The organism is Pseudomonas sp. ME-P-057, from assembly GCF_030208975.1.
GTDB lineage: Bacteria > Pseudomonadota > Gammaproteobacteria > Pseudomonadales > Pseudomonadaceae > Aquipseudomonas > Aquipseudomonas lutea.
Map to the genome: position 1 here is coordinate 1 of NZ_JARVSX010000001.1, position 56,978 is coordinate 56,978.

Here is a 56,978-nt window from a genome sequence, read left to right on the forward strand (position 1 = left end):
AGTTTTCCGTTTCGTCTGCGCCGGAAGTGGGGCGAATTATAGACAGATCCAGAGGAGCGTCAACACCTAATTTGAACTTTTTGTGAAAAAGGTAAAACTTCAGCAGAATCAGCAATTTCCTTCTGTTTATATGGGCTCCCGGACAGCCTCCTGTTAAAGGACGCCAGCCTCACGTAGAGCATTCACTTCGGAACTGGACAATCCCAACACGCCGGCAAGCACTTCCAACGTATGCTCCCCCAGCAACGGCGGCGCATAGCGGTATTCAACGGGGGTTGCGGACAGGCGAATCGGACTTGCAACCTGAGGCACCGTACCACCCAATGAGTGAGGCAACTCAACTTGCAGACCGCGCGACAGAACCTGCGGGTCAGCAAACACTTCGGCAACATCATTGATAGGCCCGCAAGGCACGCCCGCTCGCTCCAACGCCGTTACCCATTCTGCGGTGGTCTTGAATACTGTGGCCTGTCGGATGAGTGGAATCAGCTCCGCACGATGGGCAACACGAGCCTTGTTACTCGCGAAGCGAGGGTCTTCAGCCCATTGGGGATGGCCTGCAACTTCTGCAAATTTGCGAAACTGGTTATCGTTGCCCACCGTAAGAATGAAGTCTCCATCGGCCGTAGGGAAATCCTGGTAGGGCACAATGTTTGGGTGCGCGTTACCCAAGCGCCTCGGCGAGACTCCTGTCGTGAGGTAATTCATCGCCTGGTTCGCCAGACACGCCACCTGCACATCAAGCAGAGCCATATCGATATGCTGCCCCGGGCCACCCTGATCACGATGCGCTAAAGCAGCGAGGATGGCGGAGGTCGAGTAAAGCCCTGTAAGGATATCTGTAAGGGCCACACCGACCTTGACCGGTCCGGCACCATCCTCATTCTCGGCGCGGCCGGTTAAGCTCATCAGCCCGCCGAGGCCCTGAATCATAAAGTCGTAACCTGCACGCTTGGCGTAAGGCCCCGTCTGCCCAAAACCGGTAATAGAGCAGTAGATCAGCCTGGGATTCTCGACCTGCAGCGCCTCGTAATCGAGACCGTAAGCCTTCAATCCTCCAACCTTGAAGTTCTCGATCACAATATCGGACTTGGCCGCCAACGCCCGGACCAGCCTTTGCCCTCCAGGCTGGGTAAAGTCGATGGTGACAGACTGCTTGTTGCGGTTGGCTGAAAGGTAATAGGCCGCTTCGGAAGTGTCCTCTCCGCACGCATCCTTCAAAAAAGGCGGCCCCCACGCGCGCGTGTCGTCACCAGTCCCAGGCCGCTCGATCTTGATCACCTCGGCCCCCAGGTCCGCCAGTATCTGACCCGCCCAGGGCCCTGCAAGGACCCGAGACAAATCCAGTACACGTAGATGCGATAAAGCGCCCATTGCAGGCTCCTTAATAGAAGGCCTGAATGCCGGTCTGCGCCCGGCCAAGGATCAGCGCGTGGACGTCATGGGTGCCCTCATACGTGTTGACCACCTCCAGGTTGACCAGATGTCTGGCGATACCGAACTCGTCAGAGATCCCATTGCCACCGAGCATGTCGCGCGCCATACGCGCGATATCCAGAGATTTACCACAAGAGTTGCGCTTCATGATGGAAGTGATTTCGACCGCTGCCGTGCCTTCGTCCTTCATGCGGCCCAGGCGCAAGCACCCTTGGAGCGCCAATGTGATCTCGGTTTGCATATCTGCGAGCTTTTTCTGGATCAACTGATTAGCCGCAAGCGGACGACCGAATTGCTGGCGATCCAGCGTGTACTGACGCGCGGTGTGCCAACAAAATTCAGCAGCCCCCAAGGCGCCCCAGGAGATGCCGTAACGAGCAGAGTTCAAGCAGGTGAATGGCCCTTTAAGGCCTCGGACGTCCGGGAAGATGTTTTCTTCCGGCACAAAAACGTTGTCCATGACGATTTCACCGGTGATCGAAGCGCGAAGCCCAACCTTGCCGTGAATCGCGGGAGCCGTAAGCCCCTGCCAGCCTTTTTCCAGCACGAAGCCGCGGATGTCCCCAGCGTCGTCTTTACCCCACACAACAAAAACGTCAGCGATCGGGCTGTTGGTGATCCACATTTTGCTGCCGGTCAGACGGTAGCCGCCTTCGACGCTCCGAGCACGGGTGATCATCGCGCCGGGATCCGACCCATGATTGGGTTCGGTAAGGCCGAAGCAGCCAATCCATTCACCGGACGCGAGTTTTGGCAGGTACTTCTGCTTTTGAGCTTCAGTGCCGAACTCGTTGATAGGCACCATGACCAGTGATGACTGTACGCTCATCATTGAGCGGTAACCGGAATCGACGCGCTCGACTTCGCGAGCGATCAAGCCGTAGCACACATAGTTAAGGCCGCTACCGCCGTACTGCTCCGGGATTGTCGCGCCAAGGAGACCTATCTCACCCATCTCGCGAAAGATCGCCGGATCTGTCTTCTCATTACGGAAGGCTTCGAGCACACGTGGCGCAAGCTTGTCCCTGGCGAACTGCTCGGCACTGTCGCGAACCATGCGCTCTTCTTCGGTAAGTTGCTGGTCCAGCAACAGGGGGTCGATCCAGCTGAAACTTGCCTTACCGTTCATTATCCTTTCCTCAACGAATGCGCTTCCGGACATCCCGGAGTGTAATAGAGCCAGCCTAGGCCTGAACCCTCGGTGGAACAAACGACGATTCCGCATCAGGTTGTGCTAATTTCGCACTCCGAAGTGCGTTAAGCGCTGCACGAGCCGTCGTTCTTAGTGAGGCAAAGGTACATGCGCCGTAAAATCCCTAGCACCGCTGCGCTGGTGAGCTTCGAAGCAGCCGCGCGACATGAGAGCTTTACCAAGGCGGCCGAAGAGCTTTCGCTGACCCAGAGCGCGATCTGCCGACAAATCGCAAGCCTGGAAGATTTCCTGAATGTAGGCCTGTTTCGACGTTCACGGCGAGGTGTGAAGCTCACGGAGGCAGGCCTTTCCTACAGCCGACGCATCGCAACACAACTCGACGCCGTTGAGCGCGACACGCTGTCTGTAATGGGTCATCAGGGCGTCAACATCATTGAGCTCGCGGTGGTGCCAACATTCGGCACGCAATGGCTTCTTCCACGCCTGAATGATTTTCAGAAGAAATACCCTGACGTCACTATCAACTTGACCAACCGCACACGACCTTTTTTATTCGCGGACACTGAATTCGATGCGGCGATTTACTTTGGTGATGCGGATTGGTCCGGTACCGAATCCCACAGACTGATGGGCGAAAACCCGATGCCGGTCTGCAGCCCCAGGCTGCTTGATGCGAGACACAGCATCAGCCCTCACGAGCTGGCCGAGATGCCGCTGCTCCAACAGACCACTCGACCCTATGCCTGGCGGCAGTGGTTCAACTCGCTGGAAATGGGCGTGGCCCGCGACATGACAGGTCCGCGTTACGAGCTCTTCTCCATGCTCGCGCAGGCAGCCATGCACGACATGGGTGTGGCGCTGATCCCGCCATTTCTTATTCAGCATGAACTGGCTGAGAAGCGCCTGGTGATTGCCAACCCTCACCAATTGTCGAGCACGAAGGCGTACTACTTGATGATTCCGGAGCGCAAGACGGAATCGGCGTCACTGAAAGCGTTCCGCGACTGGCTGATTCAGCAAGCCGGGACCTATTCGCTGCCCTGAACGACTACTACAACCCGTCGGCGGCGGTGTAGCGCTAAAACCTGTCAACCTACATATATCTTTATCTGTCGCATTTACGACTCCTCAGTATTTGTGCCTCCGCGCTTCAATAGTCATACAAATAGGGCTCTGTAGCCTAATTGGCGATTTTTTTCTGACTACCTTCGTCAGAAGGTTCATCAGAGCCAAAATTCCACTCAAATCCTTTCAGTATCAGTCACTTAAGCGCATGTAGGTCTTAATGGTCACGCGATGACTTGTAGTACATTTTTAGTTCAGTTACAGAAATCCTTGAAGGCCCTCGGTATCCCCTGCAAAATGCCGCGCCTGACGGTTTTAACGGGCGTAGTGATCGCAATTCCAGCCCTCGTGCCATCGCGCGCTGGCCTAATTAAAGACAATAAGATCACGCAGGAGATTTGACGTGCATATTGGAGTCCCTCTCGAAACCCAGCTGGGTGAAACCCGCGTCGCTGCCACCCCCGAAACAGTCAAAAAGCTCATCGCTCAGGGTCACACGGTTACAGTGCAAACAACCGCGGGGATTGCCGCGAGCGTGACTGACAGCGCTTATGAGGCCGCCGGAGCAGTGATTGGAACCGCCACTGACGCATTCAGCGCCGAACTGATATTGAAGGTCGCCGCGCCCAGCGATGCTGAACTCTCAGCGATAAAGAGAGGAGCAGTGGTCGTAGGGATGCTCAATCCTTTCAACAACGATGCGATCGCACGGCTAGCCGAGCGCGGTGCCACCGCATTTGCGCTGGAGGCAGCGCCACGTACGTCTCGCGCGCAGAGCCTCGACGTGCTGTCGTCCCAGGCCAACATTGCCGGCTATAAAGCAGTGCTGTTGGCGGCGCATCACTATCCGCGGTTCATGCCGATGCTGATGACTGCGGCAGGCACTGTGAAGGCTGCGCGCGTGCTGGTTCTTGGAGCCGGCGTAGCGGGCCTGCAGGCGATCGCAACCGCCAAGCGGCTGGGCGCAGTCATAGAGGCCTCGGACGTGCGTCCTGCGGTTAAGGAGCAGATTGAGTCTCTGGGGGCCAAGTTTGTTGACGTGCCTTATGAGTCTGATGAGGAACGGGAAGCCGCAGTAGGCGTGGGCGGTTATGCCCGTCCAATGCCGGCCAGTTGGATGCAGCGTCAAGCGGTGGCCGTTCACGAGCGCGCCAAACTGGCGGATATCGTGATCACCACGGCGCTGATACCCGGTCGCAAGGCGCCCACATTGTTAAGCGCTGAAACCGTCGCGCAGATGAAGCCTGGGTCAGTCGTCATCGACCTGGCCGCAGCGCAGGGAGGGAACTGCCCTCTGACGGTTGCCGATCAGGTAGTGGTTGAGCACGGCGTGACAATCGTTGGCCACACCAATTTGCCTGCCCTCGTTGCGGCGGATGCTTCGGCGCTGTACGCCCGCAATCTGCTGGACTTCATGAAGCTGCTCTTCGATAAAGAAGGCCACTTCCAGATCAACCTCGAAGACGACATCGTCGCGGCGTGCCTGATGTGCCGTGACGGCAACGTCATCCGCAATAACGGCTGAGGATAAAAATAATGGAAGAGTTCATCTCGCCCGGCGTCTACAACCTGATCATCTTTGTCTTGGCCATTTATGTCGGCTACCACGTGGTCTGGAACGTGACGCCTGCGCTGCACACGCCCCTAATGGCGGTCACTAACGCTATCTCGGCCATTGTCATCGTCGGCGCAATGCTCGCTGCAGCGCTGACTGTGACGCCGCTGGGCAAAACCATGGGCACACTCGCCGTTGCGCTTGCCGCAGTTAACGTTTTTGGCGGTTTCCTCGTCACCCGGCGCATGCTGGAGATGTTCAAGAAGAAAGCGCCGAAGGCAAAAGACGAGGCCAAGTCATGAGCATGAACCTTGTGACCTTGCTGTATCTCGTGTCGGCCATTTGCTTTATTCAAGCACTGAAGGGCTTGTCTCACCCGACTACGTCCCGCCGGGGCAACATGTTCGGCATGCTGGGCATGGGGCTGGCCGTGCTGACCACAATCGGACTGGTGTTTAAACTGGCCGCTCTGTCCACCGACGGAGCCAGCGCTGGTATTGGTTACATCCTGATCGGCTTGCTGGTGGGGGGTACCGCTGGTTCGATCATGGCCAAGCGCGTGGAAATGACCAAGATGCCGGAACTGGTGGCGTTCATGCACAGCATGATTGGCCTGGCAGCCGTGTTTATTGCGATTGCAGCGGTGGTGGAGCCGCAGTCTCTGGGCATTGTTCATCACTTGGGCGATCCGATCCCTGCCGGCAACCGTTTGGAGCTGTTTCTCGGCGCAGCCATCGGCGCAATCACCTTTTCCGGCTCGGTCATTGCTTTCGGCAAGTTGTCAGGCAAATACAAGTTCCGCCTGTTTCAAGGCGCACCGGTGCAGTTCACCGGCCAACACACCCTCAATCTGGTGCTGGGTCTGGCCACGCTTCTGTTGGGTCTCACCTTTATGCTCACAGGGAGCCTGCTGGCGTTCAGCCTCATGTTGATACTGGCATTCGTGATCGGCGTGTTGCTCATCATCCCGATTGGCGGAGCGGACATGCCGGTTGTGGTGTCGATGCTCAACAGTTATTCGGGTTGGGCAGCGGCGGGTATCGGTTTCTCGCTGAACAACTCGATGCTGATCATCGCCGGCTCTCTGGTTGGCTCGTCTGGCGCGATTCTGTCGTACATCATGTGTAAAGCCATGAACCGCTCCTTCTTCAATGTCATCGGTGGCGGCTTCGGTGGCACCGCAGATATCAGCGCACTCAGCGGCACCAAGGAAGCCCGTCCCGTCAAATCCGGTTCGGCTGATGACGCGACCTTTTTGCTGACCAATGCCGATACCGTCATCATCGTCCCGGGCTACGGTTTGGCGGTCGCCCGAGCGCAACACGCCCTAAAAGAGCTGACGGAAAAGCTGACTCACGCTGGAGTGACGGTCAAGTACGCCATTCACCCGGTCGCTGGCCGGATGCCAGGGCATATGAACGTGCTGCTGGCAGAAGCCGAGGTGCCTTATGACCAGGTCTTTGAAATGGAAGACATCAACTCCGAGTTCGGTCAGGCCGACGTTGTTCTGGTGCTCGGCGCTAACGATGTGGTGAATCCGGCTGCTAAAAATGACCCTAAATCACCTATTGCCGGTATGCCTATTCTTGAGGCGTACAAGGCCAAAACAATCATCGTCAACAAACGCTCCATGGCCAGCGGCTACGCTGGGCTTGATAACGAGTTGTTCTACTTGGACAAGACCATGATGGTTTTCGGCGATGCGAAGAAGGTCATCGAAGACATGGTGAAAGCCATCGATTAGCGCTCAAAAGAGCTCGTCTATAAACCCTCGGCGCATTTCATGGCCGAGGGTTTTTTACAGATCAGGTAAAAGTGTTTTTCACTGAGAGGCCCTGATTAGAGCCCTTCATGCGACCTTGGTAGCGGGACGCACGCAGACCAAATCTCTAGACTTCCCCCATGAATTTGTCTAGAGACCCAATACCATGCACCGTGAACGCATCCGCCTGCCCTCGTTGATGAGCAAGATTATGAGCGCCGCCGACGCCGCGTCCTTGATAAAGGATGGCATGACCATCGGCATGAGCGGTTTTACGCGCGCCGGGGAGGCCAAGGCGGTTCCCAAAGCACTGGCTGAACGGGCCAAGGCAACACCGTTGAAGATCAGCCTGATGACCGGTGCCAGCTTGGGCAACGACCTGGATAAGCAGCTGACTGAGGCAGGCGTGCTGTCACGTCGCATGCCATTTCAAGTCGACAGCACCCTGCGTAAAGCCATTAATGACGGAACCGTGATGTTCATTGATCAGCATCTGTCTGACACAGTTGAGCAGCTGCGCAATCGCCAGATAAAAGCAGTGGATATCGCAGTAATCGAATGCGTGGCGATTAACGAAGAGGGCCATTTGGTGCTCAGCACGTCGGTCGGCAACTCTGCCAGTTTCGCTATCTTGGCCGAGCACGTGATCGTCGAGATCAATCTCGCACAGCCAATGGCGCTTGAAGGGCTGCATGACATTTACATACCCACGTACCGACCAACACGTCTACCGATTCCGGTACTCAAAACTGATACGCGGATCGGCGGACAGGCCGTAAAGATCGATCCGGCTAAAATCGTCGGCATCGTGACCAGCAATCAACCTGACTCCCCGTCAACGGTGTTGCCCGCAGATACCGACACCCAAGCCATCGCCGGGCATCTGGTGGACTTCTTCAAGAACGAAGTACGGCTAAACCGCCTGACCAATCAGCTGATGCCGTTGCAGGCTGGCGTCGGCACAATTGCAAATGCGGTGATGACCGGGCTGATCGATTCGCCCTTTCACGGCATGACGATGTACTCGGAGGTCTTGCAAGACTCAACCTTCGACTTGTTTGAGGCGGGCAAGCTGGATTTCGCATCTGGCTGTTCGATGACATTGTCCGAACGCAAACACGCCGCGCTCTATGACGATCTCGAGCAGTACAGATCCAAACTGTTATTGCGTCCTCAGGAAATTTCCAATCATCCTGAAATAGTGCGGCGGTTGGGTATCATCGCCATCAACACGGCGCTTGAATTCGATTTGTATGGGAACGTTAACTCGACCCACGTCGGCGGCACTCGGATGATGAATGGCATCGGCGGCTCCGGTGACTTTGCCCGAAACGCTCACCTGGCGATTTTCGTAACCAAGTCTATTGCGAAGGCGGGCGCCATTTCGAGCGTGGTGCCCATGGTTAGCCACGTGGACCACACCGAGCACGACGTAGATATCCTTGTGACAGAAGTGGGTTTGGCAGATTTGCGTGGCCTTGCACCGCGTGAGCGGGCGCGAGTCATCATCGACAACTGCGTGCACCCGGCGTATCGGGATGCACTGAATGACTACTTCCGCCGAGCCTGCGCGATCGGTGGCCACACGCCGCACGTTTTGCGAGATGCGCTTAGCTGGCACCTGAATCTTGAAGAGACCGGACGCATGATCGGGGTCTGACAGTACAGTTGCGTTGTGGCAGTACCGCTCAGCTCACGCGTTGGAATAGCTGCTCTCCGATCTGAGAAAAACTGTACTGCTGTACTGGTCGTTAAGCAGCAGAGTAGAGGCTTTTTAAAGCCAAATGCGCACGAAAAGCACTCTATTGGTGCAGACCCGTACAGTTGCCCCACTTATGAACAAAACAGTGGCGCCTAACAGATAACTGGAGCAGCGCAATACAAATGAACTGTGTCTAGAGAGAAGGGGACGATGAGAGGAATATTGTCACCAATCAAGTCACTCTCTAATCCCGCCACAAGCGGAAGGAAGAAGCATCATGGAACGCACCCTCAGTTCCGAACTGTTCTACGAAGACACCGCAAAAACCGCACAAGCCTCGTTGCCGCTGCGCATGTTCGCTAACCTGATGCTATGGCAGCGCCGCCTGTCCAGCCGCCACCAACTGGCTCGTCTGGATGCACGCTTGCTCGCCGATGCCGGTATCAGCGAATCCCAGCGTTACGAAGAGCTGAGCAAGCCGTTCTGGCGCTAAGTTAAGCGCCCGCTGGTTTCAGGCTAATAGCCTCTCGCCAGCACCTCGAATTGTTCAAACGAAACCCGCCGCATTCATTTGCTGGCGGGTTTTGTCGTATTAGGGATCGATACCGGTACAGTTTTTAGAGCTCGGCGATTAACCTATACAGTTCTCCGTTGCGCAGGTGTATTGGGGCTAAACATTGGACCGCTGCTCACATGACCACGCGATATCCCAAGCCGTGATGGTGAGCGGGCCCAGATATAAGCTAATCTTGCGCCACCTAAAATTGTGCACCTGCGTCAGCTCTCGCTGAGCTTAGGCAAACGGTCCATGATTTTTGAATCCTGTTATTTTGGAGTACCCGTATGTCTCGCGTTCGCCTGCTTAGTGCTGCCTTCCTGATTGTTGCTGCAACGGGAGCCCAGGCTTCCAGCTTCGTGGTCACCACTGACACCATCGTCCGTGCTCTCGACGCATCATCAAATGCGACCTCCAAGATCTCGTCCTCTTTTCACGACGACAAAATCGTCCTGGCCGCCCGCGACGACGCAGCAAGCTTCGTTGCCAGCCAAGGCGAGATTCGTGGCGTTAAACTCCAGGGCGCCCTGCAGCACATCCGCGAGGTCGCGCCGACTCTGCAGGCGTCCGATGCGCAGCTCGCCGAAGCGATTCTTGCCATCTGATTCAGCCTGGAGACAGGTTTCTCGTGAGCATATCCGGGCCTCGGCGCTGGCCCTGTCCCGGGCGTTGCGCTAGCCTTGCGACTCGTTTCGCAGATCCTGAATTCCCATGCCTTTATTGACTCGGCTAATGGCAGTTTTTGCCGCCACGATAAGTATCTCGACCCCCGCTCTGGCGTTGGATGTGACTACCCAGAGCCTGGTCAAAACCGGGTATGCCACCAGCCAGGTAACGACCGGCCCCTTCGACAGCAAGTTGATCATTGCCGCTCAGGACGATGCTGCGGTGTTTGTTGCCACTGATGGCCACGTGCGCGGGGCTCGGCTGCAGGCAGCGATGGCTTACATACGCCAGTACCAGCCAAAACTTCATGCAGACGATCTTGAACTGGCGCAGGCAATCCTCGTCCAATAGTCACTTTTTTCCAGTCACATCCGTATTTTGGAGAGGTTCCATGCGTACCCCATTGATCGCTGCCGCCCTTGGCTTGCTCTTGCTGACAGACATGGCACAGGCACAAACCCTGAAGGCCACCAGTAACATCGTCGTTCGTGCCCTCGGTCGCAGCATCGACTTCACCTCTGACACCACGTCGTCGGTGCGCAACTGGAAGCTCGTGCTTGAAGCCCGTGACGATGCCGCAAGCTATGTCGCCAGCAACGGTGATATCCATGGGGCGTTGCTCGACGCAGCCTTCATCACGCTGCGCGACCGCTTGCCTGAAGCCCGTAACGCCAGCGACCAGGACCTCGCCGAGGCCATTCTCGCCCTGTGAAACGCCTTGCTGTCTGGCTCCTGATGTCGGCGCTGTCGCTGATGTGCACGAATGCCTTCGCCGACCTCAGCCTGTCGCTTCATACCGACGGGCTTAGCCCTGCACAACAAAAGGCCAGCCAGACACTGCTGGACGAAGCCATGGCGCATTTGCCGCCACTCTTTGTCAGCAAGCTCGATCGCAAGGTTGAGGTGCATTGGACCGACGACATGCCGTCCAATGCCTACGGCCGAGCGGACGGCCCCTATCGGCTGGACCTGAACCAGCACCTGCTTGCCGGATTGACTGACGGCAGCGCTGCGACGACCCGAACCAGCCGTCCTCATGGCACCGTGCGCGAAGAAATGCTCGCCACGGTGCTGCACGAGCTGACCCACATCTATGATCACGCACAGCTATGGTCGCCCGAAGACCGCAAGCTGATTGTGGCATGTGCCCGACAGGGTAAAAGCGTGGGCAAGGTCGGCTTGCGTGACAGCTGCCGGGGGCAAACTGACCGGCGCTTCACGCTGAGCGATGATCCGCGCCTCCTGGACCTGGCGGGATGGCCGCAGTACGTCGGCCGCCGTGGCGAACGAGAGGATCGCAACGGCCAGGTCGCCCGCAGCCCCGACATTTATGAGATCACCAGCCCGCTGGAATTCGTTGCAGTGAACATGGAGTACTTTCTCCTTGATCCTGCCTATGCCTGCCGCCGCCCGGCGCTGTACGACTATTACAAATCCCGGTTCGACTGGGCACCGAAGGCGAAGGAGCAATGCCCGACGTCGTACCCTTACCTCAACGCCGGCAACGATTTTGCTCGTGAACCGCTGGGCAAACTTGACCCCGAACGCGTGTACGAAGTGGACTACCTGCTGGCAGAGGCCAATCAGAACCTGGCCAGCCGTTGGGGCCACAGCATGTTGCGGCTGGTGATCTGCAAGCCTGGTCGCCCACGCGGACCTGATTGCCGACTGGATCTGGATCAACACCTCGTGTTGTCGTATCGCGCGTTCGTCAACGACCTGCAGCTGTCGAGCTGGAGCGGCTTGACTGGCAAGTATCCGTCGCGCCTGTTCGTCCTTCCGCTGGGTCAGGTGATCGATGAATACACCAAGACTGAGCTGCGCAGCCTGTCCTCAGTACCGCTCAAACTTTCCCGTGAGGAGATCAACGGCCTGGTTCAGCACGCTGCGGAGATGCATTGGGCCTATGACGGGGACTACTGGTTCCTGTCAAACAACTGCGCCGTCGAAAACTTGAAGCTGTTGCGCAGCGGTACTCATGATCCGCGCCTTGTCGGGCTGGACAGCATCATGCCCAACGGGCTGCTGGAAGTGCTGAAGGGCAGGGGGCTGGCGGACACCAGCGTGCTGGACGATCCAAAGAAAGCACTGCGCATGGGCTACCGCTTCGATTCCTACAGAGATCGTTACCAGGCTATGTTCGACGTGCTGCGCAAGACGACGAACGTCAAGCAAACCACGGTAGAAGACTGGCTGGCATTGACCGCTGAGGAGCGACGTCCGTATTTCGCCCAGGCGGACCTGCGCACCAGTGCCGCAATGTTGCTACTGGAACAGGCCGGGCTGCGTCGTCAGCTGCTGCTGGCTCAAGATGAGGTAAAGCAACGATATCTGAGCGCTGTGGAGCAGAAAGACAACGGCGTATCAAAGGCAACAGGCACGCTGCAGGACATACTGGCGAATAGCGGATTCCTGAGCCGTCCGGCCGAACTGCTGGGGAGTGGCGGCTACGGGCTGCCGCAAGAAGGTGAGTGGCAGCGTTTGGAAAACGAAAGCAGCCAACGTCAGAAACAGCTGCAGCGACTCAGCGGCGATCTGGATAAAGAGGTGAGGGCGCTACTCGACCCCGCCCGCGCCGCCGAGATAGCCGCGTCCGAAGAGAATCTCAAGCAAGTGGGCGAACATTTGCGAGCACTGCACAAGGCGGCAGGTGGCTTGGAGCTGCCTTAAAAGCTGAAGCGGCCACCGTGATCACGCGCTTTCTTCAGGCTCCCCCGGCAGATGCTCATCCACGTGCAGCCAAGGCAAGCGGCTGTCAGTCCAGATATGTCGGTTGGCAGGTGTCAGCTCCGGGTGATCCAGAGTGGCAATGGTTACGTCCATCATCTCCGGGCTGTTGCGGCTGAACAAGGCGACCTGAGCGCCACAGTTGTTGCAGAAATACCGTACGCATGTCGGGCCCGAGTCATACGTTGTAGGGCTTCCAGCCAGCCATTTGAAGGCCTCAACCGGCACACTGGTCCATGTCATCACGATGCCGCCGGACGTGCGCCGACAAATCGAACAGTGACAGTGCGCAACGTCATCGACAAGCGCATCGAGTTGATAGCGCAGGTTGCCGCAATGGCATCCGCCGGTTTGCAATTCGCTCATGGTCACTCTCCGGATTATGTATGCAGGTCTGACCGCGCATTGGGGTCGATAACTCCATCTTCCGCTCACTCCCTATCTGGGCGACGAAAGCTGGCTGAAAGCTTCTCCCTTTAGCATCACCTCACCGCCGGCAACAGACCGGTCAGCCAGGACGAACGCGCATGACGTTCTCCGGCCCATCTACAACAACAATCAGGTGATTTCCGATGCTCGCATATGCCCCGCAAAACCTCTGCGCAATTCCCCAACTTTACGCGCCGCTCGTTCTGAGCTGATCGACTCTTCTCGTCTGTCCCATGCCGCGTAACACTGGAGTATTGCTATGTTGACCTTCCTCGGCTTCGCCATGGTCGTCGCCTTCATGTACCTGATCATGAGCAAGCGCTTGTCGGCGCTGATTGCCCTGATCATTGTTCCTATTGTCTTCGCCCTGTTCGGCGGCTTTGCGTCCGAAATCGGCCCAATGATGCTTGCCGGGATCACCAAGCTTGCGCCAACGGGCGTGATGCTGATGTTCGCCATCCTTTATTTTGCGCTGATGATCGATTCAGGCCTGTTCGACCCGGCCGTGCGCAAGATTCTTAAACTGGTCAAAGGCGACCCGGTCAAAGTGTCGGTCGGCACCGCAGTGCTGGCGTTGGTCGTCTCGCTGGACGGTGACGGCGCCACGACCTACATGATCTGCGTGGCGGCCATGCTGCCACTTTACAGCCGCCTGGGGATGAGCCCGCGCATTATGGCTGGCCTGATCATCCTGGCTGGCGGGGTCATGAACATGACGCCATGGGGCGGTCCGACTGCACGCGCGGCGAGTGCCCTGCATGTCGATCCGTCTGACATCTTCGTACCTATGATTCCGGCAATGCTTGCAGGCGTCGTGGCCATCCTGGTCATCGCCTACTTCTACGGTAAGCGCGAGCGCGCCCGTTTGGGTGAACTGCACTTGCCGGGTGATGAGGTCGATCACAGCGAGATCAGCGTTTCTCAGTTCCCCGAAGCCCGTCGTCCGAAGCTGATCTGGTTCAACGCAGCACTGACCCTCGTGTTAATGGTCGCGCTGATCATGGGCCTGCTGCCGCTGCCAGTGCTGTTCATGATCGCGTTCAGCATCGCGATGATCGTTAACTATCCTTGCCTGCAAGCCCAGAAAGACCGCGTGGCCGCTCATGCCGGCAGCGTGCTGGCAGTGGTCGGACTGATTTTCGCTGCAGGGATTTTTACCGGTATCCTGTCCGGCACCGGAATGGTCGATGCAATGTCGAAGAGCCTGCTGGCTGTGATTCCCGAGGCGATGGGGCCTTATCTCGCCGTGATCACCGCCGTTGTCAGCATGCCGTTCACCTTCTTCATGTCCAACGATGCCTTCTACTATGGAGTGCTCCCGGTACTGGCCGAAGCTGCGTCGCATTACGGCATCAGCCCGGTGGAGATGGCACGTGCCTCGATCGTCGGACAGCCCGTCCATCTGTTGAGTCCGTTGGTGCCGTCAACCTACTTGCTGGTTGCACTGGCGGGTATTGAATTCGGTGATCATCAGCGTTTCACCCTCAAATGGGCCGTGCTGGTGTGCGTGTGCATCTTGATCGCCGCGCTGCTGATGGGGATTTTCCCGCTGTTCAGCAGTCTATAACGCAACATAACGCTCCCGGCGGCGCAGTCGCGACGGTGGGAATACAAAAGCTCAAAGGAATACGTAATGGAATGGCTGACCAACCCTGAGATCTGGGTTGCTTTCTTCACGCTGACTGCTCTGGAAATCGTTCTGGGCATCGACAACATCATCATGATCTCGATCCTGGTCAGCCGCATGCCCAAGGCAATGCAGCCGCGCACCCGGATCTTCGGCCTCGCGCTGGCAATGGTGACGCGGATTCTGTTGCTGCTGTCGATCACGTGGGTCATGCGCCTGACCGACGATCTGTTCGTGGTTCTGGGACAGGGCATTTCCGGACGTGATCTGATTCTGTTCTTCGGTGGCCTGTTTCTGCTGTGGAAAAGCTCGCAAGAGATTTACCACGGCATGGAAGGAGAGGAAGAAACGCCGGACGAGCCCAAGGGCAAAGGCGGCATGTTTCTGTACACCATTCTCCAGATCGCGATCATCGACATCGTGTTCTCGCTGGACTCCGTTATCACGGCCGTCGGCATGGTTTCTCATGTGCCCGTGATGGTCGCAGCGATCATCGTGGCGGTGTTGATCATGATGCTATGCGCGGGCGTTATCAGCGACTTCATTGAGAAGCACCCTTCGCTGAAAATGCTGGCGTTGTCGTTCCTGATTGTCGTCGGCACCGTGCTGATCGCAGAATCGTTCGACGTGCACGTGCCCAAAGGCTACGTCTACTTCGCCATGGCGTTCTCGCTGGCGGTGGAGGCGATCAACATAAAGATGCGCACATCGGTGGCGAAGAAGCGTGCGATGCAGGACCCGACGAAGCTGCGCAAGGATGTTCCAGAGCAGTGAGCTTGATCGTGTGAGGGATAACAAAACGGGGCGATTGCCCCGTTTTTTCTTTGCGGGCCTAATCACGCGCTGCTCGCAAGCCCCTTGTTTTGTTACAGTTTTGTTTCAACGAATAATCCGCTGTGCCATGCTGGCATTCGGGCCACAGGCCAACTAAAGCTTAAGTGGGCACGCTGCGGGTCTGTCACCAATACCTGCGTTTACTACTCGCTGGACCTTTAACTTTGCCCAATGGGCAACCACAGGGGGCTCTCCATATGCTGACCCTGCTCGATTTGCTTTCCGCCGTCGCGCTGCTGATCTGGGGCACACATATCGTTCGTACGGGCATTCTGCGCGTCTATGGCTCGCAGCTGCGCCGCGTCATCGGGCAAAACATGTCCAAGCGCCCGCTGGCTTTCGTCGCGGGGATACTCGTAACGGCAGTCGTGCAGAGCAGTAACGCCACAGCGATGCTGGTGACGTCATTCGTAGGCCAGGGGCTGATGGGGCTGACGCCCGCCCTGGCAATCATGCTCGGCGCCGACGTCGGTACGGCCGTCATGTCGCGAATCCTCACCTTCGACCTGTCATGGCTGTCACCTCTGCTCATCTTCCTCGGCGTGATCTTCTTTCTCTCGCGCAAGCAGACCCGGATCGGTCAAATGGGTCGAGTCGGCATCGGTCTGGGCCTGATCATTCTGGCATTACAACTGATCGTCACCGCTGCGGCGCCCATCACTCAGGCGGCCGGGGTCAAGGTACTGTTCGCGTCACTGACCGGCGACCTACTGCTTGATGCTCTGGTGGGTGCGATGTTCGCGCTGATTTCCTACTCCAGTCTCGCAGCCGTGTTGTTGACCGCGACGCTCGCCGGCGCGGAAATCATAAGCCTGCCGGTGGCGATCGGCCTGGTCATTGGTGCGAACATCGGCAGCGGTCTGTTGGCGTTCCTCAGCACCAGCATGCAAAACGTCGCAGGTCGTCAAGTTGCGCTAGGCAGCCTGTTGTACAAACTGATCGGCCTGGTGCTCATCACTCCCTTGCTCACCCCACTGGTCGCGTGGATGGACACACTCAATGTCAGCCCGTCCAGCCTGGTGATCAGTTTCCATGTGATCTACAACTCGCTGCGCTGCCTGATCATGTTGCCGACGGTGGGCCCGATGGGCCGCCTGTGTGCCTCGATCCTGCCCCGGCAGGCTGAGATCAACGGCCAGACCAAGCCTCGACATCTGGACCTGACCGCACTGGCCACGCCAAGCCTGGCGCTGGCGAACGCAGTGCGTGAGACCCTGCGCATGGGCGATCTGATAGACAGCATGCTCAATGCCATGCAGGAAGTCCTGCGTGGCAACCAGACGGCCGTGACGCAGGAGGTGCGCAGGCTCAATGATGATGTCGAGGTGCTTTACAACGCTATCAAGCTGTATCTGGCGCAGATGCCGCGTGATGAGCTAAGCGATCAGGACAATCGCCGCTGGGCGGAGATCATCGAACTGGCAATCAACCTTGAGCTCGCCAGTGGCCTCATAGAGCGCATGTTGCGCAAGGTGCAGCAGCAGAAGACGTCACAACGACGGTCTTTTTCCGATGTCGGTCTGGAAGAACTCTCCGGACTGCACGAGCAACTGATGGCGAACCTACGGCTGGGCTTGTCGGTGTTCCTGAGTGGCGACCCGGAGAGTGCGCGTCAATTGTTGCGTGAGAAACGTCGCTTCCGCGCGCAGGAGCGCCGCCTGGCACACGCCCATGTCAGCAGGCTGCAACGCAAGATCGTGCAGAGTATCGAGACCAGCTCTCTGCACCTTGAGCTCATTTCTGACATGAAACGCCTGAACTCGCTGTTCTGCAGCAGCGCCTATGCGGTCCTCGAAACCTCCGACACAGGTGCCTTGGCCAGCGACAGTCAAGCGGACTGATGAAGGTGAACGCAGCGCCGGTTGTGAAGTCTGTTACACATACCGGCCCGCAAGGAAGCCCGTTTTGATGCGTCGCCTGCTGTTCGTTTGTTTGTTTCTCACATCCTTCTCTTCGATGGCACTCGACCGGTTTCAGGTCGAGGGCTATGTGCTGCCCAATGGTTTGCAACTGCTGCTCAAGCCGGGGGACAAAGGCCACGTTGCGATTCGTCTTGTGGTGGGCATCGGCTTTGACGACTTCAAGTGCGAGGACAAGGAGTTGCCGCACCTGCTGGAGCATCTGCTTTTCAGTGGGATCGACAACAGCGGGGAAGGCGGCCTTGAGCAGCAGATGCAGGCCCTCGGCGGCGAGTGGAATGCTTTCACCAGCAATACCGACACGACTTTTGTCATCGAGGCCCCAGCCCAGAACCAGCGCAAGGTCCTCGACCTGTTACTCAATTTGCTGACCCATACGCAGCTCAATCAGGCCAACCTGGACACCGCCAAGCGTATTGTTGCTCGTGAGGACGGTGGCCATTATTCACATCTGCAACGCTGGCTGGACAAGCGCGACGTTGGCCACGGGGCCGGTAATCAACTCGCTGTCGAGCTGGGGCTCAAATGCCCGGAGCGGCCTGAGGTTGATCATCTGACCCTGGAGCAGGTCGAGAACATCCACGACAACTGGTACGCCTCCAACAACATGACCCTGATCATCGTCGGAGACCTCGACAAGCTCCTGCCGGCGTATCTGGACCGCACGTTTGGCCAGCTCAACGCTGTCGATCCGACTGAGCATCCTCCCCTCCGCTCGATTTCCGAAAAGGCAGAGCCTGAACGGACATTGGTACGCGGTGCATTGGGCGATGGCGCGAAGCTGCATCTGTTTTTTCCTGAGCCGGACATGGGCGAGCAGCATGACGAAACCTGGGATCTGGTGAAGGCCTATCTGGACTGGGCGCTCTACAGCGAACTGCGTCTGGACAAAGGCTATTCTTACGGCCCGTGGGCTGACCGTGAAGCCTTCGGTGACACCGGATTTCTTAGCCTCAATGCCGACCTGAGCCGTGACGACGTGGACCCGGCCACCGCAGCGGTGCGCGCAATGCTTCAGCGGCTGCGCAAGGAGGGCATGGACCCGGCCACCTTCGCGCGACTGCAGCAGGCGTCGATCGCCAAGCAGGCCTGGACCGTTCAAGGCAACAGCGCGCTGGCCGACTATTACTGGGGAGCCTTGAACGACTACGACGATGGCCGCTTTCAGGATCCGGCCAAGCGCACCCGGGGCGTTAGCCTGGATCTGGCGAACGTGGCGATGCGTCAATTGCTGGCACAACCGGGTTACGTTCGTGTTGAAGAACCATTGCTGAGCTACGACGAGCTCTATGGGATCGGCGTGGTACTGAGCGCAGTGTTAGCGTTGCTGGTCCTCTGGCGCTGGCGCGCCTACAAAAAGCGGCCGCTTTAACGAAACAACCCGGCATGCTGGATTCGTTCAGCGCTGCCTCTCAACCCCAATACCCAGAGTGCCATTCCGAGATGCCAGACATTAACGCCATCATTCAGCACACGCTGGTACAGCGCGTACTGGAGTTCATCAAGCGTTATCCCGGTCTGATCGCGTTTTTCGGATTCTGCTCAGGCATCGGCAGTTTCATTCTGGTCGATCGCCAGGCCAAACTGGCGACGTGGATCGCCGTCATTCTTCTGGTGAGCTGGATTTGGCTGATGGTAGAAAACAGCGCTGTCGCGTTGTTCGCCAAGATGTTCAAACGCGAGATTCCCCAGCCGCTGTTGCGCTACGCAACGCAAATGATTCACCAGGAGAGCCTGTTCTTCGTCCTGCCATTTTTCTTCGTGACCACCACCTGGAACAGTGGCCAACTGGCATTCACCGGGCTGCTGGGTGCAGCTGGCCTGATCTCGATCATCGATCCGCTGTATTACAAATGGCTGGCACCGCGGCGCTGGCTGTTCATGGGGCTGCATACGCTGACGCTGTTCGCGGCGTTGCTCACGGCACTGCCGATCATTGTTCACCTCACCACCGCCGAGAGTTACAAGCTGGCACTGGGCATTGCCATGCTGTTGTCGTTTCCGAGCCTGGCTTCGGGCTACCCGATCAATAACTGGAAGCGCGGCGTCGGCCTGGTAGTGATGACACTGGCAATCGGCGGCGCGGGCTGGCTGCTGCGGTTCTGGGTGCCGCCGGCAACGCTTTGGCTGACCGAGGCCGCGATCAGCACACGCTTCGATAACCAGAACCGAACGCCTGGCGAAAGCATTCAGGAGATCGGGGTCAATCAGTTGCGCAGCGCGGGTCTTTACGCGTACACCTCGATCAACGCACCGCGCGGGCTGAACGAGCGGATTTATCACGTCTGGCGCCACAACGGCGAGGAAATAGAGCGTATTGCTCTAGACATTCGTGGTGGCCGTGAGGAAGGCTATCGGGCCTGGACGCACAAGCAGAATTTTCCGCCGGATGTCCTTGGCAAATGGCAGGTGAGGGTACTGACCGAGGACGGACAAATGATCGGTGTGCTGCGCTTTGAGGTGACTGAACGCGATCAACCTGCGGTCACTCGCAACAAGACCAAGCCGGCAGGTTTGAAACCGGGCACCGACGCCGTGGGACCGGATGACAGCGCTGCCAAAAAACCGGGGAACAGCGCGCCAGCAGAGACCCCATCCGCGCCAGCCGAAACCAACTAAGCTCGTCGCTATGACACTACTGAACACCCCGGCGGCTCCCCCGTCCACGACGGCGGGACGCCTATCAATGGACACGTCCAGCGACCCCGTACGGTTGCGGATCAGCGGAGACTGGACGCTCGCCCACTACCGCGAGCTCAGGCGCCAGAGTGACGCCTTGAGCGCAGGATTCGGGCCCACCACCGATGTGGACATGGACGAGCTCGGCGCGCTGGATACCGCCGGCGCCTCGCTGCTGGTAGAGCTGCTGGGGGCACAGCGCCTGCGACTGCTCGCGGTACAGGCCCCCCATTTGCCGGAATCCAGCCGCGCGCTGATGCAAACCATCCAGAGCGCATTGGCGGACTATTGCAGGCCCGTTCGAGAGCCCGACGCTGCCGTCGGCATGCAGTTGCTGGCGCGGATCGGCGCAGCAGTGGACGTGATCTGGAAGGACACCCTGCAACTACTGGGTTTTATCGGGCTGATCCTGCAAACCTTTGCCTCTATGCTGTTTCGTCCGAGGCGCTGGCGAACCACTTCCGTTATCGCCCACATTGAGCAAATCGGCCTGGACGCTGCGCCCATCGTAGCGCTGCTGACGTTCATGGTCGGCGCCGTCGTGGCTTTTCTCGGCGCCACCGTGCTAAGAGCGTTTGGCGCCACCATTTTCACAGTGGACTTGATCGGGTTTTCGTTCCTGCGCGAGTTCGCGGTGCTGTTGACCGCCATTCTGTTGGCCGGTCGCACCGCCAGTGCTTTCACCGCGCAGATCGGCTCAATGAAGGCCAACGAAGAGCTGGATGCTCTGCAGACCCTGGGGTTGAGTCCTACAGAGCTGCTGGTGCTGCCCCGCGTACTGGCGTTACTCATCTCCCTTCCTATCCTGACGTTCCTCGCGATGATCTGCGGCATCGTTGGCGGTGGCGTGGTGTGCGCGCTGTCACTCGGTATTTCCCCGGCAATGTTTCTGTCGTTAATGCAGGCCGACATCGGGGTGCAGCACTTTCTTGTGGGCATCGCCAAGGCGCCCCTTTTTGCTTTTTTCATCGCCGCCATCGGTTGTCTTGAAGGCTTCAAGGTCGAAGGCAGCGCTGAGTCAGTAGGCGCTCACACCACATCGAGCGTGGTGCAGTCCATTTTTGTAGTGATCGTGCTGGACGCACTGGTGGCAATGTTTTGCATGGAGATCGGCTGGTGACCCGACGTTGCGTACAACCCGTCGAAACGGTGATCGAGGTCCGCGGCCTGAGCAATCGTTTCGGACCGCAAGTGGTGCATGAAAACCTCGACCTGGATCTGTATCGCGGCGAGATACTCGGTGTAGTGGGCGGCTCTGGTGCGGGCAAATCGGTGTTGCTGCGCAGCATCGTCGGCCTGCAACGGCCCGCGGCGGGTAACGTCCGCGTGCTGGGTCAGGACTTGCTGAATCTGCCCGACAAAGCGCGCTCTCAGGTTGAGCGACGTTTCGGCGTACTGTTTCAGAAGGGTGCGCTGTTCTCCTCGCTGACCATTAGTGAGAACGTCGCATTGCCTCTGATCGAGCATGCCGGACTGAGCCGTGAAGAGGCGGAGCACCTGGCCGGGATTAAGATGGCACTGGCCGGGTTGCCTCTTTCAGCCGCGCACAAATACCCGGCGTCCCTATCAGGGGGCATGATCAAACGGGCGGCGCTGGCGCGAGCGTTGGCTCTGGACCCGGACATCCTGTTTCTTGACGAGCCCACCGCCGGACTCGATCCGATTGGCGCAGGCGCGTTCGACCAGTTGATCCTGACCTTGCGCGATGCGTTGGGGTTGAGCGTATTCATGGTCACCCACGATCTCGATACGCTTTATACAATCACCGACCGCGTCGCCGTGCTCGCGCAGAAGCGCGTGCTGGTCGCGGACAGCATCGATCGGGTGTCCGCCACCAAGGACGCCTGGGTTCACGAGTACTTTCACGGACCGCGCGGCCGCTCGGCCTATTCAGCGGCCACCCACCCACACGAGGTCTCATGATGGAAACCCGCGCCCATCACGTTTTGATCGGCCTGTTCACGGTCATCGTGGTCGCCGCTGCCTTGCTGTTCGGCCTGTGGCTGGCCAAGTCCAGTGTCGACTCCGCATTCAAGGACTATCAGGTCGTCTTCAATGAAGCAGTGACCGGGTTGTCCCGCGGCAGCCCGGTGCAATACAGCGGGATCAAGGTCGGCGACGTTGTGCAGTTGCGCCTTGACCCCCAAGACCCACGCCGCGTATTGGCGCAGATCCGCGTCGCCGGTGAAACGCCCATCAAACGCGACACGTTCGCCAAGCTCGCGCTGGCCGGCATCACCGGGACGTCGCTCATCCAGCTCAGCGGGGGCACGCCGCAGAGCGAGGCGCTGAAAGGTGAGGGCGGCAACTTACCGGTGATTATCGCTTCGCCGTCGCCCATTTCACGGTTGCTCAACGACAGTGATGACCTGCTGAGCGGGACCAATACGCTGCTGCACAACGCCAACGCGATGTTTTCCTCCAATAACGTGCAAACCCTGTCACGCACGCTTGAACACCTGGAGCAAACCACCGGGGCCATCGCCGATCAACGCGACGATATTCGTCAGGCGCTGAAGCAGATGACGCTATTGAGCAAGCAGGCCGGCGCAACGCTGGAGCAGACATCCACGCTGATGCGCAATGCCAACCAACTGCTGACCAGCGACGGCAGGCAAACCATGGCCAGCGCCCAACAGACCATGAAGTCCCTTGAGCAAAGCAGCCAGACCATCAATTCGCTGCTCAAGACCAATCAGAATTCGGTAAACGAAGGCCTGCAGGGGCTGGGCGAATTGGGTCCGGCCATTCGAGAGTTACGTGAGACCCTGAGTTCGTTGAAAACCATCTCGCGGAGCCTGAACGCCAATCCCAGTGGTTACCTGCTGGGGAGCGAGAAGAACAAGGAGTTTGAGCCATGAGGTTTGTCGGTCAGTCTTTCACTGCACCGTTGTTGGCGGCGACATTGTTGTCATTGAGCGCCTGCTCCATCCTGCCCGAACAGCCGCCTTCGGATGTTTACCGTTTGCCGGCAGCGCAGTCGGCAAGCAGAGAAGCGACGCCGATGCTGTGGTCGTTGCGGGTAGTGCGGCCCAAGTCGAGCGAAACCCTGGACAGCCCCCGGATCGCAGTCGTGCCTCAGGGCAATATCATCAGCAGCTACAAAGGCGCGCGCTGGAGCGATCCGGCACCGCTGCTGATGCGCAATCGACTGACCGACGCCTTCTATCGTGACGGACGCGTCACGTCGATCAGCACCGATGACAGCAACCTGCAGGCCGACTTTGAATTGGGCGGCGAGCTGCAGGCGTTTCAGAGCGAGTACGTCGGATCGGCAATCGAGGTGGTGATTCGTCTGGATGCAAGACTTGCAGATGACCGTCAGCGGATTGTGGCGAGCCGGCGGTTTGAAGTGCGCCAACCGGTGGCGGACAAGCAAGTACCAGCGGTTGTTTCGGCGTTCGGCCAGGCCAGCGATACGCTGGCAGGCCAAGTGTTGCAGTGGACGGTCGAGCAGGGCCAGCGGCGCTACGTTGCCGAGCCAAAGAACCAGTAGCAGACGGCGATTGCAGCAACGACGCCGGCGAATTCCGCCAGCAGCGCGCAACCTACAGCGTGTCGTGCCCGTTGAATGCCCACAGCGCCGAAATACACCGCCAGAACGTAGAAAGTGGTTTCAGTGCTGCCCTGAATGGTCGCTGCGACGAGTGCAGGGAAGCTGTCGACGCCTTGGGTTTTCATGGTTTCGATCAGCATTGCCCGTGCGGCGCTGCCGGAAAATGGTTTAACCAGTGCAGTCGGCAGCGCATCAACGAAGCGGGTGTCCATGCCCAGCCACTGTATCGCGTGGCGAACGCCTTCCAGGATGAAGTCCAGTGCGCCCGATGCACGCAGCACACCCACCGCGCACAACATCGCAACCAGATACGGCAGCAGATTTTTGGCGACATCGAAGCCTTCTTTTGCCCCTTCAACGAAGGTTTCGTACACCTTGACCTTGCGCAGTGCGCCGATCACCAGAAACAGCATGATGATGCCGAACAGGGTGATGTTGCCCAGCACCGAAGAGAGGCTGGACAGCGCAGCGGCAGACAGCCCAGCCAGCACGGCCATGAAGCCGCCAAGCAGGAGCGCTCCGGGGATGAGGTAAGCGAGCACTACCGGATCCCACAGCTTGAGCCGCTGCATGAACGCCACCGATAACAGCCCGACCAGCGTCGACGCACTGGTCGCGAGCAGTATCGGCAGAAACACCATGGTAGGGTCAGCGGCGCCTTGCTGGGCGCGATACATAAAGATGGTAACCGGCAGCAACGTCAGCGAAGAGGCGTTGAGCACCAGAAAAAGGATTTGTGCATTGCTGGCAATGGTCTTACTGGGATTGAGCTCTTGCAGTGAGCGCATCGCCTTGAGGCCAATGGGCGTGGCAGCGTTGTCCAGGCCCAGTGCGTTGGCGGCGAAGTTGAGGGTGATGAGGCCCAAGGCCGGATGACCGCGGGGCACTTCGGGCATCAGGCGATGAAACAGCGGAGCGAGGACTTTACCGAGCCAGTCGACGATCCCGGCCTTCTCGGCAATGTTGAGAAAACCCAGCCACAGGGTCAGCGTACCGAATAGCAGCACCATGACCTCCACGGACAGCTTGGCCATGGCGAAGATGCTCTCGACCATCGCAGCGAAAACGCCCGCATTTCCCCCGACGAGCCACTGCGCCAGGGCAGAAATCGCCGCGACCACGAAAAACCCGAGCCATAGGCCGTTCAGCATACAAATCCCCTCGCAAGATGCGGCGATGATAACGGTGGGGGAAGAAACAACAAACCCCGGCGGTGGCCAGGGTTTGTTGATTCAGGCTATGCAGCACTCAGTCCAGAGTTGATTGCCCTGCAGGCAGCGGCTCTTTGCTGCGCCAGTGCGGCAACGAGTTCCAGTAGCGTTCGCCCTTGGCGTCGTCATACATGCCCTCCCAGCGGGAGATCACCAGAACGGCAAGTGCGTTGCCGATCACGTTGAGCGCCGTACGGGCCATGTCCATGATCCGGTCGACGCCGGCAATGAACGCCAGTCCTTCCAGCGGGATGCCAACGCTGCCCAGGGTCGCCAAAAGCACCACAAACGACACGCCCGGCACGCCGGCGATGCCCTTGGAGGTCACCATCAAGGTCAGAACAAGCATCAGCTGCTGGCCGATCGACAGGTCGATGCCGTATAGCTGCGCGATGAACAGCGCGGCGATGCTCTGATACAGCGTCGATCCGTCGAGGTTGAAGGAGTATCCAGTCGGCACTACAAAGCTGCTGATGGCCTTGGGAGCGCCATACGCTTCCATCTTCTCGATCACACGTGGCAACACGGTTTCGGAACTGGCGGTGGAATAGGCCAGGACCAGCTCATCCTTGAAGATGCGCATGAGCTTAAGCACCGAAAAGCCAAACAGGCGTGCGATCAGGCCAAGCACCACGAAAGCGAAAAAGGCGATCGCAACGTAAACCAGGATCACCAGCTTGGCCAATGGCAGCAGCGAGGCGAAGCCGAAGTTGGCGACGGTTACAGCGATCAGCGCAAATACGCCAATTGGCGCGTAGTTCATGATCATGTGCGTGACCTTGAACATTGTTTCCGAGACACCCTGGAACACCTTCACCAATGGGTCGCGCACTTCCGCATTCAGGCTCGACAGGCCCAGCCCGAAGAACACAGAGAAGAAGATGATCGGCAGCATGTCCCCACGCGCGACGGCCGCGAATATGTTCGAGGGGATCAGGTTGAGAATGGTCGCAACGAACGCATGGTCATGCTGCACTTCTGCAGTGGTTTTCTGGTACTGGGAAATATCCACGGTTCCCAGCGTGCTCATGTCGATCCCTGTGCCGGGATGGAATACGTTGGCCAGCCCCAAGCCTACGACGATGGCGATCGTGGTAACGACTTCAAAATAGAGGATGGTCTTCAAACCGATGCGTCCCAGTTTTTTCGCATCGCCGACGCCTGCAATGCCCACCACCAGGGACGAGATCACGATAGGGATAACGATCATCTTGATCAGCCGGATGAAGATATCACCCGCCGGCTGCAGGATATTACTGATCCACCAGGCCTTCTCGGTGCTGAAATGGTTGAGGAGGGCGCCGATGGCGATTCCTAGAACCAGGCCAATGAGGATCTGCCAGGCGAGGCTCAGCTTTGCCTTCTTCATGTCATTACCTTGTTGTCGTTGCCGGGACATCCTCCAACCATGCGTCGTCATGAATGTTTATCCAGCTGACGCCGCATTTGCCGTTGGAGCTGTCCAGTGGGATGGCCGCAGTTGAGCATCCGAGCTCTGAGCAGGCGAAAAAGGCGCAACTATTCCCACGCCGACTGGCATCGTCTAATGCCGTAAACGACTACCCTATGCCGAATCGGCATGATGTAAATCAATGACTTAGCAGTATGGCCGCGCTAACAGTCCAATTGCAGATTCAGTTAAAGGGGCTCAGAAGCGGCTACGCCGGCGTCTGCGGCGTAAGACTTCAGCTGCGAAAACAGGTGACGGATTGGTCATCTATGGCAGACGTGGCGTCTATAGAGAACGATTTTGACGCGATGTACGGTCGTAGGACGCAGGAATGGTCGTTGTAGGACTTGAGAGCGAGGAGATTTGGAGCGGAGCGGAATGTGACAGCGCCGAATTTGCGCCTCACAAGTCCACTGCCGGATACGAGCTCAGGCCGTATCGGACGATGGACTTGCGTTGCGGCTTGCCTGACCCGGCCCACGAATGGGAGTACTCCCTGTACACCTAGGCCGCTTCAATCACTCCATTGATCAAAACGCCCCGACCCCTTGGTCATACGCGCACCGTCTTCGGGCTGCGCGTCTATCAGGAAAACCGGTGTTTACAGGTCTTCCATCATTCGAATCAGTACCAGTTCGGATCTTTCTTGAGCTGCTCTTTCAAAAGCCCTTGCATACCCTCATCCGGTTTACCCAGGAAGCGGTAGTCCGCATGACGCGTAGGCGATTTGTCTGCGGGGAGTCCTGCAGGCACTTCCACCAACATCGCGTATGCGTGAGATTTATCCAGACTGAACGCCACGATGAGCCGTTTATTGATGCAGGTTTCTTTGGTTTCGCAAAGTGGCCCCACCAGATACTTGTCACCGTCTTCCGTAACAGCGTTCATCTGCTCTAAGGCGCCAGAGAGGTTGATAACCCAATCGGGTAACCGCTCTTCTTTCTTGACCACGCTCGACCACGTCTCGCGGTAGTCAGGGTCAGCGCTTAACAGCTCATTGACCCGGGACTGCCCGTCGTTAGCAGCCCAAGCTGTAACGCTGGCGCTCGCAAGGAGCGCCAATGCCAGTGCATGGAGGTGCTTGGAGCCCATACTCAGCCTCGGCCGCGACGGCCAAAGAAGAACGACACCACGAACATGACCAGGAAGACTACGAACAGGATCTTGGCAATGCCGGTCGCAGTACCTGCGATACCACCAAAACCAAGGACGGCTGCAACGATAGCGATGATCAGAAATGTGATTGCCCAACTCAACATGGTGACTCTCCTTCAGTTTATTGATTTTCTTGCTACGTCGAGGCGTCGGTATGACCCTCGGGGTAGATCGCGTCTTCGACCCTGAGGATCAGAAAACCCAGCTTTGCTGACGTGGCGCTTCGTCGTTACTCGCAGCCGCGTCATCAACTTGGAGACTCAGCGCAACATCCGACGCTTTCAGCGCGCTGGCCTTTGCATAAGGCGCAGCATGAGCGTGGGAATAATGAGCCTGAGTCACTTCTTGATTTTGATTCCAGTGATTGAATTGCTGAACGACGATAAGCGTGATCATCAGCGCCAAGCTGGCAAACAAACCCTGCTGCATGTGCAGAGGGGAGATACGCAGTTTGTTGGCGAGATGTTGAGCGTTCATTCAGCTGACTCCTGGCAATCTTGTCGGCCGTCTGTCCGGCCCGTGTTGTCAGGAACATTGCACGGCGTGTGCCAGCTTTTTAAGTACCGATAAATCCTTGAAAATCAATAAGTTATGAATAGAAGGAAACCTGGCGCTGCACGCAAGCTGCACGATTGAACATTTGCCATCGTGCGGAATGCACGAATACGCCGACAGCGGGTGGCATCACGAATTCAATCAGCATCGAATTTCGATTGTCGCACCCGCCGTTTGCGCCCGTCCGACGCTCTAGCCCGCACTTCGCGCGGTGACCCGCAGGGTATCGGCGTCAACTCCCTTCACCCCGCGAATGTTGCGTGCGATTTCCACAGCCAGCTCCTTCTCGGCGTAATTGGCGACAACGCCATCGAGCGTCACAACGCCATTCCTGGTCTCGACCTTGATGTTCAAGCCGTCAAGAGTGCGGCTATATATAAGGCTGGATTTCACCTTGCTGGTAATCCACGCGTCACTGAATTCCTCCCGGACGCTATTGGCCTGCAGTTCGCTCTGCTCCTTGATCGCCTGGGTATCACGGGCACTGACACTGATGAGGTTGTTAACCTCAGTCACACCGTCGGTGTTCGTGGCGAGGCTCCCGGCCAGTTGCTTGGCATCCGCATCCTTGGCCTGGCCTTTGAGCGTAACCACGCCCTGGGCCGCGCTCACGTCGATATTCAGAGCTTCCGTTACGCTGTTCCAGAGCAGTTTGGATTTGATGGTGGCCGTAAGCGTAGCGTCATCAAATCGCTGGGCCATGGTGGCTTTAGTGCCAGGGTCGGCTGCCACTTGCGGATCAATCTCCAGCTGATTGTCGACTTTGTTGATGCCTTGAATATCACCTGCAATTTGCGCAGCCAGATCCTTGTCCACCTGGTTTTCGACCTTGCCCTTGAGAATTGCGGTGCCTTGCTCGACATCGACGCTGATCTTGAATGGACTCAAATGGCGATTCAGCGCGAAGGCCGTCCAGATCGAGCCTTCCTGACGCGCTTCGGCCAGTTGGGTTTGCACATCGGCGGCGGCAGCTTGTGCCATGACCGGCGCCAGTCCGAGCAACCCTGCGGCGGCGAGGGCCAGGGTGATTTTCTTCAGTGGGGGCATGGGGGGTCTCCAGGCAATTGCAAAAAGGTACCTCTGGACAGACTTGTCATTTGTCCAGACGTTCTCTATTGAATACCTCTGATCAGTCTCCGGAAGACCCGATCAGCGTCTGAGCAGGGTCGGGGTGCGGATCAGCAACTCAGCTTTTTAAGAAGATCGCTATCATCCAGCGCAAAGAATCAATCAGAATGAACCATGCAACTTGCCCGATCTTTCCGGGACTAACACAGACTATTCATTGAGGAGCGTAGGAAAAATGGAAGCAGCCGCTGAGAATCAGGGCCGTATTCTGCTTGTGGATGATGAATCCGCCATCCTTCGCACCTTCCGTTATTGCCTGGAAGATGAAGGCTACAGCGTAGCCACTGCCAACAGTGCGGCGCAGGCAGAGGCGCTGCTGCAGCGTCAGGTGTTCGATGTGTGTTTTCTGGACCTGCGTCTGGGCGAGGACAATGGGCTGGATGTCCTGGCGCAGATGCGCGTACAGGCGCCATGGATGCGGGTTGTGATCGTTACGGCGCACTCCGCTGTCGACACCGCAGTGGACGCCATTCAGGCAGGCGCGGCTGATTATCTGGTCAAGCCTTGCAGCCCGGATCAGTTGCGTCTGGCCACCGCCAAACAACTCGAAGTTCGCCAGCTGTCCGCTCGACTCGAAGCGCTTGAGGGTGAAGTTCGCAAACCGAAAGATGGCCTGGATTCCCACAGCCCGTCGATGATGGCGATTCTGGAAACAGCACGTCAGGTGGCGAACACAGACGCCAATATTCTCATCCTTGGCGAGTCCGGTACCGGCAAGGGTGAGCTGGCACGGGCCATCCACGGTTGGAGCAAGCGCGCTAAAAAGGCCTGCGTGACCATCAACTGCCCGTCTCTTACCGCCGAGCTGATGGAAAGCGAGCTGTTCGGTCATAGCCGCGGCGCGTTCACCGGCGCCAGCGAGAGCACCCTCGGCAGGGTAAATCAGGCAGACGGCGGGACGTTGTTTCTGGACGAAATCGGCGATTTCCCGCTGACCTTGCAGCCAAAGCTGCTGCGTTTTATTCAGGACAAGGAATACGAGCGCGTCGGCGACCCGGTCACTCGACGCGCTGATGTGCGAATTCTGGCGGCAACCAACCTCAACCTGGAAGACATGGTTCGCGAAGGGCGTTTTCGTGAGGATTTGCTGTATCGCCTGAACGTGATCACCTTGAACTTGCCTCCCTTGCGCGAGCGAAGTGAAGACATTCTGACGCTGGCCGATCGTTTTCTGGCCCGTTTCGTCAAGGAGTATAGCCGCCCCGCACGCGGGTTCAGCGAGCAGGCGCGCAGTGCCTTGCTCAACTATCGCTGGCCCGGAAACATTCGCGAGCTGCGAAACGTAATTGAGCGGGCGAGCATTATCTGCCCTCAGGAAAAAGTCGAGATCACCCATCTGGGTATGGCCGAACAGCCTGTGAACAACGCCCCACGCGTTGGCGCCGCCTTGAGTCTGGATGAGCTGGAAAAAGCCCACATTGGCGCGGTGCTGGCCACGAGCGACACGCTGGATCAGGCGGCACGCACGTTAGGCATCGATGCCTCGACGCTGTATCGCAAACGCAAGCAATACAACCTTTGACAGGGCGTCGATGATGTTTGCGATGAAGTTGCGCACCCGGCTCTTTCTGAGCATATCGGCACTCATCACCGTCGCCCTGCTGGGGTTGGTGTTAGGGCTGGTCAGTGTCATGCAAATGGCGAAATCTCAGGAATCCTCAATTCGGCACAACTTCATCACACTCGATATCGGCCTGAGGCTGCGACAAAACCTGGGTGACCAACTGGTCATGATGCTCAAGGACAATCCCGATCAGGCCGAGCTGCAGCGCAACCAGCAGCAGTTCCAGAGCCTGCTTGATCAAGGGATCGAGCATGATCAGCAGACGGGCGTTCCAAGCGGGTTCGAAACGGCTCGGGTGAATTACGCCCGGTTTATCGAGACAATCACTCAATCCAGCGAACGTGCAGACGCCATACGTGACGATCAGTCCGTAACGGAAGCCTTCAATGTGCTGCGCAACGGGCTGCTCGACGCCCACCGTCAGGCGCTTGAGAACATCAGCCAGGCCGAGAGCGCCTCAAGGTCGCGGGCACTGTGGGTGGCCGCGTTACTGGGCCTGGTTGGCCTGGCAGTGCTGGTGATCGGCTTCATTACGGCCCATGGCATTGCCCGGCGTTTCGGTGGGCCCATCGAGCAATTGGCCAAGGCGGCGGACCGGATCGCCCAAGGGGATTTCGACGTCGCGCTTCCTACCTCATCGTCCGCAGAGATGAACCTGCTTACCCATCGATTCGGGATGATGGCCGACGCACTGCGTCAGCACCAGAAAACCAATGTCGATGAACTGCTTGCCGGCCAGCAGCGTTTGCAGGCGGTCCTGGACAGCATCGATGACGGGTTGCTGATGATTGACCGCCAAGGGCGTCTCGAACACCTCAACCCCGTCGCGCAGCGTCAGTTAGGCTGGGAAGAAAGCCGGCTGGGTCAAGGCCTGGGCGAAGCGCTGCAGCGCCCGGAGCTGGACGAACAGCTGTATCTGGTATTACGCGGCGGGACTCTGGAGCGCGCGCCCGATGATCTTTCAATCGAGATCGATGGCGAAACGCGGCTGCTGACCTATAGCCTCACGCCGGTCAGCCATACCAAGGGTCACATCGTTGGCGCGGTCATGGTGCTGCATGACGTCACTGAGCAACGAGCGTTTGAGCGGGTTCGCAGCGAGTTTGTATTGCGCGCTTCCCATGAGCTGCGCACGCCCGTCACCGGCATGCATATGGCCTTCGGTCTGCTGCAAGAGCGCGTACATTTCGCCCCGGATTCTCGGGAGAAAGACCTGCTCGACACGGTCAATGAAGAAATGCAGCGCCTGATGCAACTGATCAACGACCTGCTCAATTTCTCGCGCTACCAGAACGGCCTGCAAAAGCTGACGCTGGAGCCCTGCGATATCGGAGAATTGCTCGAAGCGGCACGTCAGCGTTTCGCTGATACCGCCCACGACCAGGACGTCATGGTGCTGTTGGAAACCCAGGAGCCGTTGCCACGAGTACAAGCGGACAAAGCGCAGCTAGACCGAGTACTCGACAATCTGCTCGACAATGCACTGCGCCATACGCCCAAGTCCGGCCTGATTCGCCTGCAGGCCAGGCGGCACGGTGAACGATTGATCATTAGCGTGGAAGACAACGGCGAGGGCATCGCTTACGGCCAGCAAGCGCGCATTTTCGAACCGTTTGTCCAAGTGGGACGCAAAAAAGGCGGTGCAGGGCTGGGGCTGGCGCTGTGCAAGGAGATCGTCCAGTTGCACGGCGGACGGATGGGCGTCTATTCACGGCCTGGGCAGGGCACGCAGTTCTATATGGCACTACCGCTTTAACGCCGACTTGAAGACCTAGGCCACATCATCCGTACGGCGGCCGCCGCTGCGCCTGCCACCAATCACCAACTCGATGAACTTGGTCGCAGTCAATGGTCGTGCAAACAGCCAGCCCTGGCCATAAATCACTCCTTCGCTCTTGAGCAGCAGCGCCTGAGACTCGAATTCGATGCCCTCGGCAATCACCTTCAGCTGCAGCGCATGAGCCATGCGGATGATGTGGGGCGCCACGCCGCTGCTGGCTGCATCGTGGCCCAGCGCGTCGATGAATGCCTTGTCGATTTTCAGGCAGTCCACCGGCAGGGTTTGCAGGTAGGCCAGACTGCAGTAGCCGGTTCCAAAGTCATCGATGAGCACTTGGTGCCCCCGGTCGCGTAACGCTTGCAGATGATTACGCGCAACGACGACATCCACGAGGCCGCGCTCGGTCACTTCAAATGCGATCTGTCGCGGTGCCACACGGTGCAGCGCAAGGAGCTTGGCGGTAACCCTGCCGATGCGAGGGGCGATGACATCACAGGCTGCCAGATTCACTGACACGTACAAATGGGGATTTGCCCGCAACAGGTGCCCCAACTGCTCCAGCAGCTGCTGAAGGACGAAGTCGGTGATTTGACGGATCTGCCCGGTGTTCTCCGCCAGCGGAATGAACAGGTCGGGGCTGGTCAGCGTACCGTCGGGTCTGCGCCAGCGCACCAGCGCTTCAGCGCCAACGCACAGCCGGGTGTTGAGATCGAATATTGGCTGATACAAAACCTTCAGCTCGCCTCGACGCAGCGCGCCGTGCAGCTCGCCGCCCAACGATTGCCGCTGACGCACCAGTTGCAGGACGAGAATCCCGATGCACAGGGAAATCAGCAGGCTCGTGGGCACCAACAGCCACCACGCGCCGGTGATCTTCTGTTGCAGGCCACTGCGCGGGGTAATCAGAACGAGCTGATATTCGGGGCTTTGAGTCGGCATCCGGTAGACGAGCTTGTCCTGGGTCGTCATCAACGTTGCGTCAGAGTAGGGAGCCCAGTCGGGGGTAGGGGGCCATTTTTGGGCAGGTCCCAGGACTGGGACCGCTTTGGTGCCATGGTCGAGTAAAACGACCAGGCTGCCCCCTGCGGGTAAATCGACCACGTCCGTGAGGTGCCCGCGGGAGGTCGTTACTCGAAAATCTCCACGACCCAGCATCAATGAAGCGAGGTTATCGTCAGGCTGCGTTGAAGTGTTCAACCAATAGTCGTAGGTGGGGCCGCGAATGTCCGCTGGCCTTGCTTTGCCGATCAGGCTTTGACGGGTCCAGCTTGAGCAGAACTGGCGCTCGGTGACATACGCCACTTCGTAGATAAAGCGGTAGCGGGAATTGACCTGCCTCAACTGCTCGATCATCTCGGGGCTGCAGCCTCGCAAAGGCTGAGCTTCCAGTTGATCGAGCCCGGCCCTGAGCTGACCGAAAAGCTGCTCCAGACGGACGAGAAATCGCTCGCCCTGGGCGTTCATCTGCGCCCGCTCGTCCTGCCGGGCCTGGTGCATTGCCAGGCCAAAACTGCCCACCAGCAAGACGGCCGCGCTCAGCACCGCGGCCAGTAAAGCCAGAAGCCATGGGCGGTAAATGAAAGAGCGCAGTGGCGGCGTCGCCGTGAACATCAACAGTCATCCAGATGGCTTTCGGTTCGAGAAACCTTGAGGTGCGGCAACAAGCGTGGAAATAGCCCGATGAACACAGACAGCTAGGGGAATTTAGTGCCTGAGGTTAAGTACTTGCAGCATAGCTGCACTTTGCAGATCCGGCTCACCGTCAAATTTTTGTGGTCGGTAATGCATTTGAAAGGCTGCCAGCACGTGCCGAGTCGCAATGTCCAGCTCTCCGGTCTGCGGTGTTGGATAACCCAATAGCGCCAATTGCTGCTGGAACCAGACGACACTTGGGACGATACCCATGAATTGGGCCTGGCGCTGGGCCACTTGTTGCTCATCCGGCCATATCCCCAAACCTTCCTGCGCCAGCCGTTTCCAGGGAAACAGCGGCCCCGGATCGAGCTTGCGAAGCGGGGCGATGTCGCTGTGGCCGATAACATGCCGCGGCTCGATATGATTGCGCTTGACGATGTCTTTGAGCAAAACGATGAGCTTCTGGATCTGTGCTTCGCTGTAGGGATACCACAGCCGCCCGGTCGGCGTGTCGCGGTACCCGGGATTGACGATTTCGATGCCGATGCTGCTTGAGTTGAGCCAGGTTCGACCGTCCCACTCACTCTCTCCGGCATGCCACGCGCGCTGAGACTCGTCGACCAGCTTATAGACCGTCGCTGGGCCGTCGCCGATCAGGTAGTGCGCACTGACCTCACCATGGGTCAGCAACTCCAATGAACGGTCCAGCGACGCAGACGTGTAATGGACCACTACAAACTGCGCACGACTGTCGTAGTTCACCGAGGGGTGGCTGGTGTCAAACGCTGGACCACTGCTACACGCGGTCAGCAGCATGAGCAGGATCGGAGCAACAATAAACTTCATGGCGGCACGACGCGTAGGAAATTAATGCAACAGTGTAACGTAACGCCGCGAACGCATTCAAAAACCACATGCATGCGTTCATGCGACCCGTGGACAGCCTCAGCCTTGTTCGATCCGATTGCGGCCCTCATGCTTCGCACGGTAAAGCGCTTGATCCGCGCGTTTTAGCACCCCGTCGCTGCGCTCACCCGGACGGAATAACGTGATCCCCATCGAGACCGTGACCGTCACTCGCTCGCCTTTGAAGTGAAACGGGCACTGCTCGATGCCCTCACGCAGGCGCTCCAACAGTGCCATTCCCTCATCCATCGGCGTGGTGGGCAATAGCAGTACAAATTCTTCACCGCCAAAGCGCGCAATGAAATCCGAAGCCCGCAAACGTTGTCGCAGCTGGCCAGCAATGATCTTGAGAACTTTATCCCCCGCCAAATGGCCGTAACCATCGTTGATGCGCTTGAAGTGATCCAGATCCAGGATGCCGAGCAATAAGCTTGAGGGCTTTCTCTGCAACTGATCGATTTCATGCTCAAGCCGTTCATTCCAGGCCGCCCGGTTTGGCAGGCCTGTCAACGTGTCGATCAATGCTCTTTGCCGTTGCTCTTCCAGATGAGCACGGAAACCCAGTGCTTCCTGCTCCATCGTCGCAACACGGCTGGCGAGGGATTGAAGGCGCGTTGCGACCTCCTGTTCGCGCTGATCACGCTGCTGCTGATGTTCATCCATGGTGCCGATCAGCCCCTCAAGCCGATTCTCCAGAACCTGCTTCAAACTGGTGAGATCCGCTGCTTGCTGCACGCTGGTTTGCAAGTCGTCTACGTGTTCGCGCAGCTGGTGGTCCAGTTGACGCGAGGCAGACTGCTGATCTGCATGGCCTTCGCTGGCGGCCAGCAAGTTGCTCTGAAAAGACTCGAGGCGCTCGTTGAGCTGCTTGAGATAAGCCTCGAATTCATGTTGCCCGCTGTCGGTGATGGCCAGCATCAACACAGCCAGGTCATCAAGAATCGGCAGCAGTTCGTACCAGTTCAGTCCGTGTTCAAGCCGAGCACGCATAGCCTCAGCTTGTGGACGATGATGCTCGGGCAGCGTCAACTCATCGAGCAGGCCCAGGAGCGTTTCTTCGATGTGGGCGGCGACAGAGCTGTAGCTGGGCTCGGGCGACGAGGGCAGCGCATAGGGGCCTTCCTCTTCGGCGGCATTTTCAGGCTCATTGACGTTCAGGTCATCGTCGTCGAGCTGATCGTCACCCGGGTCATCGTCGCCGGCGTCCGTCTCGGCAGTCGCCAGAGCGGGCTCTTCAACCGACGCCGGAACGTCCTGCTCTAACGGTTCGCTTGCTTTTTCAGGCGCAGGCTCTGTCGCGGAGGGTTGAGAAGGGCGGTCTTCGGGGCTGCGCCCTGGATCGGGCGCATCGCCTTCAGGGGCGCTCTCCTGCATGCTCATGGCCACGGGGGGTGAGGCTTCAGCCGGGCTATCGGCGCTGACAGGCTCGGGGGCTTGAGCCGACGAAAGGGCCAGCGGCGCGCTGTCGACAGCCACGCCAGCGTCCTGGGCGGTCGGGGCTCCCTCAATGACCGAGTCAGACGCGGGCACGGCGGGCGAAACGAGCGGGACTGGTTCGGTGATGGCAGCAGGTCGTTCAGCGGTGTGTTCATCATCGCCGGTTGGCTCGCGATGACTGCCGAACAATCGCTGCAATAAACCGGGCCGGGACGCCTCGTCAGGGTGTTCGATCTGGGACAGCGCCTGGCCCTGAAGACCGCTCAACTCGCTCAGCAGGAGCGGCAGCTCGCGTGCCTGAGTAATACGATCCTCAAGACTTTTGGCGAACCGCTTGAGTGGTTTGCTGACTTCCTTTGGCAGCGGCAATGCCTGTAGCTGCGCCACTAGAGAGGTCAACGCGGTGCCCATTTGCTCAACACGCTGTTCCCGACGCTGCTCGGAATCCAGCACGGCTTTTTCCAGCCGCGGAATCAGGGCCGCCAACCCTGCGTCCATATCGTCCTTGCGAACGATTTCGCGCATTTCTTTCATGCACTGATCGACCGCCTTGTCGGCACCTTCGGCCGCCAGGCTGCTGCGCACCAGGCCTCGACGCAGCAAATCGAGCCGCGCGTTCCAGCGCCGCTCCAGTTTGTCTTGCTGCTCGATGCTCTTGAGGTACTTTTCTTTCCAGCGCTGCGCTTCGTCGGTCATTCCACAGGTCCGCGAGGAGATGTGCTTGTTATCGGCAGGGAGTCACCGATTAATGAGGCCGGCAAGCGAATCTCCACCGCGACGGGCAGATGATCGGAGATGGGCTGAGCCAGCACCTGGACCTTTTCAAGGGTCAGAGTGGGGCTCAGAAGAATGTGATCAAGGCACCGCTGCGGGCGCCAGCTTGGAAAGGTCGCTTCGATTTGCGGAGCCAGCAAGCCCAGATCCCGTAGCGGCGAGGTTTCCAGCAGATCAGTGGCATGGGTGTTCATGTCACCCATGAGCACCTGATGCCGGTACCCGCCAATCAGCTCGCGAATGTAAGCCAGCTGCAGCGTTCGGGTCCGGGCGCCGAGCGCGAGGTGCATGACGACCACGACCAAAGCATCAGGACCTTCACCGAAACGAACCAGAATGGCGCCTCGCCCTTTGGGCCCGGGCAACGGGTGATCTTCGATGTCCCAGGGACGCAGTCGGCTGAGCACGCCGTTACTGTGCTGGGCCAGGCGCCCGAGGTTGCGGTTCAGCTGCTGATGCCAGTAGGGAAAGGAGCCGAGTTGAGCGAGGTGTTCGACTTGATTGACGTAGCCTGAGCGGATGCTGCCGCCATCGGCTTCCTGCAACGCGACCAGATCATAATCACGCAGCAGATCGCCGATCTTCTGCAGGTTGCCGGCTCGACCGTTGTGCGGCAGCAAGTGCTGCCAACCCCGGGTCAGGTAGTGCCGATAACGCTCGGTGCTGATGCCGACTTGGATATTGAAGCTGAGCAGGCGAAGCCGGCCGTCCGCCGGCAACCCTGTTTCGAGAAGATGACGCTCATTGATTTTTGCTGCGTGCCGGGCAACGACACGTTCAGTAGTTCCCCAGCGCGCCATGGCCAGCGCTTACTTGGCGGTCAGCGTCGCGCGCTCTTTGGCGATCAATTGATCGGCCACCTGCAGCGCTTGCTCAGGACCACCGGCAGTGCCCAGGTCAAAGCGGTATTTGCCATTGACGATCATGGTCGGAACGCCAGTGATCTCGTACTTCTTGGCCAGTTCCTTGTACTGAGCGATCTTGCCCTTCACAGCGAACGAGTTAAACGTTTCGAGGAACTTGGTCTTGTCGACGCCTTGAGTAGCGACGAATTCGGCCATGTCGTTCGGATCGGTCAGACGCTTGCCGCCTTTCTGAATCGCGTCGAACACGGCAGTGTGAACTTTCTTTTCCACACCCATGGTGTCGAGGGTAATGAAGAGCTGACCGTGGGCGTCCCAAGGGCCACCAAACATGGCAGGAACGCGGATGAAGTGGACGTCAGCGGGAAGTTTTTCGGCCCATGGATTGATGACTGGCTCGAATGCGTAGCAGTGCGGGCAGCCGTACCAGAACATCTCGACAACTTCGATTTTGCCTGGCTCGGAAACAGGAACAGCGCTTTTCAGCTCGACGTACTGTTTGCCGGCTTCGATAGGCTCTGCTGCTTGAGCGGTCAGACCGAACAGGCTGGTAAAAATCAGAGCGGCGCTGAGAATCAGATTACGCATGCTTAACTCCTGGGCATGGAAGGTCACCTCGGTGGACGCAGTTCGACCGGCCGAGGCGATACGAGGTCGCAAGTGTAACGCCTGCGGCCATAAAAAAGAGCAGCCGTTCGCTACCCTTTTTGGCCCGTCCGGGCAGGACTGCGTGGGATTATGTGACAAACCGTGTGCGCAAGACCCGTTGCTCGACCGGTCATTCAAGACCCTGAATGAAAGCTGCCAAGGCTTCGATGTCTCCGTTGCTCAGCTTGGAGGCAATGGTGCGCATGACCTGAGTCTCGCCATCATTGGTCCGCTCTCCATCGCGAAAGGCCGTGAGCTGTTTTTTGATGTACGCGGAATGCTGGCCGCTTAACTGTGGAAACCCCGCGCCCGGAATGCCTGCGCCGTTTGGGGAATGACATCCGATGCAAGCCGGCGTGCCCTGCTCAAGCTTGCCGCCGCGAAAAAGCGCCTCGCCTTGCGCAGCGAGATCGGGGTCAGCCTCGACGGGCTTTGCCTTCTGACCAGCGTAGTAAGCGGCAATGTCAGCAAGGTCACGTTCCGTAAGCGAAACCAGCAGGCCGGTCATCTCCGGCACAACACGCTTGCCGTCGCGGATTTCATGCAACTGCTTGAGCAAATAGCGCTCACCCTGGCCTGCGAGGTTCGGGAAAACAGGCACCAAGCTGTTGCCGTCGGGACCATGACAGGCGCCACATACGACTGTTTTAGACTGGCCGGCAACGGGGTCGGCCGTTGCAGACTCACCTGCCTGCACGAATCCGCTCATGCACAGAATCAACAGCAGGCTCGAAAGAGGTAAGTTCATGGGCTGATCCGATGCGACCAAAGGCGCCGCCTTCGTGACTGCCTGTCGCGCGCGGCTTATCGGTGAAGGTTTTGATGCAAATGCCGGACGCGGTTCGCTTCAGCAGCACCTTTGCGGGGGTGACGAGGCATACATGAAATCTGCGGCATTATATACTCGCGTCCATTGAACGGAAAACGACACCCCGTTGCCGCGCACGCCGCAACGCCCTCACCGGATATCCCATGCAACTCAAAAACCCAATTCTTGGCCTGTGCCAACAAGCCAAGTTCATGCTCAGCGCTGCCAAAGTCGATCAATGCCCGGACGACGAAGGCTTTGAAGTCGCCTTCGCCGGCCGCTCCAACGCGGGCAAGTCCAGCGCGCTGAATACCCTGACTCACGCCAGTCTCGCGCGCACCTCGAAGACACCCGGGCGTACTCAGCTGCTGAATTTCTTCAGCCTGGACGATGACCGCCGTCTGGTCGATTTGCCGGGTTATGGTTACGCAAAGGTGCCTATTCCGCTCAAGCAGCATTGGCAGCGCCACCTCGAAGCGTATCTGGGCAGCCGCGAGAGTCTGAAGGGGTTGATCCTGATGATGGACATTCGCCACCCGATGACCGACTTCGACCTGCTGATGCTCGACTGGGCCATCGCCAGCGGCATGCCGATGCACATTCTGCTGACCAAGGCGGACAAACTGACTTTTGGTGCCGCTAAAAATACACTGCTCAAGGTCCAGTCGGAGATCCATCGTGGCTGGGGCGACACCGTCACCATTCAGCTGTTTTCCGCGCCCAAGCGCATGGGGCTCGAAGAGGCCTACACCGTACTGGCGGACTGGATGGAGCTGGAAGACAAGGCCCCCGCGGCCTGAATCGCGGGCAAAAAAAACCCCGGACTTCATGTGGGGAGGGGAAGTTCGGGGTCTAAGTCCAGCCCCCTCGGAAGGGTTCCGGATATCTGCCAACACTTAACACAACATAGGAGCTTGAATGGCTGCTTGAGCCATTCGCAACCTCAGACCGGGATTAGTCCGCCGAAGTTCAAAACCGGCGGAAATTTAGTGCCTGGCGCAGTTCCGATTCCGCGAAGAATCGAAACGACAAGCCGTTTTAGTGGGCCTCATCCCAATTATTGCCTACGCCCACTTCGACCAACAGCGGCACGTCCAGCTCGGCCGCGCCGCTCATGTGTACGCGGATGTCCTGGCTGATCTGCTCGACCAGATCCTCGCGCACTTCCAGAACCAATTCGTCGTGCACTTGCAGAATGACCCGCGCATCCAGACCTGAAGCGTCCAGCCATCCGTTCACGGCGACCATTGCGCGCTTGATGATGTCGGCCGCCGTGCCTTGCATTGGTGCGTTGATTGCCATGCGCTCGGCACCTTTGCGCAACGCCTGGTTCTTGGCATTGATGTCCGGCAAGTACAAGCGGCGACCGAAGATGGTCTCGACATAACCTTGCTCGGCAGCCTGAGTCCGCGTGCGCTCCATGTAATTCAATACGCCGGGGTAGCGCGCGAAATAGCGATCCACATACGCCTGCGATTGCTTGCGATCGACGCCGATCTGCTTGGCCAGGCCGAATGCGCTCATGCCATAGATAAGGCCGAAGTTGATCGCCTTGGCGCTGCGGCGCATGTCGTTGGTCACGTCAGGTAACTCGACGCCGAAGACCTCGCCCGCCGTCGCACGGTGTACGTCCAGGTCGTTGCGGAAGGCATGCAGCAAACCTTCGTCCTTGGCCAGATGCGCCATGATCCGCAACTCGATCTGCGAGTAGTCCCCTGCCAGCAGCTTGTAGCCCGCTGGGGCAACGAATGCCTGCCGAATGCGGCGGCCTTCGGCCGTGCGAATCGGGATGTTTTGCAGGTTTGGGTCGCTGGACGACAGACGCCCGGTGACCGCCACCGCCTGATGATAGGAGGTGTGGATTCGGCCGGTGCGCGGGTTGATCTGTTCCGGCAGTCGATCGGTGTAGGTGCTTTTCAGTTTGCTCATCGAGCGGTACTGCATCAGCACCTTGGGCAGCGGATAATCCTGCTCGGCCAGTTCCGCGAGCACCGCTTCAGCCGTTGATGGCTGGCCGGTGGCGGTTTTACTGATGATCGGCATGCCAAGCTTTTCGTAAAGAATCACACCGAGTTGCTTGGGCGAGCCGAGGTTGAATTCCTCACCGGCGATGGCAAACGCTTCGCGCTCAAGCTCGGTCATCTTGTTGCCCAGCTCGACGCTTTGGTTGCCCAGCAGGTTGGCGTCGACCAGCGCGCCTTGCCGTTCTATACGCGCCAGCACAGGCATGAGCGGCATTTCGATATCGTCGAGCACCGGCGCCAGAGTCGGCGTCTTGGCCAGCTTCTCTTGCAGCACCTCGTGCAAACGCAGCGTCAGGTCCACCTCTTCAGCTGCGTAGGTGCCGGCCTGCTCCAGTGCGATCTGGTCGAAACTCAGCTGTTTCGCGCCTTTGCCTGCGATGTCCTGGAAGTTGACCGGCGTGTGAGCCAGGTACTTGGCAACGAGGCTGTCACGGTCATGGCGCGTCGCCGTAGAGTCGAGCACGTAGGATTCGAGCATCGTGTCGAATTTGACGCCCTGTACGTGGATGCCCTGGCTCTGGTCGCCGTCGATTGCGCAGTTGGCCAAAAGGTTGATGGCAAACTTGGCGTGCTGCCCGACTTTGATCTTGCTTGCGTCTTCCAGCATGGGCTTGACGGCTTTGAGCACCTCATCACGATCGAGCTGTTGCTGCACACCCATATAAGAATGGGTGAGCGGGATGTAACACGCCTCGTGAGTTTTGATCGCGAAGGACAGCCCGACGATTTGAGCGCGCTGTGCATCTACCCCATTGCTCTGCACCACGAAAGCGAACAACTGCGCCGCCTCAAGCTTCTTCAACCAGTCGTCAAACTGCGTCTGCTCAAGAATGAGCTCGTATTTGGCCTCGATGATCGGCGCCGGCTCGGCAGCAGGCACAATTTCGGCGCCTTCTTCTCGCGCTTCACGCTGCAGGTCGGTGATCCAGCTTTTGAATTCGAGCTCGGTATACAGCGCCATCAACGCTTCCCGATCAGGCTCGCCGCAATGCAGAGCGTCGAGCTCGATGTCCAGCGGCACGTCAATCTTGATGGTCGCCAGCTGGTAGGAGAGGAAGGCCATCTCCCGATGCTCTTCCAGCTTGGCGGGCAACGACTTAGCCCCCCGAAGCGGCAATGCCGGAATCTTGTCGAGGTTGTCGTAGAGCTCTTTCAAACCGCCATTGATGCCGACCAGCAGGCCCGCCGCGGTTTTCTCACCGACGCCGGGAACGCCAGGAATGTTGTCGACCTTGTCGCCCATCAATGCCAGGTAATCGATGATGTGCTCGGGCCCGACGCCGAATTTCTCTTTCACTCCGGCAACGTCCAGCACGCTGCCGGTCATGGTATTGACGAGCGTGATGTGGCCGTCGACCAATTGCGCCATGTCCTTGTCGCCCGTGGAGATCACCACCGGTCGATCCGCCGCCGCACTGCTGCGCGCCAGTGTGCCGATCACATCGTCGGCCTCAACACCTTCAACGCATAACAGCGGATAGCCCAGGCCTCTGACGCAGTTGTGCAGGAAGTCGATCTGCACGCGCATGTCATCCGGCATGCTCGGGCGGTTGGCTTTGTACTCGCCGTACAGCTCATCGCGGAACGTTCCGCCCTTGGCGTCAAAGACAACGGCAAACGGACTGTCAGGATATTGCCTGCGCAAGCTCTTGAGCATGTTGAGCACGCCCTTGACCGCACCGGTTGGCAGGCCCTTGGAGGTCGTGAGCGGCGGCAGCGCGTGGAAAGCGCGGTACAGGTAAGAAGAACCGTCCACCAGGACGAGGGGCGCGAGACTCATGTGCAAGATCAACCTTTTCGGCGGGGTCGGCGCTAGAATGCGTGGACCGTTAACGACAAAGGCACAAGGTTATCATGCGCGCGCTCAATCGCCTGTTACTGGTCGGCGGGTTGCTCGCCTGCTCGTCGCTGGCGCTTGCCGCAGATGACGAGGCGCCCTCGGCCGAGCCAGACGTCACCATTCGTCAGAGCGGCGATGATTTTGTTCAAGAGTACCGCGCGAACGGATTCGTTTACGCGGTGAAGATCACGCCAAAGCACGGCAAGCCTTATTATCTGGTGCGTGCCGACGGTACAAGCGGTCAATTCATACGTTCGGATCAGCCGGACATGCTGATACCTCAGTGGGTAATATTCAGCTGGTAACGCCTTACATTCACTCTCTTGCTGGCAGTCTTCTATGTCCGTTTTTACTCCTCTGGCTCGCCCCGAGCTGGAAGCTTTTCTTGCCCCTTACGGGCTTGGCGCCCTGCGGGATTTTCAGGGCATCGCCGCTGGAAGTGAAAACACCAATTTCTTCATCAGCCTGGAACAGGGTGAGTTTGTGCTGACGCTGGTCGAACGCGGGCCGGTTCAGGAAATGCCCTTCTTCATCGAGCTGCTGGATGTCTTGCACGATGCCAAGCTGCCCGTCCCCTACGCGCTGCGCACCACCGAGGGCAAGGCCCTGCGCGAGCTGAAAGGCAAACCCGCATTGCTTCAACCGCGCCTGTCCGGCAAACACCCTGCCGAGCCCAACACTCAGCACTGCGTGCAAATCGGTGAGTTCATGGCGCATATGCACCTAGCGACTCGCACTCAAACCATCGAGCGCAAAACCGACCGCGGCCTGGACTGGATGCTGGAGGAGGGCAGTAACTTCATCTCGCATCTGGACTCGGCACAGGGCGCGCTGCTGACCAAGGCGCTCGAAGAGATACAGCGTCGCAAGCCGGCCATCATGGCGCTGCCAAGGGCCAACCTGCATGCCGACCTGTTCCGCGACAACACGTTGTTTGAAGGCACCCACCTGACGGGAGTGATCGATTTCTACAATGCCTGCTCCGGCCCGATGCTCTATGACATCGCCATTGCCGTGAATGACTGGTGTTCGTTTGAAAACGGGACCATAGACGCGCCGCGAGCGCGGGCTTTTCTTGGGGCTTATGCCGCACTGAGGCCATTCACTGCCGCCGAAGCCGAGCTGTGGTCGACCATGCTGAGAGTCGGCTGCGTGCGATTCTGGCTGTCGCGGCTGATTGCCGCTGAGACCTTCGCCGGCCAGGACGTTTTGATTCACGATCCCGACGAATTCCGCAAACGCCTGGAGCAGCGCCAGGAAACGCACATTCCGTTGCCGTTTGCGTTGTAAGGGTCTTAAAAGCCTCGTGAGCAAGCTCACTCCCACAGGGTCAATGCTTCAACTGTGGCAGAGAGCTGGCTCGCCTAGGCGTTGGCCCAGAAGTCAAAGACTCTCCAGGCACCCCGCCAGGTCATCCGCCAACTTGCTCAGCAACTGCTCGTAACCCTGCGCAGTGGCGGGGGTGTAGCCGCCTAAACCGTCCAGCTCGGCCAGTTTCACCGGCAGGCCGGCACTCAATGTGTCGGCAAGACGAGGACGCAGGGGCGGCTCGCTGAACACGCAGGTTTTACCAAACTCCGTCAGACGCGCACGCATGGCAGCAACGTGCTGAGCGCCCGGTTGAACCTCGCTGCTCACTGCAAACACACCTGCATGTTTGAGCCCATAAGCCTCTTCGAAATAATCGAATGCTTCATGGAACACGAAATATTGCTTGCCCGAGATACCTGCAACCCGCTGTTTGATCTGGGCATCCACTGTATCAAGGCGTGCATCGAACGCTTTTACGTTGCTCTCGTAACGGGCCGCATTGGCCGGGTCCGCTTCGCTCAAGTCAGCCGCCATCTTCGCAGCGATCACTCGCGCATTGGCGGAAGACAACCACAAGTGCGCATCGACGCTACCCGGCTTGTGGTCGTGGTCATGCTCGTCACCTTCGTCATCATGGTGATGATCATCGCTGGCCGTGAAATGCCGCAGATGCATGCCCGTCAGCGACTCGACCGGAACGGAAGGCTTGCTGCGCCCGGTCAGGACGCGAGGCAGGAAGGTCTCCATATTCGGGCCAATCCAGTAGAGCAAATCAGCGTCTTGTACCCGCCGTACGTCGGAAGGGCGCAGCGCGTAATTATGCGGGGAGGCGCCCGGCGGAAGCAGGACTTCAGGGACTGCAATGCCATCCTGCACTGCAGCAGCGATCAGCTGCAGCGGTTTGATACTGGTCAGCACGCGGACATCAGCCTGGGCGGGAGCGATGGAGGCGAAACCGGTAATAAATACGACAAAAAGTAAAAAAAGTCGGGACACGATAACCACTCATGGGGGCAGGAACGGGTAACATAATAACGTCTCTCTCAAAAGCCGTCGCCGCTCATGTCTAAAACACCCCTGGCCAGTCGCCCCCATGATCACTCTCACTGCGTGCACAGTGCACTCACTGAAGCCGACTCGCTGTGCGCGGGCAAAGGCTTGCGCCTGACCGCCTTGCGCCGTCGCGTATTGGAGCTGGTCTGGCAAAGCCACAAGCCTTTGGGCGCCTACGACATCCTTGCCGTGCTCAGCGAAGAAGATGGCCGTCGCGCTGCGCCGCCTACGGTGTACCGCGCGCTGGACTTCCTTCTGGAAAACGGCTTGGTGCACCGCATTGCGTCATTGAACGCGTTCGCCGGCTGCAACCACCCGACCCATGCGCATCAGGGGCAATTTTTGATTTGCCGCGAATGCCACGCCGCTATCGAGCTGCAACACGGCGCCATCAGTTCGGCCATTGTGGACGCTGCCAACGAGGTCGGGTTTGACGTCGAGGCTCAGACTGTCGAAGTCGTAGGCGTTTGCGCCGGGTGCAAGGCCGCCTGATGAGCGACGCGTTGATCCGCCTGAAAGACGTCAGCGTGAGTCGCGCCGGTCAGAGCGTGCTTGAAAATATCCAGCTGAGTGTCAGTTCCGGCGAAATAGTCACGCTGATCGGTCCTAACGGCGCAGGCAAAACCACGCTGGTGCGTGCAGTTCTCAGTCTGCTCAAACCCGACTCGGGCGAGATCTGGCGCAAGCCTAAATTGCGCATTGGCTACATGCCGCAGAAGCTGCATATCGACGCCACGCTACCGTTGTCAGTCCTGCGCTTTCTGCGACTGGTGCCCGGCGTCGATCGGGACACCGCGCGCGCGGCGCTGATCGAGGTGGGCGCAGAACGGGTTATCGACAGTCCGCTGCAAGGCATTTCGGGCGGCGAGATGCAGCGCGTCTTGCTGGCGCGAGCGCTGCTGCGAAAGCCGGAACTGTTGGTGCTCGATGAGCCCGTACAGGGTGTGGATGTCGCCGGGCAGGCCGAGCTGTATGCCCTGATCACTCAGCTGCGCAACCGTCATCGGTGCGGCGTGCTGATGGTGTCCCATGATTTGCATCTGGTCATGAGCACTACCGATCAGGTGGTCTGCCTGAATCGCCACGTTTGCTGCTCCGGGCATCCCGAGCAGGTCAGTAACGATCCGGCATTCGTTGAGCTGTTCGGCCACCATGCGCCCAGCCTGGCGATTTATCACCATCATCACGATCACGCGCACGACCTGCATGGCGAAGTCTGCCAACCCGCGGCGGCTCACGATAACGTTCATAACCATAATCACGATCACGATCACGGGGACAGCTGCAAGCATGGCTGATTTTCTTCTTTACGCCTTGTTCGCAGGCCTCGCGCTGGCCGTAGTAGCCGGCCCTCTGGGGTCGTTCGTGGTGTGGCGACGCATGGCTTATTTCGGCGACACGCTGTCCCATGCCGCTTTGCTCGGCGTGGCACTGGGCTTTTTGCTGGACGTCAGCCCGACCATCGCCGTGACTGCGGGTTGCCTGCTGCTGGCGGTCTTGCTGGTCACACTGCAGCAGCGTCAGCCGCTTGCTTCGGACACGCTGCTGGGCATTTTGGCGCCCAGCACCTTGTCATTGGGGCTGGTGGTCTTGAGTTTCATGCGTGACGTGCGGATTGACTTGATGGGTTATCTGTTCGGCGACCTGCTGGCCATCAGTCCAAATGATCTGGCGTGGATTCTGGCAGGCAGCGCCTTGGTCCTGATTCTGATCTGTGCGCTTTGGCGCCCCTTGCTGGCAATCACTGTGCATGAAGAGCTGGCAACGGTCGAAGGGCTCCCGGTAGCCGCTCTGCGCATGACATTGATGCTGCTGATCGCCGTGGTCATCGCAGTGGCCATGAAAATCGTCGGCGTGCTGTTGATCACCTCGCTGCTGATCATTCCCGCTGCTGCGGCACAGCGTCACGCCCGCTCTCCCGAGCAGATGGCGCTGGGGGCGAGCCTCATCGGGGTGGTCGCAGTGTGCGCCGGACTGGCATTGTCCTGGTTCAAGGACACACCGGCGGGCCCGTCTATCGTGGTTTCGGCAGCTACGCTGTTTCTGCTTAGCTTCCTTTTGCCCAAGCGGTAGAACCTTGGGTGGCAAGCAGAGTCATACTCCGCAATAATCGAATAGCGGCAATGTGCAATGACGCTTGCCCAGCCCCGGTGCTGATCAGTTATTTTCGGTGCAGGTCACTTATGTGTAGACTTGCTCGTTTTTTGCGCAAATAGAGAATCGCAGGAATGAAGCCGTACGCATCCCGTTATCTGCTGCTTGCTGCATTTTCCATCCTGATGAGCGCTTGCCAGAGCAAGCCTGTGGAGCAGCCTGCACCTGTGGCTGCGCCCGACGCCTATCAGCAGCTGGAACAAAATATCGCAAGCAGCGAACTGGCGACTGCCGAAGATCAGTTGGCCGCGCTGCAAAGTAAATCCCCGGATGATCCTCGACTCGAGCAATACCAGCGTCAGCTGGCCGAGGCGTATCTGAGCCGCAGTCAGATCGTGCTGCAGAAAGGCGACATGAACGCCGCCGCCACTGCACTGAGCCGTGCTCGCGCATTGATGCCCAAAGCGCCCGCGCTGACCAGCGGCGTCAACGGCGCTATCGCCAATGCACGGAAAGCCGAGCTTGAAAAGGCAGAAGCCGAGCTGCGAGCAGCGGAGGCGAAACGCAAAGCCCGGGTGATCGACCCGAGTGCGGAGAGCACAACCATCGATCTGAAGATCAACGACATGAAGCAGTTGCGCCGGCAGCTCAGCGACATTGCCGAAGATGTCACTGCGTTCAACTGCGCCGTTACAGTGCAGGTACCTCGAACGGACGATTATCCGTGGTTGGCTACGTTATTGACCAAGCGCGTCGGGAAGATCAACCCGGATTTCGAGCTGCAAATGCAACGTGTAATCGAGCGCACCGAGCCGGCGAAGATTGTCTTGAAGCCCGCTCAGCTCTGATCGATTTTTGATCAAAAGAAAGGCGCTGCCCTCGCGGGCAACGCCTTTTTTGTTACGCGCTACTCCTGCAAGTTACGCAGGAATGGCCTTCGCTTTTGGCTCACGAGCCCACACCCGGTGTTGCTGGATGGCTGTGAAAAACGCTTTGAACGAAGCGCTGTCAGAAACGGCCAGCAAGCCGGCATCAGCTTCCAGGCGCAGCAGGTCAATCAGCTTCTGTGCGTCACCTGCGTAAGCAATGGCTTTGAGGTGCTTGTAGGCCTCAAGGACATAGTGCAGCGCTACGCCGTCGCCGCTCAGGGCCTGAATCGATGCATCGCCACCCGGGATGAACACCGCGTCAAACGCGACAGATGGCAAACCTTCCATGGAAGCATCAACCGCCAACGGAGCGCCGCTCGCCGTTTTGACCGGTGCGGACGTCGGGCCGAGGACCTTGGCGTGTGCGCCTTCAGCTTCCAGTGCCGCCTTCATGGTGGCTACGGCTTTATCGTCCACACCATTGGCAACCAGGATGGCCACTTTGCGCGAAGCAATGTCGGCGGGCAGCAGATTCGCCTGACTCAGGAGTGGCGACTTGTCGACAGTCAGTTTGCCCGTGCTTTGCGCTTGTACGGTCGGTGCCGATGGCGCTGGCAGACCAAGGTTCGCAGCGACACGTTGAGCCAGGGTAAGGTCGATATTCGCGAGAATCTCGTTCACCTGACGGGCACGAATGTACTCACGCTCCACCTTGCCCAACTCGAAGCTATAGGCCGCGATGATGTGCTCTTTCTCGTGCTCGCTCATGCTGTTGAAGAACAGCGTGGCTTGGGAGAAGTGGTCGCCGAACGAAGGGCTGCGCTCACGCACTTTGTGCGCTTCTACGCGCTCCGGATACGTCTCGAAGCCACCATCCTGCGGACCGGCAGGGGTTTCTTTCGGCCAGCCGCCGTCGATCGAGTTGGGCTCGTAGGAAGCACGACCTTTGTCGATGGTGGTGCGGTGCTGCGCATCACGCTGGTTGTTGTGGTTCGGCGACACCGGACGGTTGATCGGGATCTCGTGAAAGTTAGGCCCACCCAATCGGCTGATCTGCGTATCGGTGTAGGAAAACAGACGCCCTTGCAGCAATGGGTCGTTAGAGAAGTCGATACCCGGCACGACGTGGCCTGGGCAAAAAGCGACCTGCTCAGTCTCGGCGAAGTAGTTGTCCGGGTTGCGATTGAGCACCATTTTGCCCAGCGGCGTTACCGGGACCAGCTCTTCCGGGATGATTTTGGTAGGGTCCAGAAGGTCGAAGTCGAACTTGTGCTCGTCTTCCTCGGCGACGATCTGCACGCCCAGTTCCCATTCCGGGTAGTCGCCCATCTCGATGGACTCCCACAGATCGCGGCGATGGAAGTCGGTATCTTTACCGGCAAGCTTCTGCGCTTCGTCCCACACCAAAGAGCAAGTGCCGTACTTGGGCTTCCAGTGGAATTTGACGAACGAGGATTTGCCTTCGGTATTAATCATCCGGAAGGTGTGGATGCCGAAGCCCTGCATGGAGCGCAGGCTTTTCGGAATTGCACGGTCAGACATGGTCCACAGCACCATGTGCGCGGATTCAGGTACCAGCGAGACGAAATCCCAGAACGTGTCGTGCGCCGAACCACCAGTAGGAATTTCGTTGTGGGGCTCAGGCTTCACGGCGTGTACGAAATCGGGAAACTTGATCGCGTCCTGAATGAAAAACACTGGCATGTTGTTGCCGACCAGGTCGTAGTTACCTTCGCCGGTGTAGAACTTCACTGCGAAACCGCGTACGTCACGCACGGTATCGCCAGAGCCGCGTGGGCCCTGAACAGTGGAAAACCGGACGAACACCGGGGTTTTCTTGCCCGGATCGCGCAGGAACTCGGCTTTTGACAGCGCAGAATGGTTCTCGTAGGTCTGGAAGTAACCATGAGCCGCAGTACCGCGTGCGTGAACAATGCGCTCAGGGATGCGTTCATGGTCAAAATGCGTGATCTTCTCGCGCATGATGAAGTCTTCGAGCAGCGATGGGCCGCGCGCTCCGACTTTCAGGGTGTTCTGGTTGTCGGAGATCTTTACGCCCTGATTGGTGCGCAGAGCCTCGCCGGTCGCATCGGAGCGAAACGTCTCAAGGCTTTCGACCTTGGCGTTGGTATTGCCGCGGTCCAGCGTGTCGGTGCCGGCCAGCTCACTTTTGGCATTCGGGCTGACAGGGGGATTGGTGTTGTTACTCATCAGGCAAAGCTCCTCGGTTCAGGCGGCTCCTTTTTCGCCTCCAGGCGGAGGCAACAGGAGCTCGTTGACGGAAATGCCTGACGTACATAAGCCAGGCGAAATTCACGCGCTATGTAAGTGACTGACGATGAAAACAGCCGTTCCGTTTGTTTTCCCGATTCCATGATTTACGCCGTCAAACTGACAGTCGGCCATCGATATGACCGTTCGGCAGGTGCAGTGTGAAATAAATGCTAAGAAGGCTGGGCCCAATCAGGATTCCACAGGCTAAAATGCGCGCCCGGTTTACCCAGCCGAAGCCGAAATGGCATCGCTCAGCAGCGTGATGAGTGCATGAATTCCACGCTGATCTTTCAACGCGCCCCACAAGGTTCGCTCCGTGATCGAGTTCCAAAACGTTCATAAGACCTATCGGGTCGCCAACCGGGAAATTCCCGCGTTACACCCCACCAGCTTGCGCATCGAGAACGGCCAGGTGTTCGGTCTGATTGGCCACTCCGGCGCGGGCAAAAGCACCCTGTTGCGCCTGATCAACCGCCTTGAAGCGCCCAGCGGCGGCAAGATTCTGGTGGATGATGTCGACGTCACCGCCCTGGAGGCCGACGGTCTTCGTGGCTTTCGCCGTCAGGTCGGGATGATCTTCCAGCATTTCAATCTACTGTCCTCCAAGACCGTGGCCGACAACGTGGCCATGCCGCTGACCCTGGCCGGGGACATGTCCCGCGCACAGATTGATCAGCGTGTGGCCGAGTTGCTCGCACGCGTGGGCCTTTCGGACCACGCCAGAAAATACCCCGCGCAACTGTCCGGTGGGCAAAAGCAACGCGTCGGCATCGCACGCGCGCTGGCGACCAAGCCGAAAATTCTGCTCTGCGACGAGGCCACTAGTGCTCTCGATCCGCAGACCACTGCGTCGGTGCTGCAACTGCTGGCCGAAATCAACCGCGAACTAAAGCTGACCGTCGTCTTGATCACCCACGAAATGGATGTGATTCGTCGCGTCTGTGACCAAGTGGCGGTGATGGACGCTGGCGTGATCGTCGAGCAGGGCGCTGTGGCCGATGTGTTTCTGCACCCCAGCCATCCGACCACACGCCGCTTTGTTCAGGAAGACGAGCAGGTCGACGAGAACGAGCAGAACAGCGATTTTGCCCACGTCCAGGGCCGCATCGTGCGCCTCACCTTTCAGGGTGAAGCCACTTACGCGCCGTTACTTGGTACCGTCGCGCGCGAGACCGGCGTGGACTACAGCATCCTGGCGGGTCGAATCGACCGCATCAAGGACACGCCTTACGGGCAACTGACGCTGGCCATTACCGGCGGTGACATGGACGCTGCGTTTGCACGTTTCACCGCAGCTGACGTTCACATGGAGATCCTGCGTTGATGGATACCCTAAGCACTCTGTTTTCAAACGTCGACTGGTATGAAATCTGGCTCGCAACAGGCGACACCCTGACCATGCTTGGCGTCTCGCTGGCATTCACGATCCTCTTGGGTTTGCCGCTTGGCGTGCTGATGTTTCTCACCTCGCCGCGACAGTTGCTTGAGAACAAGCCGGTCTACGCGACCGTAGGCTTGATCGTGAACATGCTGCGTGCGCTGCCGTTCATCATCCTGCTGATTGTCATGATGCCGCTCACGGAAATCATCACCGGCACTTCACTGGGTATCCTTGGCACCTTGCCGCCGCTGATCGCGGGCGCTACGCCGTTCTTCGCACGGCTCGTGGAAACAGCACTGCGTGAGGTAGATAGAGGCATCATCGAGGCCATTCAGGCCATGGGCGCCACCACCCGACAAATTGTGATCAAAGCGCTGTTGCCCGAAGCACGTCCCGGCATCCTCGCCGCCATCACTGTTACGGCGATTGCGCTGGTGTCGTTTACCGCCATGGCCGGCGCGGTCGGTGCAGGAGGCCTTGGCGATCTGGCGATTCGCTACGGTTATCAGCGTTTCCAGAACGATGTGATGTTTGTGACGGTCGTACTGCTGCTGGTCCTGGTGCAGATCCTGCAAACCGTCGGCGACAGACTGGTCGCGCATTTCTCACACCGTTAACCGAATTCGCCGGTCGCTGGCCGGCAGATGCATGCGCCTACGCATGCATTCAGGAGCAAAAAAGATGAAGAAGTTATTGGCTGTATTCGCTGCTGTAGCGGCCCTCTCTGCCCACGCTGATGAGAGCCTGACCGTTGCGGCCACTGCCGTGCCTCACGCCGAGATCCTCGAGTTCGTGAAGCCGATGCTGGCCAAAGAAGGTGTGACACTGAACGTGAAGGTCTTCAATGACTACATTCAGCCGAACGTGCAGGTTGATCAGAAGCGCATGGACGCAAACTTCTTCCAGCATCAGCCGTATCTGGATGAGTTCAACAAGGGCAAGGGGACGCACCTGGTCAGCGTCGCCAAGGTTCACATCGAGCCGTTTGGCGCGTACTCGGACAAATTGAAAAGTCTGGCCGAGCTGCCGGATGGCGCTAACGTCGCCATCCCGAATGACGCCACCAATGAGGGCCGGGCGCTGTTGCTGCTGGTCAAGGCCGGTTTGATTACTCTTAAAGATCCAACCAGCATCACCGCCAAGCCAAGCGACGTGCAGCAGAACCCGAAAAACCTGAAATTCCGCGAGCTGGAAGCGGCGACCCTGCCGCGCGTACTCACGCAAGTGGACCTGGCGCTGATCAACACCAACTACGCTCTGACCGCCAAGCTTGATCCGACCAAAGATGCGCTGATCATCGAAGGGGCGGAATCACCATACGCCAACATTCTGGTGACCCGCGAAGACAACCAGGATGCACCGGCTATCCAGAAACTGGTCGCCGCGCTGCACAGCCCGGAAACCAAATCGTTCATCGTTGAGAAGTACAAAGGCGCCGTGGTTCCAGCGTTCTGATCGGGCCATTTAGGCAGGTGAAGCCAGATACCGCGTAAGACTCGACCCCTCATCCGCCACACCTCCCTGTAGGAGCGCGCTTGCCCGCGAAGACTCAGGTACAGACGATAGACACATATCGCATGTACTGATCACTTCGCAAGCGCGCTCCTACAACGATCGAACCCGGCACTCACGTCGGTCGCTGCTACTTCCTTTCAACCAGCCCCGGCAACTGCGCCACCAGTTTCTGGCTGTTCAGCGGCGCGCGGATAAAACCGCGCTGAGTTCCGTCCGGGCCGAGCAGGGCGAGGTTGCCGCTGTGGTCGACCGTGTAGTTGGGCTTGCTGGTGTCCGCGGGGAAGTAAGGGATGCTCACGGCATTCGCCAGCTTCTGCAGCGTATCGACCGGCGCCCTCAGACCAACGAACTGCTTGTCGAAATAACCCAGGTATTGCTTGAGCTGTTGCGAGGTGTCGCGATCGGGATCGACGCTGATCAGCACAATGCGCAGATTCGCAACAGCATCAGCGGGCAGTTCGCTTTTGATCTGACGCAACTGCGCCAGGGTGATTGGGCAAATGTCCGGGCAAAAGGTGTAGCCGAAGAACAGCAAAGTCCATTTGCCCTTCAATTGGCTCAATGAAAGGGGCTGACCGTCCTGATTGGTGAATGACAGATCCGGCACAGCGCGGCTTTGCGGAAGCAGGATTATCCCTGCATCAACGAACGCGGTCTGGTCGCCCTGATCCGTTCCGGACAGTGTGCGGTAGACGGTGAAGCCAAGCGCCAGCGCCACAATAGCGACAAGGATGAAAACGGTTTTTTGGGTTCGAGTCATGGCTGAGCGCATGTGATGTTCTGGGGAGTGGCAATTATGCACTTAAGCATGAGCCTGTTATGACAATTACGTCTTAGCGTCACTCGTGCGCAAGCTAACGTATGACTTCTCTATAATGACCGTTTGGTTTCACTGCCTATGGAGCACCCATGAACACTGCCGCATTGCGCGAGCAAATCAGCCGAGCTCAGAAACACGAAAACCAGTCGGGTCAGCTATCGCGCCAGCTCGAGTCGCAACTTCCTCATCTTCATCCCTCCATTCATGTCCCGGAAGTAGACGCACGAGGCGTGCTGACGCGCTTCGTCATTGCCTACATCAGCCAAGTGCCGGATTTGCTGGACGCTGCCCATGACGTCGCATTACAGGCCGGGATCGAAAGCCAGATCAAGCCGGTGCTGAAAATTGCCGAACAGTTTTTCAGTGCGCCGCCGGCCATTATGGTCGGCCATGAAGGCCTCGACGGTCTGCTGGACGAGGCGTACCTGGCCCACCGCCTGGTGGAAGAAGTAAATGATCTCTACATCAAGCATCTGGGTCAGCCGTTGATCCCGGTGAACACCACCGTGGCCAGCGTCATTGCTCATCAGTTGATCGGCGAATCGTTCGCCAACCAGCTGGACGAAGTGGTGCATCACGCTATCGACGAAATGCTTAACGAGGAGAGTTTCTCGCTGGAGTCAGTGGAAGCCTACCGCGAGTGCCTTGCCAGCCCGGATACCGAAGCAGCCTGGAAGCGCTGGCCCAGCCTGTCCCGGCAACTGGGTGTCGGACTGGAGCTGGAGTGCGGGAACGACTAGCCCCGCACTCCCTGCGCTGCGCCCTCAATGCAACGCGGCGCCTCCAATGGAAGTGCGGATCCGTCCTTCTACGCGACGCTTGAGCAATCGCTGCTCCAACAGCAGACGCGAACCCTGTGCCGCATTGGCCCGCCCCCATTCTTCCAGCAACTCCAGGCAGGAATGGTCAATGTAGGTCAGATTGCCCAGCGGCACGTGCAATGTGGTGCCAGGTGGTACGGTTTCCAGCGTCTGCGTGAGCGCCGGGACCTTGAGGAAGGTCGCCGACCCGTTCAGGCGCAGCTCCATCTCACCGTCTTCCGGCAGGTCCACGAGATTGATTTTCAAGCGCGATGCATTCAGTGCCAGCTTGACCAATGTGAGGCCGAAGCCGATCAGTACGCCGGTCAGCAGGTCTGTCAGGACAATCGCGCTGGCCGTCGCGCCATAGATGAACATCGGCATCCGGCCGTAGCGTCCCAGCCCCTTGAGCGCTTGAATGTTGACCAGCTTCACGCCGGTATAAACAAGCACACCGGCCAGGCTCGCCACTGGAATACTCTGCAGCACGCTGGACAGCAACAGCACGAACGCCAGCAGCCACAGACCATGGAACATCGCCGACAGACGAGTCTTCGCACCCGCCTGGACATTGGCCGAGCTGCGCACGATAACCCCAGTCATTGGCAATGCACCCACCAGCCCGCACAGCATGTTGCCCACGCCTTGCGCGCTGAGTTCCTTGTCGAAGTCCGAACGTTGGCCATCGTGCATGCGATCTACCGCTGCTGCCGACAGAAGCGTCTCGGCGCTGGCGATAAAGGCCACGGCAATCGCCGCGATCAAGATGGCAGGGTCCGCCAGATTCATCAGGTCAGCCGGGCGCAGCCAGTCGATGGCTTCAGCGAGGTTGGCCGGAACTTCGACGCGCTTGACTTGCAAGCTCATCACCAGACTCACCACCGTTGCGATGCCGACGCCAAGCAACGCGCCCGGCACAAACCGCAGCGCGTGGGGACGGCGCTTTTCCCACAGCCACATGATCGCGATGGTACCCAGTCCCAACAAGCCCGCCTGCATGCCGCTGCCCGCGCCGACAGCACCGAGCAGGGTCTGCGGGAACGCCACCAGGTTGTCCAGCCCCGAGGGCTTGGGGCCACTGTCGAACATGACATGGACTTGGGAAAGCACAATCAGCACGCCGATGCCCGCCAGCATGCCGTAGACCACCGCCGGCGCCGTGACGCGAAACCAGCAACCGAGCTTCAAGCGCCCCGCCAGTAACTGCAATGCACCGGCAAGCAGCAAAATAGGCCCCAACATCGCCATCCCGTGCTCACGTACCAATTCAAACACCAGCACTGCCAGACCTGCTGCCGGGCCACTGACCTGCAACGGCGAACCCGCCAACCAACCCACCACCAGACCGCCAATAATACCGGTGATCAAGCCCTTGGACGGTGGCATGCCGGAAGCGATGGCGATGCCCATGCACAG

General features: G+C 58.6%; 52 protein-coding genes (1 of these 52 running past the window's edge). 32 read left to right on the forward strand and 20 right to left on the reverse strand.

The genetic code is table 11. The features are described from left to right. Positions 1 to 153: 153 nt before the first annotated feature. Together QRN48_RS00005 and QRN48_RS00010 are read right to left on the reverse strand one after the other, a co-directional pair. A complete protein-coding gene (locus QRN48_RS00005; protein ID WP_285348209.1) occupies positions 154 to 1,374 on the reverse strand; it encodes a CaiB/BaiF CoA transferase family protein in 1,221 nt (406 codons plus the stop codon). 10 nt (positions 1,375 to 1,384) lie between these two features. After that, positions 1,385 to 2,566 carry an acyl-CoA dehydrogenase gene (locus QRN48_RS00010; RefSeq protein WP_285348210.1) on the reverse strand — a complete coding sequence of 394 codons (1,182 nt, stop codon included), beginning with the start codon at positions 2,564 to 2,566 and terminating at the stop codon, positions 1,385 to 1,387. A 171-nt stretch (positions 2,567 to 2,737) separates the two neighbouring features. Between QRN48_RS00010 and QRN48_RS00015 the strand changes: the two genes are divergently transcribed. The 10 genes from QRN48_RS00015 to QRN48_RS00060 all read left to right on the forward strand — a co-directional run bounded on the left by QRN48_RS00015 (position 2,738) and on the right by QRN48_RS00060 (position 12,566). Next, positions 2,738 to 3,634: a LysR family transcriptional regulator gene (locus QRN48_RS00015; protein ID WP_285348211.1), complete on the forward strand. Its 897-nt coding sequence runs from the start codon at positions 2,738 to 2,740 to the stop codon at positions 3,632 to 3,634. 424 nt (positions 3,635 to 4,058) lie between these two features. After that, the gene (locus QRN48_RS00020; protein ID WP_285348213.1) at positions 4,059 to 5,180 is read left to right on the forward strand and encodes a Re/Si-specific NAD(P)(+) transhydrogenase subunit alpha; all 1,122 of its coding nucleotides are present in this window, start codon (positions 4,059 to 4,061) and stop codon (positions 5,178 to 5,180) included. Between the two features lie 11 nt (positions 5,181 to 5,191). After that, a complete protein-coding gene (locus QRN48_RS00025; RefSeq protein WP_037017162.1) occupies positions 5,192 to 5,512 on the forward strand; it encodes an NAD(P) transhydrogenase subunit alpha part 2 in 321 nt (106 codons plus the stop codon). Then, positions 5,509 to 6,954 (forward strand): NAD(P)(+) transhydrogenase (Re/Si-specific) subunit beta, encoded by a 1,446-nt coding sequence (locus QRN48_RS00030; protein ID WP_285348217.1) that lies wholly within the window; start codon positions 5,509 to 5,511, stop codon positions 6,952 to 6,954. Before QRN48_RS00025 ends, QRN48_RS00030 begins: the two co-directional genes overlap by 4 nt. Before the next feature lie 184 nt (positions 6,955 to 7,138). Beyond that, positions 7,139 to 8,632, forward strand: coding sequence for a succinyl-CoA:acetate CoA-transferase ScpC (gene scpC, locus QRN48_RS00035; protein ID WP_285348219.1), 1,494 nt, complete (start codon positions 7,139 to 7,141; stop codon positions 8,630 to 8,632). Between the two features lie 319 nt (positions 8,633 to 8,951). Further along, positions 8,952 to 9,167, forward strand: a complete 216-nt coding sequence (locus QRN48_RS00040; RefSeq protein ID WP_037017159.1) for a DUF1127 domain-containing protein — start codon at positions 8,952 to 8,954, stop codon at positions 9,165 to 9,167. A 350-nt stretch (positions 9,168 to 9,517) separates the two neighbouring features. Beyond that, positions 9,518 to 9,835 (forward strand): DUF2388 domain-containing protein, encoded by a 318-nt coding sequence (locus QRN48_RS00045; RefSeq protein WP_037017158.1) that lies wholly within the window; start codon positions 9,518 to 9,520, stop codon positions 9,833 to 9,835. Between the two features lie 106 nt (positions 9,836 to 9,941). Continuing rightward, positions 9,942 to 10,247, forward strand: coding sequence for a DUF2388 domain-containing protein (locus QRN48_RS00050; RefSeq protein ID WP_191944275.1), 306 nt, complete (start codon positions 9,942 to 9,944; stop codon positions 10,245 to 10,247). A gap of 40 nt (positions 10,248 to 10,287) precedes the next feature. Further along, positions 10,288 to 10,608: a DUF2388 domain-containing protein gene (locus QRN48_RS00055; RefSeq protein ID WP_037017155.1), complete on the forward strand. Its 321-nt coding sequence runs from the start codon at positions 10,288 to 10,290 to the stop codon at positions 10,606 to 10,608. Between the two features lie 23 nt (positions 10,609 to 10,631). Then, positions 10,632 to 12,566 carry a DUF7844 domain-containing protein gene (locus QRN48_RS00060; RefSeq protein ID WP_502944559.1) on the forward strand — a complete coding sequence of 645 codons (1,935 nt, stop codon included), beginning with the start codon at positions 10,632 to 10,634 and terminating at the stop codon, positions 12,564 to 12,566. 21 nt (positions 12,567 to 12,587) lie between these two features. On the opposite strand, the gene QRN48_RS00065 is transcribed toward QRN48_RS00060, so the two are convergent. Then, the gene (locus QRN48_RS00065) at positions 12,588 to 12,989 is read right to left on the reverse strand and encodes a GFA family protein (protein WP_191944274.1); all 402 of its coding nucleotides are present in this window, start codon (positions 12,987 to 12,989) and stop codon (positions 12,588 to 12,590) included. Between the two features lie 322 nt (positions 12,990 to 13,311). On the opposite strand from QRN48_RS00065, the gene QRN48_RS00070 reads away from it, so the two are divergent. The 9 genes from QRN48_RS00070 (at position 13,312) to QRN48_RS00110 (ending at position 23,607) form a co-directional block, all read left to right on the forward strand. Further along, positions 13,312 to 14,619, forward strand: coding sequence for a CitMHS family transporter (locus tag QRN48_RS00070; protein WP_037017148.1), 1,308 nt, complete (start codon positions 13,312 to 13,314; stop codon positions 14,617 to 14,619). A 66-nt stretch (positions 14,620 to 14,685) separates the two neighbouring features. Beyond that, positions 14,686 to 15,453 carry a TerC family protein gene (locus QRN48_RS00075; RefSeq protein WP_037017145.1) on the forward strand — a complete coding sequence of 256 codons (768 nt, stop codon included), beginning with the start codon at positions 14,686 to 14,688 and terminating at the stop codon, positions 15,451 to 15,453. 257 nt (positions 15,454 to 15,710) lie between these two features. Further along, positions 15,711 to 17,354 carry a Na/Pi cotransporter family protein gene (locus QRN48_RS00080; RefSeq protein ID WP_037017142.1) on the forward strand — a complete coding sequence of 548 codons (1,644 nt, stop codon included), beginning with the start codon at positions 15,711 to 15,713 and terminating at the stop codon, positions 17,352 to 17,354. 67 nt (positions 17,355 to 17,421) lie between these two features. Beyond that, entirely contained in the window at positions 17,422 to 18,804 is a 1,383-nt protein-coding gene (locus QRN48_RS00085; protein ID WP_191944273.1) for a M16 family metallopeptidase, read from the forward strand. 71 nt (positions 18,805 to 18,875) lie between these two features. Then, positions 18,876 to 20,051, forward strand: a complete 1,176-nt coding sequence (locus QRN48_RS00090) for a DUF5924 family protein (RefSeq protein WP_037017136.1) — start codon at positions 18,876 to 18,878, stop codon at positions 20,049 to 20,051. A gap of 10 nt (positions 20,052 to 20,061) precedes the next feature. Then, positions 20,062 to 21,231, forward strand: a complete 1,170-nt coding sequence (locus tag QRN48_RS00095) for an ABC transporter permease (RefSeq protein ID WP_191944272.1) — start codon at positions 20,062 to 20,064, stop codon at positions 21,229 to 21,231. Next, a complete protein-coding gene (locus QRN48_RS00100; RefSeq protein WP_191944271.1) occupies positions 21,228 to 22,034 on the forward strand; it encodes an ABC transporter ATP-binding protein in 807 nt (268 codons plus the stop codon). Before QRN48_RS00095 ends, QRN48_RS00100 begins: the two co-directional genes overlap by 4 nt. After that, positions 22,034 to 22,972 (forward strand): MlaD family protein, encoded by a 939-nt coding sequence (locus QRN48_RS00105; RefSeq protein WP_037017127.1) that lies wholly within the window; start codon positions 22,034 to 22,036, stop codon positions 22,970 to 22,972. The genes QRN48_RS00100 and QRN48_RS00105 overlap by 1 nt, the downstream gene beginning before the upstream one ends. Then, positions 22,969 to 23,607, forward strand: a complete 639-nt coding sequence (locus QRN48_RS00110; protein WP_191944270.1) for an ABC-type transport auxiliary lipoprotein family protein — start codon at positions 22,969 to 22,971, stop codon at positions 23,605 to 23,607. The genes QRN48_RS00105 and QRN48_RS00110 overlap by 4 nt, the downstream gene beginning before the upstream one ends. Here the strand turns inward: QRN48_RS00110 and QRN48_RS00115 are convergent. The 6 genes from QRN48_RS00115 to QRN48_RS00140 form a co-directional block, all read right to left on the reverse strand. Then, positions 23,580 to 24,818, reverse strand: a complete 1,239-nt coding sequence (locus QRN48_RS00115) for a spore maturation protein (RefSeq protein ID WP_191944269.1) — start codon at positions 24,816 to 24,818, stop codon at positions 23,580 to 23,582. The genes QRN48_RS00110 and QRN48_RS00115 overlap by 28 nt on opposite strands. Before the next feature lie 97 nt (positions 24,819 to 24,915). Continuing rightward, positions 24,916 to 26,247, reverse strand: a complete 1,332-nt coding sequence (gltP, locus tag QRN48_RS00120) for a glutamate/aspartate:proton symporter GltP (protein WP_037017120.1) — start codon at positions 26,245 to 26,247, stop codon at positions 24,916 to 24,918. Positions 26,248 to 26,952: 705 nt separating this feature from the next. Then, a complete protein-coding gene (locus QRN48_RS00125; RefSeq protein ID WP_285348230.1) occupies positions 26,953 to 27,420 on the reverse strand; it encodes an inhibitor of vertebrate lysozyme family protein in 468 nt (155 codons plus the stop codon). A gap of 2 nt (positions 27,421 to 27,422) precedes the next feature. Continuing rightward, positions 27,423 to 27,587 carry a DUF1328 domain-containing protein gene (locus QRN48_RS00130; protein ID WP_002555679.1) on the reverse strand — a complete coding sequence of 55 codons (165 nt, stop codon included), beginning with the start codon at positions 27,585 to 27,587 and terminating at the stop codon, positions 27,423 to 27,425. A gap of 88 nt (positions 27,588 to 27,675) precedes the next feature. Beyond that, the gene (locus QRN48_RS00135) at positions 27,676 to 27,960 is read right to left on the reverse strand and encodes a hypothetical protein (protein ID WP_285348233.1); all 285 of its coding nucleotides are present in this window, start codon (positions 27,958 to 27,960) and stop codon (positions 27,676 to 27,678) included. A gap of 270 nt (positions 27,961 to 28,230) precedes the next feature. Further along, positions 28,231 to 29,085 carry a BON domain-containing protein gene (locus QRN48_RS00140; protein ID WP_285348235.1) on the reverse strand — a complete coding sequence of 285 codons (855 nt, stop codon included), beginning with the start codon at positions 29,083 to 29,085 and terminating at the stop codon, positions 28,231 to 28,233. A 256-nt stretch (positions 29,086 to 29,341) separates the two neighbouring features. Here QRN48_RS00140 and algB point away from each other — a divergent pair, with 256 nt between their 5' ends. Next, on the forward strand, positions 29,342 to 30,688 hold the full coding sequence (gene algB, locus QRN48_RS00145) for a sigma-54-dependent response regulator transcription factor AlgB (RefSeq protein ID WP_037017110.1): 1,347 nt from the start codon (positions 29,342 to 29,344) through the stop codon (positions 30,686 to 30,688). Positions 30,689 to 30,698: 10 nt separating this feature from the next. Then, positions 30,699 to 32,486: a KinB sensor domain-containing domain gene (locus QRN48_RS00150; RefSeq protein ID WP_037017108.1), complete on the forward strand. Its 1,788-nt coding sequence runs from the start codon at positions 30,699 to 30,701 to the stop codon at positions 32,484 to 32,486. A 15-nt stretch (positions 32,487 to 32,501) separates the two neighbouring features. On the opposite strand, the gene QRN48_RS00155 is transcribed toward QRN48_RS00150, so the two are convergent. From QRN48_RS00155 to QRN48_RS00180, 6 genes are all read right to left on the reverse strand, one after another. Continuing rightward, a complete protein-coding gene (locus QRN48_RS00155) occupies positions 32,502 to 34,121 on the reverse strand; it encodes an EAL domain-containing protein (RefSeq protein ID WP_191944263.1) in 1,620 nt (539 codons plus the stop codon). A gap of 93 nt (positions 34,122 to 34,214) precedes the next feature. Continuing rightward, positions 34,215 to 34,991, reverse strand: coding sequence for an N-acetylmuramoyl-L-alanine amidase (locus QRN48_RS00160; RefSeq protein WP_191944262.1), 777 nt, complete (start codon positions 34,989 to 34,991; stop codon positions 34,215 to 34,217). Between the two features lie 99 nt (positions 34,992 to 35,090). Further along, a complete protein-coding gene (locus tag QRN48_RS00165) occupies positions 35,091 to 37,184 on the reverse strand; it encodes a GGDEF domain-containing protein (RefSeq protein ID WP_191944261.1) in 2,094 nt (697 codons plus the stop codon). After that, the gene (locus QRN48_RS00170; protein WP_037017097.1) at positions 37,181 to 38,062 is read right to left on the reverse strand and encodes an endonuclease/exonuclease/phosphatase family protein; all 882 of its coding nucleotides are present in this window, start codon (positions 38,060 to 38,062) and stop codon (positions 37,181 to 37,183) included. Before QRN48_RS00170 ends, QRN48_RS00165 begins: the two co-directional genes overlap by 4 nt. 9 nt (positions 38,063 to 38,071) lie before the next feature. After that, positions 38,072 to 38,713, reverse strand: a complete 642-nt coding sequence (locus QRN48_RS00175) for a thiol:disulfide interchange protein DsbA/DsbL (protein WP_037017094.1) — start codon at positions 38,711 to 38,713, stop codon at positions 38,072 to 38,074. A 190-nt stretch (positions 38,714 to 38,903) separates the two neighbouring features. Further along, positions 38,904 to 39,521 carry a c-type cytochrome gene (locus QRN48_RS00180; RefSeq protein ID WP_191944260.1) on the reverse strand — a complete coding sequence of 206 codons (618 nt, stop codon included), beginning with the start codon at positions 39,519 to 39,521 and terminating at the stop codon, positions 38,904 to 38,906. A gap of 224 nt (positions 39,522 to 39,745) precedes the next feature. On the opposite strand from QRN48_RS00180, the gene yihA reads away from it, so the two are divergent. Further along, the gene (gene yihA, locus QRN48_RS00185) at positions 39,746 to 40,381 is read left to right on the forward strand and encodes a ribosome biogenesis GTP-binding protein YihA/YsxC (protein WP_191944259.1); all 636 of its coding nucleotides are present in this window, start codon (positions 39,746 to 39,748) and stop codon (positions 40,379 to 40,381) included. A 238-nt stretch (positions 40,382 to 40,619) separates the two neighbouring features. Here yihA and polA read toward each other — a convergent pair whose 3' ends face one another. Further along, on the reverse strand, positions 40,620 to 43,385 hold the full coding sequence (gene polA, locus QRN48_RS00190) for a DNA polymerase I (RefSeq protein WP_285348241.1): 2,766 nt from the start codon (positions 43,383 to 43,385) through the stop codon (positions 40,620 to 40,622). 74 nt (positions 43,386 to 43,459) lie between these two features. On the opposite strand from polA, the gene QRN48_RS00195 reads away from it, so the two are divergent. Next, positions 43,460 to 43,750, forward strand: coding sequence for a DUF2782 domain-containing protein (locus tag QRN48_RS00195; protein ID WP_037017085.1), 291 nt, complete (start codon positions 43,460 to 43,462; stop codon positions 43,748 to 43,750). 34 nt (positions 43,751 to 43,784) lie between these two features. Further along, positions 43,785 to 44,735, forward strand: coding sequence for a homoserine kinase (locus QRN48_RS00200; RefSeq protein ID WP_285348243.1), 951 nt, complete (start codon positions 43,785 to 43,787; stop codon positions 44,733 to 44,735). Between the two features lie 93 nt (positions 44,736 to 44,828). On the opposite strand, the gene znuA is transcribed toward QRN48_RS00200, so the two are convergent. After that, positions 44,829 to 45,752 carry a zinc ABC transporter substrate-binding protein ZnuA gene (znuA, locus tag QRN48_RS00205; protein WP_285348245.1) on the reverse strand — a complete coding sequence of 308 codons (924 nt, stop codon included), beginning with the start codon at positions 45,750 to 45,752 and terminating at the stop codon, positions 44,829 to 44,831. 66 nt (positions 45,753 to 45,818) lie between these two features. Here znuA and QRN48_RS00210 point away from each other — a divergent pair, with 66 nt between their 5' ends. The 4 genes from QRN48_RS00210 (at position 45,819) to QRN48_RS00225 (ending at position 48,751) form a co-directional block, all read left to right on the forward strand. Beyond that, a complete protein-coding gene (locus tag QRN48_RS00210; protein WP_037017078.1) occupies positions 45,819 to 46,301 on the forward strand; it encodes a Fur family transcriptional regulator in 483 nt (160 codons plus the stop codon). Further along, complete coding sequence (gene znuC, locus QRN48_RS00215; RefSeq protein WP_191944256.1) at positions 46,301 to 47,107, forward strand: zinc ABC transporter ATP-binding protein ZnuC; 807 nt, start codon at positions 46,301 to 46,303, stop codon at positions 47,105 to 47,107. Before QRN48_RS00210 ends, znuC begins: the two co-directional genes overlap by 1 nt. Next, positions 47,100 to 47,882: a zinc ABC transporter permease subunit ZnuB gene (znuB, locus tag QRN48_RS00220; RefSeq protein WP_285348248.1), complete on the forward strand. Its 783-nt coding sequence runs from the start codon at positions 47,100 to 47,102 to the stop codon at positions 47,880 to 47,882. Before znuC ends, znuB begins: the two co-directional genes overlap by 8 nt. A gap of 155 nt (positions 47,883 to 48,037) precedes the next feature. Further along, positions 48,038 to 48,751, forward strand: a complete 714-nt coding sequence (locus tag QRN48_RS00225) for a PA5502 family lipoprotein (protein WP_037017069.1) — start codon at positions 48,038 to 48,040, stop codon at positions 48,749 to 48,751. 72 nt (positions 48,752 to 48,823) lie between these two features. On the opposite strand, the gene katE is transcribed toward QRN48_RS00225, so the two are convergent. Then, a complete protein-coding gene (gene katE, locus QRN48_RS00230; RefSeq protein WP_285348250.1) occupies positions 48,824 to 50,983 on the reverse strand; it encodes a catalase HPII in 2,160 nt (719 codons plus the stop codon). Positions 50,984 to 51,362: 379 nt separating this feature from the next. On the opposite strand from katE, the gene QRN48_RS00235 reads away from it, so the two are divergent. From QRN48_RS00235 to QRN48_RS00245, 3 genes are all read left to right on the forward strand, one after another. Further along, complete coding sequence (locus tag QRN48_RS00235; RefSeq protein ID WP_285348251.1) at positions 51,363 to 52,370, forward strand: methionine ABC transporter ATP-binding protein; 1,008 nt, start codon at positions 51,363 to 51,365, stop codon at positions 52,368 to 52,370. After that, complete coding sequence (locus QRN48_RS00240) at positions 52,370 to 53,044, forward strand: methionine ABC transporter permease (protein WP_037017061.1); 675 nt, start codon at positions 52,370 to 52,372, stop codon at positions 53,042 to 53,044. The genes QRN48_RS00235 and QRN48_RS00240 overlap by 1 nt, the downstream gene beginning before the upstream one ends. Positions 53,045 to 53,108: 64 nt before the next feature. Next, positions 53,109 to 53,882, forward strand: coding sequence for a MetQ/NlpA family ABC transporter substrate-binding protein (locus tag QRN48_RS00245; RefSeq protein ID WP_285348254.1), 774 nt, complete (start codon positions 53,109 to 53,111; stop codon positions 53,880 to 53,882). Positions 53,883 to 54,069: 187 nt separating this feature from the next. Here the strand turns inward: QRN48_RS00245 and QRN48_RS00250 are convergent, their stop codons facing one another. Continuing rightward, on the reverse strand, positions 54,070 to 54,702 hold the full coding sequence (locus QRN48_RS00250; RefSeq protein ID WP_285348256.1) for an SCO family protein: 633 nt from the start codon (positions 54,700 to 54,702) through the stop codon (positions 54,070 to 54,072). Positions 54,703 to 54,851: 149 nt separating this feature from the next. Between QRN48_RS00250 and QRN48_RS00255 the strand changes: the two genes are divergently transcribed. Continuing rightward, a complete protein-coding gene (locus tag QRN48_RS00255; RefSeq protein ID WP_285348258.1) occupies positions 54,852 to 55,502 on the forward strand; it encodes a hypothetical protein in 651 nt (216 codons plus the stop codon). 24 nt (positions 55,503 to 55,526) lie between these two features. On the opposite strand, the gene QRN48_RS00260 is transcribed toward QRN48_RS00255, so the two are convergent. Continuing rightward, positions 55,527 to 56,978: the 3' portion of a SulP family inorganic anion transporter gene (locus QRN48_RS00260; protein WP_285348260.1), read on the reverse strand. The gene runs 78 nt beyond the window's last position; the window shows 1,452 of its 1,530 coding nt (coding positions 79–1,530); its start codon lies off the right edge, out of view; the stop codon is at positions 55,527 to 55,529.

Excerpts from the sequence above, each read along its gene's own strand:
- QRN48_RS00005 (WP_285348209.1), bottom strand. The coding sequence starts at position 1,374 with ATGGGCGCTTTATCGCATCTACGTGTACTGGATTTGTCTCGGGTCCTT.
- QRN48_RS00010 (WP_285348210.1), bottom strand. The coding sequence starts at position 2,566 with ATGAACGGTAAGGCAAGTTTCAGCTGGATCGACCCCCTGTTGCTGGAC.
- QRN48_RS00015 (WP_285348211.1), top strand. The coding sequence starts at position 2,738 with ATGCGCCGTAAAATCCCTAGCACCGCTGCGCTGGTGAGCTTCGAAGCA.
- QRN48_RS00025 (WP_037017162.1), top strand. The coding sequence starts at position 5,192 with ATGGAAGAGTTCATCTCGCCCGGCGTCTACAACCTGATCATCTTTGTC.
- QRN48_RS00030 (WP_285348217.1), top strand. The coding sequence starts at position 5,509 with ATGAGCATGAACCTTGTGACCTTGCTGTATCTCGTGTCGGCCATTTGC.
- scpC (WP_285348219.1), top strand. The coding sequence starts at position 7,139 with ATGCACCGTGAACGCATCCGCCTGCCCTCGTTGATGAGCAAGATTATG.
- QRN48_RS00040 (WP_037017159.1), top strand. The coding sequence starts at position 8,952 with ATGGAACGCACCCTCAGTTCCGAACTGTTCTACGAAGACACCGCAAAA.
- QRN48_RS00045 (WP_037017158.1), top strand. The coding sequence starts at position 9,518 with ATGTCTCGCGTTCGCCTGCTTAGTGCTGCCTTCCTGATTGTTGCTGCA.
- QRN48_RS00050 (WP_191944275.1), top strand. The coding sequence starts at position 9,942 with ATGCCTTTATTGACTCGGCTAATGGCAGTTTTTGCCGCCACGATAAGT.
- QRN48_RS00055 (WP_037017155.1), top strand. The coding sequence starts at position 10,288 with ATGCGTACCCCATTGATCGCTGCCGCCCTTGGCTTGCTCTTGCTGACA.
- QRN48_RS00060 (WP_502944559.1), top strand. The coding sequence starts at position 10,632 with ATGTCGGCGCTGTCGCTGATGTGCACGAATGCCTTCGCCGACCTCAGC.
- QRN48_RS00065 (WP_191944274.1), bottom strand. The coding sequence starts at position 12,989 with ATGAGCGAATTGCAAACCGGCGGATGCCATTGCGGCAACCTGCGCTAT.
- QRN48_RS00070 (WP_037017148.1), top strand. The coding sequence starts at position 13,312 with ATGTTGACCTTCCTCGGCTTCGCCATGGTCGTCGCCTTCATGTACCTG.
- QRN48_RS00075 (WP_037017145.1), top strand. The coding sequence starts at position 14,686 with ATGGAATGGCTGACCAACCCTGAGATCTGGGTTGCTTTCTTCACGCTG.
- QRN48_RS00080 (WP_037017142.1), top strand. The coding sequence starts at position 15,711 with ATGCTGACCCTGCTCGATTTGCTTTCCGCCGTCGCGCTGCTGATCTGG.
- QRN48_RS00085 (WP_191944273.1), top strand. The coding sequence starts at position 17,422 with ATGCGTCGCCTGCTGTTCGTTTGTTTGTTTCTCACATCCTTCTCTTCG.
- QRN48_RS00090 (WP_037017136.1), top strand. The coding sequence starts at position 18,876 with ATGCCAGACATTAACGCCATCATTCAGCACACGCTGGTACAGCGCGTA.
- QRN48_RS00095 (WP_191944272.1), top strand. The coding sequence starts at position 20,062 with ATGACACTACTGAACACCCCGGCGGCTCCCCCGTCCACGACGGCGGGA.
- QRN48_RS00105 (WP_037017127.1), top strand. The coding sequence starts at position 22,034 with ATGGAAACCCGCGCCCATCACGTTTTGATCGGCCTGTTCACGGTCATC.
- QRN48_RS00110 (WP_191944270.1), top strand. The coding sequence starts at position 22,969 with ATGAGGTTTGTCGGTCAGTCTTTCACTGCACCGTTGTTGGCGGCGACA.
- QRN48_RS00115 (WP_191944269.1), bottom strand. The coding sequence starts at position 24,818 with ATGCTGAACGGCCTATGGCTCGGGTTTTTCGTGGTCGCGGCGATTTCT.
- gltP (WP_037017120.1), bottom strand. The coding sequence starts at position 26,247 with ATGAAGAAGGCAAAGCTGAGCCTCGCCTGGCAGATCCTCATTGGCCTG.
- QRN48_RS00125 (WP_285348230.1), bottom strand. The coding sequence starts at position 27,420 with ATGGGCTCCAAGCACCTCCATGCACTGGCATTGGCGCTCCTTGCGAGC.
- QRN48_RS00130 (WP_002555679.1), bottom strand. The coding sequence starts at position 27,587 with ATGTTGAGTTGGGCAATCACATTTCTGATCATCGCTATCGTTGCAGCC.
- QRN48_RS00135 (WP_285348233.1), bottom strand. The coding sequence starts at position 27,960 with ATGAACGCTCAACATCTCGCCAACAAACTGCGTATCTCCCCTCTGCAC.
- QRN48_RS00140 (WP_285348235.1), bottom strand. The coding sequence starts at position 29,085 with ATGCCCCCACTGAAGAAAATCACCCTGGCCCTCGCCGCCGCAGGGTTG.
- algB (WP_037017110.1), top strand. The coding sequence starts at position 29,342 with ATGGAAGCAGCCGCTGAGAATCAGGGCCGTATTCTGCTTGTGGATGAT.
- QRN48_RS00150 (WP_037017108.1), top strand. The coding sequence starts at position 30,699 with ATGATGTTTGCGATGAAGTTGCGCACCCGGCTCTTTCTGAGCATATCG.
- QRN48_RS00155 (WP_191944263.1), bottom strand. The coding sequence starts at position 34,121 with ATGTTCACGGCGACGCCGCCACTGCGCTCTTTCATTTACCGCCCATGG.
- QRN48_RS00160 (WP_191944262.1), bottom strand. The coding sequence starts at position 34,991 with ATGAAGTTTATTGTTGCTCCGATCCTGCTCATGCTGCTGACCGCGTGT.
- QRN48_RS00165 (WP_191944261.1), bottom strand. The coding sequence starts at position 37,184 with ATGACCGACGAAGCGCAGCGCTGGAAAGAAAAGTACCTCAAGAGCATC.
- QRN48_RS00170 (WP_037017097.1), bottom strand. The coding sequence starts at position 38,062 with ATGGCGCGCTGGGGAACTACTGAACGTGTCGTTGCCCGGCACGCAGCA.
- QRN48_RS00175 (WP_037017094.1), bottom strand. The coding sequence starts at position 38,713 with ATGCGTAATCTGATTCTCAGCGCCGCTCTGATTTTTACCAGCCTGTTC.
- QRN48_RS00180 (WP_191944260.1), bottom strand. The coding sequence starts at position 39,521 with ATGAACTTACCTCTTTCGAGCCTGCTGTTGATTCTGTGCATGAGCGGA.
- yihA (WP_191944259.1), top strand. The coding sequence starts at position 39,746 with ATGCAACTCAAAAACCCAATTCTTGGCCTGTGCCAACAAGCCAAGTTC.
- polA (WP_285348241.1), bottom strand. The coding sequence starts at position 43,385 with ATGAGTCTCGCGCCCCTCGTCCTGGTGGACGGTTCTTCTTACCTGTAC.
- QRN48_RS00195 (WP_037017085.1), top strand. The coding sequence starts at position 43,460 with ATGCGCGCGCTCAATCGCCTGTTACTGGTCGGCGGGTTGCTCGCCTGC.
- QRN48_RS00200 (WP_285348243.1), top strand. The coding sequence starts at position 43,785 with ATGTCCGTTTTTACTCCTCTGGCTCGCCCCGAGCTGGAAGCTTTTCTT.
- QRN48_RS00210 (WP_037017078.1), top strand. The coding sequence starts at position 45,819 with ATGTCTAAAACACCCCTGGCCAGTCGCCCCCATGATCACTCTCACTGC.
- znuC (WP_191944256.1), top strand. The coding sequence starts at position 46,301 with ATGAGCGACGCGTTGATCCGCCTGAAAGACGTCAGCGTGAGTCGCGCC.
- znuB (WP_285348248.1), top strand. The coding sequence starts at position 47,100 with ATGGCTGATTTTCTTCTTTACGCCTTGTTCGCAGGCCTCGCGCTGGCC.
- QRN48_RS00225 (WP_037017069.1), top strand. The coding sequence starts at position 48,038 with ATGAAGCCGTACGCATCCCGTTATCTGCTGCTTGCTGCATTTTCCATC.
- katE (WP_285348250.1), bottom strand. The coding sequence starts at position 50,983 with ATGAGTAACAACACCAATCCCCCTGTCAGCCCGAATGCCAAAAGTGAG.
- QRN48_RS00240 (WP_037017061.1), top strand. The coding sequence starts at position 52,370 with ATGGATACCCTAAGCACTCTGTTTTCAAACGTCGACTGGTATGAAATC.
- QRN48_RS00245 (WP_285348254.1), top strand. The coding sequence starts at position 53,109 with ATGAAGAAGTTATTGGCTGTATTCGCTGCTGTAGCGGCCCTCTCTGCC.
- QRN48_RS00250 (WP_285348256.1), bottom strand. The coding sequence starts at position 54,702 with ATGACTCGAACCCAAAAAACCGTTTTCATCCTTGTCGCTATTGTGGCG.
- QRN48_RS00255 (WP_285348258.1), top strand. The coding sequence starts at position 54,852 with ATGAACACTGCCGCATTGCGCGAGCAAATCAGCCGAGCTCAGAAACAC.